The following is a 57,671-nucleotide window of genomic DNA, read 5'->3' as shown; positions in this document are numbered from 1 at the left end:
TCTGTTATTGTCTCAGTCGCTGCACGTATTTGGTACTTTGTGATTAATTTAGGAGGTAAATGATGAAATAGACCATCTGGGATGTGAAGGTGACGAATAGTTAGTAATTTTTTAAGCTCTATCTCCATGGTAGCAACACTAGGTTTATGGGGGGAAGATAGCAATTGTCGAAAAGTTATAATGTTTTGGTCTTCTTTGTTTCCTTCTTGATAATCATGGGATTCCAATAGATTATCTATATGATGACAAGTTTGAATGGACAGTTGCTGGTAAGTTTCTTGATACAACTTTTGTTCAAATGTATGAATAGCAGAATCAATCATTCGCTTCATACTTCTAATAGAAGGAGGTTCTACTTTCCACTTACGAAAGAGATAATACACTTGATTTATTAAGTAATCGGTATCATGCGTAAAGGCGATTTGTTCTTTTAACCATTGTTCCAGTCGCTCTCCTTCTGTATGAGTAAACTCTTTAAACTGAAAAAAATCTCGAATTTGTTTTCTATGGTAAGTATAGTTTCTTTCTTCTGATCCCCAACGATACTCATCAAATAAATTTGAAGAGAGGTTAAGTTGTTTTGCGATATATTCAATCACTGCTTTTGGAACATCACTTTTCTTTATTGGGAATCTAGCTTCATGCTGAAAATACTTCAATAGAACAGTAAAACCAAGACGACTGGCACCCGTTTTATTACCAATAAGTTTACGCTCGATGTCAACCAAAATAAAATGTTCTAATAGTTCATCTTCTGTCCCATTCTTCTTCATGCCTGTCTCTCCCTTTATATAGAATAGCTATCTATACTTTTAGTTTAGGGAAAAATAAACAATAAAAAAAGCCAAAATTGGCTTCACTTTGATATATACGAATAGATACTTTGCGGTCTACAGCAAGAACCCTGTGACTAAGCCTAAAAAAGATGAATTGCAATAACCTAGGGGCTTGTTTAGCAATGGAACCAAATCACGCAATAAGCATTAGCGAACATTCAAAACAATACCGAAGGTATTAGCTGAATGAGTATGAGACACCGATACCGTACATATTTCAGAGAAATGTCGGCAAAATCTTTTCAAGAGCTAATCTTATTGTTTACAATAAATCACATTGACAAAGATGATTATATTAAATACAGTACTATTTGATAACACAAATCGCCCGCCTCTACGGTTTCAAGGCAGATGGTACCGCATGTTTTAGCATTATTCTTTCCTGGTCCAAGCTGCACGTTAAGAAATTGACCACTTAGAGCCTGTTTATAGTCTTATCTTTTTATTAAAATAGCGAGAAATCCTAGGACAACCATTTGTTTACTTGTTTCTAGTTTTCTCTCTACATTTTTGAACAATCGTCTGTATTTTTCTAACCAAGCAAATGAGCGCTCTACGATCCATCTTTTAGGGATCACTTGAAATTGATGCAATTCGGACCGCTTGGCAACTTGTACTTCAGCATTCAATAGCTTTTGAATTTCTTTTTGAAACTTTTCTCCTGTGTACCCACCATCCGTGAGGATGGCTTCTATGGTTTCTTTCAATTCAGGATATTGCTCGTACATTTCGAGTGCGCCTTTTCGATCTGTGACATTGGCAGTGGTAACATGGATTGCATGGGGAAATCCAAGAATATCTACACTGATATGTCGTTTAATACCAGAAACTTTCTTACCACCATCATAACCTTTTTGTTCAGCCGTATCTGCATTCTTAACACTTTGGGCATCGACAATATTAAAGCTAGAGCTTTTGGGGCGATTCACTGCTTCCCTTATTTGCCCAACAATTTTTTTAATAAGGTCTCTAATAGACTACTACCTTCGGCATTGGATTTACTCCATTTTGCATAGTAGCGGTAAACATTTTGCCATTTGGGATAATCTTTTGGTAAAGCACGCCACTGGCAGCCTGTACTCAGAACATAGAGTAGTGCATTGAACACATCATAAAGGTCATACTTTCGCGGACTTGTGCGTTTGCTAAACGTTTCTAGTTCCTCACGAATGATCTCGAATTTTTCACGGCTGATATCACTTGGATAAGACATACACTCATCTCCTGTTTTTGCATACATCCTAACATATTTATAAGACTATAAACAGGCTCTTAGTAAATCATATTCCAATTGAATTTTTACGCCTGCCGTATTACTACTCCCACCTGACACTTTATAGTTAGTGGCGAAATGATTAGGCAGTTGAAACACTGTCGCATCTAAAATACAGATACGATTGAAACTAGAGATTATGTGTGCAGAAAGCGAGTGATTTGAACAGAGTTTTTGTGTGAGAAGATTCAGTTCATTTGAAATGATAGGATTCATAAAAAACGCCATCCAACCTGTTTTCATTGATCCATTTGCATTTAAGTAGTACCAATTGTTATTTTCTTCCAACCATCCAGTAGACATGTATCAATGATCATTAAAGTAATACCAACTGCCATTGATATTTTTCGTAACTGCTTAGTCCGTTAGTATTATTGATATTTATGAATTCATAGTTTAGCATTCAATGTCTTCGCTCATACTAATAATAAAAATGAAAGGAGGCATGCTGTTTATGCATACAGAACAAATTTCTCATTCTTATCACATGGGTCTGGAAGCGGTAAAAAACCTTTTTATGGAGGAGCATCTCAAATCAACCGTATACATACAACAATTAGAAGCGGAAAATAAACAATTGAAGGAAACTGTAGCATCGCTACAAACGGAAATACAGAAGTTAAAAGTAATTAACCAAAAGAATTCCTCAAACAGCCATAAGCCGCCTTCTACAGATGGGTTCAAGAAACCTCTTACGAAAAGTTTACGAGGAAAAACCGAACGTAAACCTGGTGGGCAAATCGGTCACCAGGGCCATAGGCTTGTACCTGCTAAATCCCCACATCATATTGTTATACATCCCATTTCCCTTTGTTCAAAATGTCAATCTTCTTTAGAGAATGAACAAGTTGTCAGTCGAAAAAACGACAAACCTTCGATGTACCTTCTACCAAAATAGAAGTGACTCAATATGAAGCGGAAGGAAAAGTTTGTTCCCATTGCCTGTCTTTCGAAGAAGGACAGTTTTCACCTCATGTAACCAAATCCGTACAATATGGTCCTCGTATACAAGAATTAGTGGTATACCTCATCAATTACCAGATGCTTTCTTATTCCCGTACAGCTGCCTATATCCTTGATCAATTTGGCCATACCATCAGCGAGGGAACACTGGTTCATATGAACCGTACATTCGGGAAGGGCTTGAATATTTTTGAAGAAAAAGCGAAAACGCATTTGTTACAATCTCGCATTGTTCATTTTGATGAAACGGGAGTTCGTGTGAACCGAAAATTACAGTGGATACATACCATGAGTACAAAAGAGATAAACCTTCAAGTAACACATGCAAAACGTGGAAGAGAGGCCATGAATGAGATTGGTGTCCTACCCACATTTTCAGGAATCGCGGTTCATGATGGTCTTGGGGCCTATTCTGGATATGAACAGTGCCAACATGTTTTATGTAACGCTCATCTTTTGCGGGATTTACAAGGTATTTATGAGCAAACTGCTGAAAAATGGGCAAAAGACATGAAAGAGCTATTGATTGATGCGAAACAAGTCAAAGAACAGAAAGAGGGAAAGCTTTCATTGTGGGACCTTCTCGAAATTGAGTACCGGTATGAAGCCATCCTGCAGGATGGGGCTCAGTGTCATCCTCACTCGATAGAAAAAAGCACATCCAAAAAGCGTACAAAGCAATTTCCTTCCAAAAACCTATTGGATCGCTTTGCGCGTGATAAAGATGCAATTTTAGGCTTTCTCACGCATGCTGATATTCCATTTGATAATAATGAAGCGGAGCGAGATATTCGGATGGCAAAAGTAAAACAAAAAGTATCTGGTACGTTTCGTACCAAAGAAGGTGCGCGTATCTTTTGTTTAACAAGAAGTTTCATTCAAACCGCACAAAAACAAGGAAAACCTGTATTCCACACACTAGAACAATTCATTCGTGAAGGAAGCATGGATTTTACATGTATCAACTAATTAGAGAGGAATTTCATAACGAAAAAATTCCTTTCTTTGTCTTGCGTTTTTTAGTAAACTAAATAGTTACTATTTTTCCAACCTTTAACCATCGTTCCATCTTCGTTACATTGTAGATATCATTACACATCTAGCAGTTTAAGAGATTAATTGTCCCAAAAACGAAAAATATGAGTCAAATTCTCATTAATAACTGTAAAAAGATAGGGTTTTCGTTATTGAAACTTTTTAGAGTACCTGTTAACCTTCGGAAATCATCAGATGTCATCTTTTTATTTTTTAATAATTCTGAATATATTATAGACAAATTTCGACAATATATGCTATATTTTAACCAAGCATCAAATTAGTTAGAACTTTCAAACTGATTTGATGGTAACTATAGTATTGGTTTGAAATTTATCTTATTTTGATGCTGTTTGTGAAGTAGCTTTATATTTAACTAGAGAGGAGGCAATGTAAAAAGGTATAAGAGTGATTAACCATTATGAATATGCATTACACCAACTGTTTCGTATGATTCAGAAGGATTTTAGACAGTGGCTCCTAATTAAATTCGGTTCTGTTGTCACTATCGATTAAATTCATTTCATTTAGGAGGGGGAATATGAAATTAATATCAAAAATAGTAATGACCGCGTTAATTGTATTAAGTACATTTGCATTCAACTTAGGTGGACAATTTGATAAGGGTTTTCTTTCTAGCTCAAAAATATATGCGGATGTAATCAAGGCACTTCCACAAAATGCGTCAAATATAGAGTTAGATTATGCTCCTGTGTATGACTACGACAAAGACGGGTGTTATGCGACTGCAGCCATTTCTCCAGATGGTACGACTAACCCTGGCCTAAATATGAGCGGTTCCACGAGCAGTGGCTGTAGAGATCTTAGCCGACTGGAAAATTCAAACACTTATTCTCGGGCCAAATCAAATAATGGTTGGACTGCAATTATGTATACGAGTTACTTTGAGAAAGATCAAGCGGTTGCCGGCTCTGGTTTGTTTGGACATAAACATGACTGGGAACACATAGTAGTTTGGGTTAGAGGTGGTCAGGTTGAATATGTATCTTATTCAGCACATGGTAGTTTTTACCCTACTCATCGCTCAAACGTCAGATTCAGTGGAAACCACCCGAAAATTGTATACCATAAGGACGGCGGCCTCACACATGCTTTTCGCCTGGCTCAAAGCCATGACGAGCCGCCAGAAAACCATTATAACCAGTGGCTCCATCTACCACTGGTTGGTTGGGATGGCTATCCAAGCCTAGCTATTCGAGATAAACTAATGACTACGGACTTTGGAAAAGCAACAGTTGGAATCAAATATGGAAATTTTGAAGATGCCCTTAATAGAGCAAAGCCAGCAGGCATTAATTTTGACGCTTACGCGATAGAAAATAATGGTATTTATCGATTGGTTTCTAAGTTAAATAATAGTAGCGTTATAGATTTAAATCAGTCAACTAACAATGTTGCCTTATGGAGCAATAACAAAGGTAATAACCAAAAATGGAAGTTAGTATATGATTCAAATAAATCAGCATATCAAATTAAAAGTATAGCAAATGAAAATTTAGTTTTGACTTGGGATTATAATAGTAGTATTAATAGAGACAATGTGATTGCTACATCTAATTCAAATGGCAACGGACAGTATTGGATACCTGAACCTACATCAGATGGATATTTTTATTTAAAAAGTATGGCAAATCCTGCCGGGGTATTAGATGTAAGTGGATCTAATACTAACAATGGAACTAACATTTTGGTTTGGACTAAAAAAGACCAAAATAATCAAAAGTTCAAATTAGAAAAATTAAATTAAATTTATGAGAATATATAGCTGTATTTATTCTTATGTTGCATGTCAACGATAAGCGGAGTAGAGAAGAATGAATGGCTTGATATACAGATTTGTCCCAGACTCTCTTATAGGTTCTGTTGCAAAGTTTGAAAAAGTATACAGATGTAGATAAATGAGAGAAAATATTTATGCAGTGGCCACTAATTGATGCAGCTGATTGTACACCGAAAAGACGGAGTCTGATCCAAGACTTCGTCTCTGTTTATATAGGGCCTGAATCGTTTCAATCCCTTTTATGGTACGCGAAGCATGACGGATATTTTGAAATCCTGTGGAGTTGTCAGAACGCCTTTTTACATGTCGATGCTCTTGTTCAATGAGATTATTACGATGTTTGATCGTACAGTGTTTGGTATGTGTATAATAATCCCCTTTCTGTAATTTTTTGAATGCACACAGCAAAGCTGGGGACTTGTCTGTCGTAAGAACCGATGGTTCTCCAAAATGTTTTACCAGTCTTTTCATAAAGGCATAAGCAGCTTGATGATTACGTGTTTTTCGAAGTTGAAAGTCCAGTGTATGTCCATCACTGTCGATGGCGCGATATAAGTAACACCATTCTCCTTTGACTTTGATATACGTCTCATCCAAATGCCAAGCATGGTGTGCTGATTTGTTTTTCTTCTTCCAGATTTGATAAATCAAATTTCTATATTCATGCATCCAACGCATAATTGTTGCAGGGTGAACAGAAATTCCTTGTTCTTTTAGGGGTAGTGAGACGGTTCGTGCTCTAGTCCGTCAGATTATAAATTTTGGTTTCTCTTCTCAGAATTTACTCATTTCTCTGAATTATCTTGCTGCCTAACTACGTTAGAAAGTATACTATCAACAAATACAACAAGAGCAGAGGGAGAGTCTATGAAGAGAAATTGGAACGCAGAAGAACTTATAGAATTTTTCACTTTACTACCTAATGATGTTGACCTTGCAATTAAAAACAAAACCGATATAAATCGTTTAGGCTTTGCAGTTCTTTTTAAGTATTTTCAATATAAGGCTGCATTTCCAAATCAAAAACAAGATATTCCTAGTGTAGTGTTAACCTACATCGCAAAACAACTACATCTTTCACCTGACTTGTTCCATCAATATAGCTGGGTGGAAAAGAAAAAACATATACAAGACATCGACAACAAATACGAAGTATTTTGGGATTTCGAGCACTGACGAAACAAGATAATGAGCGTTTAAAACAGTGGCTAAATGAACAAGTACATTTTACACATGATACAGACTATTTAGAAATGAAGTCTTAGAGCCTGTTTATAGTCTTATCTTTTTATTAAAATAGCGAGAAATCCTAGGACAACCATTTGTTTACTTGTTTCTAGTTTTCTCTCTACATTTTTGAACAATCGTCTGTATTTTTCTAACCAAGCAAATGAGCGCTCTACGATCCATCTTTTAGGGATCACTTGAAATTGATGCAATTCGGACCGCTTGGCAACTTGTACTTCAGCATTCAATAGCTTTTGAATTTCTTTTTGAAACTTTTCTCCTGTGTACCCACCATCCGTGAGGATGGCTTCTATGGTTTCTTTCAATTCAGGATATTGCTCGTACATTTCGAGTGCGCCTTTTCGATCTGTGACATTGGCAGTGGTAACATGGATTGCATGGGGAAATCCAAGAATATCTACACTGATATGTCGTTTAATACCAGAAACTTTCTTATCACCATCATAACCTTTTTGTTCAGCCGTATCTGCATTCTTAACACTTTGGGCATCGACAATATTAAAGCTAGAGCTTTTGGGGCGATTCACTGCTTCCCTTATTTGCCCAACAATTTTTTTAATAAGGTCTCTAATAGACTACTACCTTCGGCATTGGATTTACTCCATTTTGCATAGTAGCGGTAAACATTTTGCCATTTGGGATAATCTTTTGGTAAAGCACGCCACTGGCAGCCTGTACTCAGAACATAGAGTAGTGCATTGAACACATCATAAAGGTCATACTTTCGCGGACTTGTGCGTTTGCTAAACGTTTCTAGTTCCTCACGAATGATCTCGAATTTTTCACGGCTGATATCACTTGGATAAGACATACACTCATCTCCTGTTTTTGCATACATCCTAACATATTTATAAGACTATAAACAGGCTCTTACAGTAAATTTCGTAACTGGAAAATAGAACCACCTTCTATAGGCAGCTTGACACAGATGATTTCCTCTGCAATTGATACCTATGAAAATAATCTATATCAAATTACTTGGTTCTGTTGCAAAGTTTTCTAAACGAAATTAAAATGTGAGAAAAATGATTCGAGGAGCATGATACATGGGATATTTTAAAGGGAAACAATTCAAAAAAGATATTATTTTGGTAGCCGTTGGCTACTACTGTCGTTTTTCTTTAAGCTATCGTGATGTATCTGAAATCTTGAAAGAGCGTGGAATATCAGTTCATCCAACAACAATCATGCGTTGGGTGCATGAATATGGCAATCTTATTTATCAAATCTGGAAAAAGAAAAACAAAACTGTTCAATTATCATGGCATTTAGATGAGACCTATATCAAAGTCAAAGGGGAGTGGCTTTATCTTTATCGTGCGATTGATCGAGAAGGGTATACATTGGATATCCAACTTCGTAAAACAAGAGATCATCAAGCCGCCTATATGTTTATGAAAAGGTTAGCGAAAGCTTTTGGAGAACCAACGGTTCTCACAACAGATAAGACCCCTGCTCTACTTTGTGCGTTCAAAAAACTGAAACATAACGGTTTTTATGTGCATACGAAACATTGCACCGTTAAGCATCTAAATAACCTCATCGAACAAGATCATAGACATATCAAGCGACGTTTTGTTAAATCCGCAGGATTTCAAAGTCTTCGCCAAGCTTCACGTACCTTGAAAGGAACCGAAACGATTCATGCTATATACAAACAAAAGAGAAGTCACACTCCAGACTTCTCTTTTTCGACGTACAAGGAATTACAGGAGTTATTCAGAACCGCTTAAACTATAACTATATTTTGCAAACGAGTGTTTTTTTTTTCAAACTTTGCAACAGAACCGTTAATTCCTATTGCTACTATCATTGTTAGACTTTTTATTTTTTTTGAATTCATATAATTCATCCTTTATTTACGTCTCTTAGTACCAATCACCTAAAACATTTTGGGGAATATGCTTAAAATCTTTGGTTCTGGTGCAAAAATCCCAAAATGCTTGAAATGTTTTTTTCAAGCTTGGCCATACTGGTACTACTACTTTAAAAGGTGTGTGATCAGTATGGAAAAAGAAAACTTATTTAAGTGGAAACATTATCAACCAGATATTATTTTATTAACGGTACGTTGGTACCTGCGGTACAACTTAAGTTTTCGTGATTTAGTAGAAATGATGGAGGAACGAGGTTTATCCGTGGCCCATACAACCATTATGCGTTGGGTTCATCAATATGGACCAGAATTAAATGAGCGAGTTCGAAAACATTTGAAAGCCACGAATGATTCTTGGAGAGTTGATGAAACATACATCAAGATTAAAGGGGAGAAAATGTATTTATATCGTGCGATCGATTCCGAAGGAAACACAATTGATTTTTATTTAAGTCGTAAACGAGATGCGAAGGCTGCCAAGTGTTTTCTAAAGAAAGCCTTGGCTTCTTGTCATGCCACAAAACCTCGTTCGATAACTGCTGATGGAGATAAAGCCTATCCTGTTGCGATACGTGAACTAAAAAAAGAAAAGTGTATACCACACAGTACGCCACTTCGTGTGAAAAAATATTTAAACAATATCATTGAACAAGACCACAGGTTTATCAAAAAACGTATTTGGAATATGATTGGATTGAACTCATTGCAAACAGCTAAAAAAATGATTGCTGGAATAGAAGCTATGCATATGGTCAAAAAAGGACAAACTCTCCAAGGGGAGAAGTCTGTCCAAAGGCAGATATATCTTATCAATGATCTCTTTGGTTTAACGGCATAAAGTTCAATTCCGCTAGGAATCTTTTGCTTTTTTCATACCCCACTATTTTTGCACCAGAACCCATATAAACAAAGGCGAAGCCTTCAAATGAAGAGACTCCGCCTTTTCAATAAAACATGCACAGCAACAATTGGTCCTTTTGCTATAACCCTATTACCGGTATTACTACATTCGTCCCATCTACATATTTTAGTACTCAAACCCTCCGGTAAACAATAAATACAATAATATAACACCGAAGCCTATTGCAAAGATTCTAAACAAATAATAACTTATAGTTAGAATGAACGGAAATAAACCTGTGAAACTGAAAAGTGCCAAAAACATACGGTTTTCTTTATAACTCTCTTTATCTATTTTAAACCCAAACCATATAAAAAAAATACTCATTAAAAAGATAATCAACTGTAAAATAAATTTCTCCATAATTCAGCCTGCCTTTTATACATTGAAATGCCTACTAATTCAAATTGTAAAACGAAAAGTCTCCACATTATCAAGCTTGAATATTTACAAATGGGTTCCTCCACTTATTTTCCTAGCAGCATTTGATTTATGCGCCTATTAAACCTAAACTATTTTTTCCTTTTTTTTGAATTTTGATTTTTTTGAAGTGCTTTTTTCTTTGGGACCTTTTTTTTCTTAGAACTGCTTTCATAATAAGTTGTTGCATAATTTAGTGCTACATAACCTTTATTCCCAGTCATCGCGTATGCAAGATCTCTTCCCATTCCTTTACCGCTATAATCTTTACGTGACGTTGCCACTGCATATCCAGCCACCCCAGTATGAGCACTAAGGAACATAGTGCTTTTTTTTCCTAAAGTAGCAGCTTTTGCTAAGCGACCACCGGTTCCACCAATAACTCCGCCAACAAAACCACGAGCACTTGTTATAATTAATTTTTTTACACTTATACCTTTTAAAGTTTTATTCTTTTTGTAATAAGAGATACCATATGATCCTCCATTTACCAAGGCACCGGCAGCTCCAGAGGCAACCCACCATGCAACATGCCCATCTGGATCAACCATCATCACCGGATTATTATCACCATACGTATACCCATTCTGCGTGACAGGATCATCTTCATCGCCTGGATCTGGATCCACTGATAAGAATATACCGTGATCTGGATTATAGTAACGTGCGATTAGATAATACATGCCAATCTCTTTATCATACATGTACCCTGCATACCCGAATGGGTTGTCGGCTGCGATACCTTTTGCGTCACTTTTTAGTACATTACCCCATGCATCGTATTCATAATTTGCGACTACTTGTCCGTTTGCATCTGTCATCGCTACGACGTCGCCACGTGGACTGTAGTGGTAGAATAACGTCTGCCCTTGTGATTTCATCGCCAGACGTACACCGTCTATTGAGTATACATATTGACGAAGGACATTTCCACTTCCATCTGTTTCATATAATGGATTGATGCTGTCACCGTCATAGAAGTAACGTGTAACTACACCGTTGACATTCTTTTCAATACGACGGTTATCATCATCATATTTGTATGTTGCGAACGGCTGGCTTTCACCTTTTTTCGTTAAAGCAACCAGTTGGTCTACTTCATTCCATGTATATGTGTATTTGCCGTCAGATGTACGGTTCCCATTTAGGTCATACGTAAGAGATTCGTTTCCGAATTTGACAAGCTGATTTCCTTCGTTAAATGTTGCTGTAATTGATTTTGTTTCTTTTCCATTTTCTATTACTTTTACACTTGTACGGTTTCCAAATCCATCATACGTATAGTCTTTCACCGTTCCATTCGGTAACGATTCTTTCAGTAACTGATTGATTGGATCATACACGTAATTTGTTTCGGTTACTTTTCCGCCTGTACCTTCATGTATAATTTTCGTACGGTTACCCGTTTTATCATACTGATATCGTTCTAATAACAGGATTTGACTCGGTGTTCCAATGACTAAATCTGTTAGTTTACCTGTTTGATTGTAGTTAAATGTTGAACCTGTTCCATTCGCTGCGGTATACGTACGCACATGACCATTTTCATCATAATCAAATCGATACGAGGACGTACCGTCTGTTACTTTAATATTTTGATCTAACGTATTGTAGTCATACGATACTTTATTACTGTATCCACCATGCATAAGGGTTTGTTCTCTTAATTTCTCTGTTTTACTGTTTGCCTTATCATGATACGCCCAGTCTACTTTTCCGCCTCGGCTATCTGTCATACTTGTCATACGATCTGCATTGTCATATGTTTTATTTTTTTCCACGCCATTGACATGGTCTTTTACTTTTGTTACTTGCCCATTTGCGTCACGTTCAAATGTAAAGGTATCTTTTCCATTTCGTTTTTCACCGACCATACGATCTGCGGTATCATATACGTATTCCAGAATCGATCCATTCGGCATTTTTGTTTTCGTCTTATTTGCATTTTCATCGTATGTATGCTCAATACGACGATTTAACGCATCGATAAATACTGTATTTTTATTATCTACGTCATATTCATATTTGTGCGTCTGTGTTTTTCCACCAAACATCACAGATTTCTCGGTTGTATTTCCGTTATGATCGTAGCTATACCCCACCGAAGTTCCATTTTTCAATGTCACTTTGGTCAGCTGATTATCTTTGTTGTAATCGTATGATTTTGTATTGCCATTTTCATCTGTTTCACTTTTCTTATTTCCAGAAGTATCATATGTGAACGTATTTTTATTGCCCTCTTCATCATACGTTGCGGTTACATTGCTATCTGTATCGTATTCATTTTTAACAAGTACATTGCCTTCTAGTAAACGTACATCATCGAACCAAACTTTTCCCTTATTATTCTTTCTAAATAAAACATAGACTGCTACGTGTTTAATCGGTTTTTTCGCTGGAATCAATACTGCACTACGATTCCAATCATTTGTACCACTTGGGAATTTCGCTTGATAATTTTCTCCACTACCATCTTGATAGTAAACATCGGCCCAAATAGAATAATCTTTTGAAAGCTTATCAGGCGCATCATTTTCTACATTTTCAGATTTCGACATCCCTGTTAATGTTAAAGGCGCTGCCATTTTCTGATCTAAAGTCACCCACGTAGCATACCCAACATCTGAGCCACCATATTGACTACGCTCCAAAACAATAGATGAGTCACCTGTAAACCCTTCATGTGCTGTGTCTTTACTATCACAACTTGTACCATCTCCCCTATGCCATTCAGGGATACAGCCATTCTCCATCATATTTTCTAAGCTACTATTTGTAATCGGGTTAAAACTAGAAGAAACTTCCCCTTTTTCAAGCTGCAGCTTATCAAACCAAGCTGAACCACTCGTAGAAGCTCCGCCGTTTTCTACCTGTAAGTAAATTCTTGCTTTTCTCGTTTGATCTGTTGTTTTAAAGATAAATTGGCGATTGGTCCAATCCTTTTCACCTTGTAATTTATTATAGCGATTATCGTTCCAACCGCCACCTTCAACAGCTGAACCATCCTCTTTCAATAACTGAACGTTAAAGAAGGCCCCAACTCCTGGTGATAGTGCTGTTTTCAACATACCACTTAGCGTATACGTTGTATTTGGTTCCAACGTAACATCTTGGGTTGCGGCGATATAGCCCCAATCGTTCGTACTTGTTTTGGTTGTAACTTTTAGTGAAGAAGCTCCGCCCAGACCGCCAGGTGCTGAAACAGTATCCTTTGCCATTGTGCCTTGGTTATAATGAGTGAATTGTACCCACTTTTCAAGGGTATTCAGTTCAAAGCTTGGATTTTGGAGGAGATTCTCTCCTGTCCCCATGTCTTTACTTGTTTCCGTTGGATTTCCATACTGATCGTGCTGAATCACAGACGCGGTGTGAGCCGCTTGATCTGTTACAGAAACCTCTGTATTGGCAGTCTTATAGGCAACTGTCGTTTTATCTCCTTCATTATCTGTGTGGCTTACAACACCATTATTTTGATTATACTCAAATTTCTCAGTTCCCATTGCGTCCGTCGCAGATGTCACATTTCCATTATTATCGTACGTAAAGGACTCTGTTTGATTTTTAGGCGTTGTTGTTTTTACTAAATTATTTGCACTATATTCATATGTTGTCGTTAAGTTCAAACGGCCAGAATCTACAACGGTTTTAACCGGATTCCCAGCATCATTATAATTGTAAATTGCCTTACGGCCCTTTGCATCCACCACAGACACTTCTTTTGCATCTGTATTGTATGATAAGGTTGATGCTTTTCCTAACGGATCCGTTACTTTTACTAATCTATCATTCTCGTACGTGTAAATCGTTTGATATGGTTTTTCATCTGTATGCTTCGGATCATATACATGAGTCAGTAAGTCATTCTCATACCCATATCGATACGCTTTTCCTTCTGGTGTTGTAGAAGAAACCAATAAATCTCCCTTGTAAGTAAACGTAATGACTTTGTTATCTGGTCCCGTTACTTTGGAAACTTTTTTATTTGCTCCTTCATATTGTAATATCAATTCTTTTCCAGATGCGTTCTTTACTTTTGTTAATCGGAACTCACCGTCATACTCGTATGTTGTTGTATTATTATATTTATCTTTTACATATTCCGTACGACCAGAATTTTCTTTTTTGGTATAAAACGTAACAGTTTGATCCTTGTCTTTGACTTCATACCCTTCCGATGTTTCCTTCATATCTAAGTACACACCTGTAGGTGCTTGGTACGTTCCCTCTCCCGTTCGGGTAAATGTGATTTGGGCACCATCTGCAGAAGTTAGAAGTAAGTTACCTTCTGCATCTTTCCAAATGCGTTCTTCTAAACTGCTATACCAACCCTTACCGAATAAACCTACTTTTTTACTTTGACTATTATACGTTCTTTCAATGGATACATCTGGTCCACGTCCTGATAAAGTGATATCTTTTTCATCCATCAGGAAGTTACCATTTGTCGCATTGACTTTCCCGTTTAATACATCAATGGATGCCCAATAGTCTAACATGCCGAGGAATCCAAAATCTTGTGAGAACCTTGGTGTGAACTCTTGTGAAATCTGGCTTTCAGCATGACCCGCAGTACTATACGCTGTTACACGGAACCAATAGTTTGTAGATCCACCGTAAATTCCACCGGAATTTCGATAAACAGGAGATGGGTCTAATGCAAGCTCTACACCCTTTTTATCATGATGAAGAAGATATTGACCTTTTGCAATTTCATCTTTTGTTGGCCAAATATTTTGCCCTTGCGTCGTCCATGTTGTTGCATTTCCTACATCAAATGCTTCATAATCTTTTCCGTTATACACCCATACTTTATAACCAGCAGCCTCAGGAACACTATCCCATTTTAAGGAAACATATCCTGTTTGTTTATCGGTTGCATTGATATAAGCCGAACCTGTCGGTTTCTTAACTTGTTCTAAAGGAATATAGGAAACTGTCTCATCTGAAAGGGGACTATCCCCAAATGGATACTCTGCGACAATACGAATCCAATAACCACGTCTCCCACTATAATCTCCATATGGACTGCCTGCCAGATGAGCATTTTTATACATTGGTCCCGGATTAACTGGTACCTCTGCGCCTTTCCCGTCTTCATGGAACTCAAAGTGCCCTTGTGCAATTTCATCTGGTGTTGGGAATATCTTCTTATCCTTTGTTGTCCAGCTTGTTACATTCCCAACAGGAATATATTCATAATCATATCCGTTAAAAATAGCTACTTTATATCCTGTTGCTCCTGACACAGCATCCCATTGTATATTCATATGACCTGAACTACTGCCGCTTCCGTTTGAATACGCCTGTACTCTCGGTTTATTCAGTTTTGCATAGGAATATGTTACTTCTAAGTAAGGTGCACTCCATCCATTTTCAGCCGCAATAAACTTCTTCCAATGGGTTTGACCATTTCCATTTGTGTGGAGTTTAAATCCATGATTCGGTCTTGCACCTTCTACCCATGCTTTCACTGTATTGGTTACATTAAAACGCGCCCATTGTCCTCGTGCTACATCAGCATGTGCAATGTTATTAGAACCTGGTTTGTTGTTCCAGTTGATTCCTCCCACATTCCAGCCACCTGTTACTTCATCTAACCAAATACCATTTGGCTGATTTCCATAATAATGCCATACTGCATACGCATGAAATGTAGCGCTTTCAATTTTCGCACCTTTTAAATCCGAAATTTGCGGTTTAATATATGCAAAGTTTGTTCCAGATGCTCCATCGTAATATCCTACTTTTAGCGTATAAGCGTTTTGGCCAGAATCCCAAAGCTTCCCTCCTGAATAATTGACACTTGGATAGGCACTAGAAGCGTATGCATTTTCAAAGTTGTCTACTTCAATAGAAGGATCCACATATACTGGATATTTACGTTCGGGCGCCTGTAACCATTTTGGATCTGCCGTAACAGTTAATTTATATGTTTTTTCGTCTGTTTTCTCGATATTGTAACGAACAGCATCTGACGTTACAGCCTCTCCTGACTGCTGATCTACATTCGAATCGTTCATATATGGCTTCGGTAATGTAAAGATGTTTTCTTTCTTCTCATCTTGGAAGTGAATAGAACCATCTTCTTGTAAACTTGGTGTTAAGTCTGTTTGTAATGCAAACGTAAAAATATGATGCCCTGTATACTCACGCAGTACAAAGTCTTCTTTTACATTTTCATTAAACGTTGTACTTTTCAAATCAATATTGGGGAAGATTCCTTTATACCATACTGTATTATCTTCATGTGTCGCAGTTACTAATGACGGCTTAATTTCTCCCTTCTCACCATTTGCGCTCATTAATTCATATTGAATGGTATGTCCATCTACTGTAAATTGAACATACTTTCCATCTTTAACCGTTTTTTCAAACTCTGGTTTTAATTTTGTGTTTTCCGTCACAATTTTCTTATCTGGTGCTTCTACTAATTTAGGAGAAACCTCTTCTAGTTTTCCATCTTTCTCTGTATGAATGGGTTCTGTATATACCTTTTTCGTAAATGTACCATCATTATTATCGAAAACTTTTTCCGTTTCCGTCCTCTCTTCCACGACCTCAGTCGGCTTTGGCTTATCTTTCTTTAGTTGATCTGGATGTGGAGCAGGTAATTCTTTTTCATCTTTCTTTTCCGCTTCTGGACTTTGTTCTGAATTTGGTGATGGGGTAAATGGTGGCGCCGTTTCTGCCAATCCATTCATCGGTATAGATGTAAGAATAAGTGCCACTATCATTAGTTGTATGAAATACCTATACCATCGCCTGTTTTTTACATGTTTTTGCATCATGCATTCACCTCTTAAACGTGTTATTTTTGAGAGGATAACATACAAAAAAGGCAGGCGAAAAGAAGATAAACTGGAGGAAGATTTACCAATCTGGTGATACAAGTAAAGGGCATTTACATAGAATTCTCGAAACTTTTTCCACTAAATAAAAAAAGAGCTTTGAATTATTAGGTAACAACATAATGTGGAACAGCATCCTATATTTTTTCCTTGGGACACGGAGAATGTAGGCAAGGAAAAATATAACGATGTTCCTCTATTATGATCCAGTTTATCTTCTATTCATTTCAGCCTGCCAAATTGGAGAATTTGTATGATCCCCTTACTCAAAATATAGAACAGAAATAGAAAAAGCAAGATGAAATCTACAATTGGAAGTGTTTATTTTTTGAATTCCGAAACTTTTTCTACAATTATCGACAAAGTATTTACACACTTCTTCTTCCCCCTGTATACTAAGATTAGTTATATACGAATATTACATTACATGTACTAATCACTTGATGAATCATACACGTAGCGAAGGATAGGAAGTGGCTCCATTCCCTTCTTCTATAAAGAGTAAATACAGATGTAGAAAGTATAAATCCTGTCCCGATTAGAAACTTTATACCAACTATCATTTTCAATGATTATGCAAAGTACTATTATAAATAGGAAGAAACTCGTTTCATATATAGCAAATACGTTATAATGGCTACTGAAATCCCGTTGAATATATAGGTGTTACAGATGAACAAAACGGAACTCATCAAACAAGAAGCAAACTGAACACAAAAGATGCGTCTTCAGCGATACAAGTAGTATTGGACCAAGTCACAAAAGCTTTACAGTAAGGAGAAAAAGTACAGTTGCTTGTTTTTGGGATATCCGAAGTCCAGGAACGTGCAGAGCGTAACGGTCGTAACCCAAAAACAGGAGAAGCGATGACGATTCTTCCTTCGAAAGTACCAGCTTTTAAAACAAGCTAAGAACTTAAATGCATGGTACAGTAAAAAAGTATTTTCCTACATAGTAGGAGAATACTTTTTTTAAAGGAACTTCAAAACTCACACATACTCTATACAGTGAAGGATGTTTGATACATGCAATTTTCTATAGATGCGATTCGTAATTTCCTCATACAGGATATGGGATCTTATCGTGAAATGATCCTACAAGAAAATGATTATGATAATATGAAATGGAATTACACTACATTCATTGATATGAATAATTACCTAAAGAAAACAAATATGGATCAAGAGGAAATTCAAGAGTTATTATCGGTGAGCCGTGAAGGGATCTCTTTGGGTTCAATAACAAAACATGATATGCTCTTTATACATTCTCTTACTAGTCCAAATCGATGTTTGGAACTATTAGAAACCTATAAATTGATGGAACGAACAAACGAATACGTTCCCAATATGAAAGATGAATTGCAATGGCTCAAAGATCGATGGGAAAAAGGGTTTTATATTTTTGTTAATCAATAAATACGTTGTATTTATAAATGTGCTTACCATAGCAAAAAAAATAAGATCGAGAGATACGATCTTATTTAGCGTATACATATACAGAATGGATATGATATATAGTGATGTGTCTTATTTTGAATATAACTTCGTGTTGTAAATTTAGGAGATACTTTGTACATCTTTTAAATGATACATTGCATATGGGTGTTTTTACTTGGTCTAATCAAGGGGAGTGTTGTAAACCGCAAATTCAACAGTTGCACCAGCTTGTTCAGCTAGATTGGTTGTTCCTATAGGGTTTGTATAAATTTATTATGAAATGCACATATTTTTATCTGTTTATCTCAATAAATTTTTTGAATAGGTATTTGGTAAACTTTTTGAAAGTATGTCACTTTACCTATAAGTTGGCCAGAAAACACTTATTTTTGTAGGTGATTATCTAATTATTCAACGGAAATGGAAGCATAAATTGGTCGTGAGTTAATTATTAACCCATAATCTGGCCGTGAATTTTACAAAATGTTGGTTTAAAATAAAGTTTGGTTAGAAATACTTTGAAAATTCTTATATATTTAGCGCCAAAAAGAATCCATTTTGATTTTAAGGTGCGGTTAAAATAAAGTTTTTTAATTTTCGATGTAAAATACTTCACAGCACTTAAAAATATAACAATAAAGTCCTTTAAATCTAAGCGCTATAGAAGGGAGGAAATAAATCGTCCTCCCTTCTTCCATTCAAGGGCTGGATTTGTGAAACAATGTGTTTATAGAAAATACAGATTAACATTATAAAGCTCCTCACAGTTAGTTAACTATGAAGGGCTTTTTTATTATATAGTGTTGACTAATTCTTTGGAGAAGACTTTTTATGGTTCTGTTGCAAAGTTTTCTAAACGAAATTAAAATGTGAGAAAAATGATTCGAGGAGCATGATACATGGGATATTTTAAAGGGAAACAATTCAAAAAAGATATTATTTTGGTAGCCGTTGGCTACTACTGTCGTTTTTCTTTAAGCTATCGTGATGTATCTGAAATCTTGAAAGAGCGTGGAATATCAGTTCATCCAACAACAATCATGCGTTGGGTGCATGAATATGGCAATCTTATTTATCAAATCTGGAAAAAGAAAAACAAAACTGTTCAATTATCATGGCATTTAGATGAGACCTATATCAAAGTCAAAGGGGAGTGGCTTTATCTTTATCGTGCGATTGATCGAGAAGGGTATACATTGGATATCCAACTTCGTAAAACAAGAGATCATCAAGCCGCCTATATGTTTATGAAAAGGTTAGCGAAAGCTTTTGGAGAACCAACGGTTCTCACAACAGATAAGGCCCCTGCTCTACTTTGTGCGTTCAAAAAACTGAAACATAACGGTTTTTATGTGCATACGAAACATTGCACCGTTAAGCATCTAAATAACCTCATCGAACAAGATCATAGACATATCAAGCGACGTTTTGTTAAATCCGCAGGATTTCAAAGTCTTCGCCAAGCTTCACGTACCTTGAAAGGAACCGAAACGATTCATGCTATATACAAACAAAAGAGAAGTCACACTCCAGACTTCTCTTTTTCGACGTACAAGGAATTACAGGAGTTGTTTTTAGTAACTTAATAGTAAGCCACCATTATCATTGAAAACCCAGCCAGTTTATAATAAACCATACATGAAGATTTTATAAATGTATGGGGGAATTTAGGGAGATGATTAATCTGCAGAAAAAACAAGAAATCATACTATTGCACGTACGAGAAAATTATTCAAGAAGAAAAATTGCAAAACAATTAGGGCTTAATCGTGCCACAGTCGGAAAATACATCGATGAATATGAGGAAAAAAGAGAAAAACTTTTACAAGAAGATACGGAGGTAGACACAGGGGAATTAATACAATCTATTGTTGAAAAGCCAAAGTACAAAATTGGCACACGGAAAAAACGAAAATTAACAGATGAAATGATACAAAAAATACAAGAACACTTAGAAGAAAACCTTAGAAAAAAACAAAAAGGATTAGGGAAACAAATGAAAACAGCGGTAGATATACATACCTGTTTAGAATCCGAAGGATATGATATTAGTTATGGCACTGTTCTGCGAACAATCAAAGCCCTAGTGCACACACAAAAAGAAGCATTTATTAAAGTGGAACATCAACCTGGACAAGTTTGTGAATTTGATTGGGGAGAAGTAAAACTCATTATAGACGGTCAAAAAAGAACCTTACAAATGGCTGTATTTACGTCTGCATACAGTAATTTTAGAATGGCTTATCTGTTCACTAAACAAAAAACAGAGTGTTTTCAAGAGGCTCATGCTTTATTTTTCCAAGAAGTAAATGGTGTGTTCCATACAATGGTCTATGACAATATGAGAGTAGCAGTCAAAAAATTTATTGGCAATGAAAAAGAACCGACAGAAGCTTTAGTCAAACTATCGTTATATTATGGATTCCACTATCGTTTTTGTAATCCAGCAAGCGGAAATGAAAAAGGGCATGTAGAACGTAGTGTAGAAGTGGTTCGAAGAAAAGCGTTTGCCTATCAAGATACCTTTAAAACACTCCAAGAAGCTAACAAATACTTACATGAAATCTGTTTACAGTTAAATCAAAAGCCTAGGAAATCACACCAACAGATGACACCGAACGAGCTACTCTATACGGAACAAGAATATGTATTCATCGTTCCCCCTCCTTTTGATGCAGCACGCATATTAAATGGACGAGTGGATAAATATTCTACCATTGTGATTGATTAAAATCGTTATTCTGTACCAGATTATCTTGTAGGTGAAGTTGTCCGTATTAAAGTTTATAGCGATTCTATCCAATGTTTTTATCACGAAGAAAAAATCGCAACTCATTGCCGTAAGACAGGGAATCAGGAGTGGAGTTTACAACTCGATCATTATGTAGGCACTCTAAAGAAAAAGCCTGGTGCATTAGCCACTAGTTCGGCTCTACAACAGGCATCACCAAAGTTAAAGCAAATCTACCACTCTTACTATACCACTCACCCGAAAGAATTTATAGAATTACTTCACTTTATGCAGTCTGGTGTCACTCTAAAAGAGATAGAAAGTAGTATCAATCAACTGCGTAATATCCATCCAAGCCATGTTACAACAGAAAAAATTAAGTTATTATGTGCAAAACAAAAGGAAGAACAGATACCAGTTTTAACATACTCATCTCAAAAAACAATTGATATTGAACACTATTCAAAAAAACACTTACAAACGTACGATCAGATGTTTCAAACAAAATACATTCATTAAGGAGAAGAAGTATGATTCAGTCTAAACAAATATGGGTGGAAAAGATTGACACACTCAGTAAAGAGTTGAAATTACCTAAAATCCGTCAGGATTTTGAAGAAATCATTAAAGAATCCATACAAATTGACGCTAGTTATGAAGAGTTTTTAGCACAATTGCTTCAAAAAGAACTAGATGCACGGCAAGAATCAGCAAAATATAATCGCATTCGCCGCGCCGATTTTCCCTATAAGAAATATTTAGAAGATTTGTCTTTGACAGACCTATCACAAGATGCACAAAAAAAGCTCAAACTATTAAAAAATTTGGATTTCATTAAAGAGGGGAGAAATGTAATTTTAGCTGGGCATGCCGGCACTGGAAAAACTCATATATCTATTGGATTAGGAATTCAGGCCTGTATGGAAGGATATAGAGTTTGGTTCACAACAATTCCTTTATTAATCAACCAAATTAAAGAGTGTCGTTCTCAGCGTACATTACGCGCATTTCAAAATCGATTTGAAAAGTATGATTTAGTCATAGCGGATGAAATGGGATATATTTCGTTCGATAAGGAGGGCGCTGAATTACTATTTACTCATTTGTCGTTACGGGCAAATCAGAAAGCAACCATTATCACTACAAATCTATCTTTTGAAAGGTGGGGAGAGATATTTCAAGATCCCGTCATGACGGCAGCGATGGATTGATCGTTTAACACATCAAGCATATATCGTAAACATGATAGGTGATTCCTATCGCATGAAAGAAACTGAAAAGTGGTTAGAAGCACAACAATTAACACAGTAAGGAAATTCATATAACTTTATATATAATTCTAAAGAATTATAATTGAAAATCCAGCCAGTTTTATTAAAAATCGATACTGATTAGAATTCACACAAGTGGCTGGGTTTTCAATGGTAATGTGGCCGGATTTTCAATTGACAAATACAACCCCTAACATTATTCGTAATATCATTAAAGAAATGAAGAAAAGTAAAAGAGAATATAAAGAAAGAATTTACACAAAGATGCATACTTCATATCAAGGACATTACCGCAGAGCATTTTTTGCGATATTAGAAAACCTCGAATTTCGGTCTAATAATGTTACTTATCAACCTATAATTGAAGCCGTACAACTGATTCGAGATTATGCGAATAGTGGTCAACGTTATTTTGAGATTGATGAAAACATCCCCGTTCAGGGTGTAATCCGGTCGAAATGGCAAGATGTCATTATTGAAACAGACAGTAAAGGCATCCAGCGAGTGAATCGGATTAATTATGAAATTGCTGTTTTACAGTCTTTGCGAACGCGCCTTAGATGTAAAGAAATTTGGATTGTAGGGGCAGATCGCTATCGAAATCCTGAAGAAGGTTTACCACAAGACTTTGATGACTACAAAGAAGAATATTTCCAAGCACTGAATGTTCCCCTTGATGCAGAACAATTTATTTCAAACATTATGCAAACAATGAAGGAGCGCTTAAACTTACTGAATCAAGGATTTGAAGGAAAAAATAATGAAAAAGTCAAAATCATTACCAAATCGAATAAAGGCTGGATTCAAGTTACGCCATTAGAAAAGCAAATAGAACCTCCACATTTACCTCAAATAAAAAAAGCTGTCCGTAATTATTGGCCAGATACGAATTTACTAGATGTATTAAAAGAAACAGATTTTCATACAAACTTTACGAAGCATTTTAAGAGTATAGCAGGTAGAGAAATTTTAGATCGTGAAACCATACAACGGCGCTTGCTGCTTAGTATATTTGGATTAGGGACAAATACGGGATTAAAAGCGGTTTCTGCTGGTAGCAATCAAGAAAGTTATCATGACCTTCGGTATATTCGTCAAAAATTCATACACAAAGATAATTTACGAAAAGCAAATGCAGAAATAACGAATAAAATTTTGCATCATCGAAGGAAAGAAGTCTGGGGAGAAGCTACAACTGCCTGTGCTTCGGATTCCAAACAGTTTGGAGCATGGAATCAAAATCTACTCACAGAATGGCATCCTCGTTACAGAAAGAATGGGGTCATGATATATTAGCACGTGGATCGAAAATCTGCTTGTATTTATTCTCAATTAAAATCTTGTCTTTCTTCAGAAGTTGCATCCATGATGGAAGGGGTGTTACGCCATTGTACCGATATGGAAATAGATCGAAATTACGTAGATACACATGGACAAAGTGTTGTTGCATTTGCTTTTTGTCATATACTTGATTTCAAGCTGATGCCTCGATTTAAGAATATTGGTTCTCAAAAGTTGTATCGTCCTGATACCGGAATGAATGAGGAATACCCTCATTTACAACCTGTTTTAAGTAAACCGATTAATTGGGATCTTATTCGTCAACAGTATGAACAGATTATTAAATATACAACCGCTCTATGTTTAGGAACTGCATCAGCTGAATCTATTTTAAAAAGGTTTACTAGGGAAACTCAACATCCAACATATCGTGCTTTATGTGAATTAGGAAAAGCGATTAAGACCATTTTTCTGTGTGAGTATTTACATTTCGAAGAAATTCGTAGAGAGATTCATGAAGGACTGAATACAGTAGAGAGTTGGAATGCAGGAAATGGCTTTATTTTTTACGGAAAAAACAGTGAAATGCGTTCTAACTCTGTAGAAGATCAAGAGGTATCTGCTTTATCCCTTCAATTACTGCAAAACTGTTTAATTTATATGAACACTTTGATGATTCAAGAAGTATTGTACGATAACAATCAATATTGGCTCAAAAAAATGATACCAGAAGACTTTAGAGGATTAACACCTTTATTCTATACACATATTAATCCATATGGAACGTTTAAACTAAATATGGATAAACGAATACCAATTAAGTTGAAGGTATCATAAGAACTTAAACATTTATACCTTACGGTATTTACAATCTGCCCTTCTAAAGATAACCCAACATAATATCAATTATGTTGGGTTATTTGTCGGGATGTGTTACAATCACTATATAAAACTAAACATAATTTATCTGAAGCGCATATAATAAAAACTAAACATAATTGATGGAGGCGTAATGAAATTAATAGAAAGTTTTGTAACACATCTCAAATCAGAAGAAAAAACAAAAAACACCATTTATAATTATAAATTAGCAATACAAGAATACGCTTTTTGGTTTACAGATATTTTTGATAAAGAACCAACGGCTTTATATCCTCAAAATGTGAAAGATTATTTACAATATCTTCAACATGTAAAAAAAAGAAGTGCTAAAACTATAAATGTAAAATTGGCAGCTCTTCAAAAATATAATGAGTTTCTTATTACAATTGGTGTTCAGAATGAACTTGTTATTTCAAAAAATATGAAAAAGAAAATTCAACAAGACTATGCTTCTCCAGCTCAGTTTTCAGAAAAAGAAGTACATAAATTTTTACAAGCCATTGTAGAAACAAAAAAAATACGAGATTATGCTTTAGTCATATTATTAATGCATACAGGGTGTAGAATTAGCGAAGCTTTACAAGTTGATTTACAGCAAGACTTGTATCTTTCTTCATCAGAATTAGTTATTCGTTCTGGGAAAGGCGATAAACAACGAACTGTTTTATTAAATCAAAAAGTGATACAAGCATTAAAAAACTATTTAGTAGAAAGAAACGTACACAAATATAAAAAGAGCCCTTATTTGTTTGTATCAAATAAAGGGCCAAAATTAAGCCGCATGACTGTAAATGATATGTTTACAAAATATAGTAAATTAGCGGATTTAGCGATTTTCTTAAAGCCACATGATTTAAGACATTATTTTTGTTCACACGCATTGGAAAATGGTTTTGATGTACATGAAGTGGCACACATAGCCGGTCATTCTAATATACATACTACATTACTGTATACAAACCCATCTCGAACAAAAATGTTAGATAAATTGAACCTACTTTGAAACAGTAGGTTTTTCTATTTTATATAAATCATCTGACGGACTAGAGCACGAACCGTCTCACTACCCCTAATAGACGGTAGTCCTATGTCTGTTTCATTCTAAATTGCTACATCGACAAATTTTCTAAATCAGAGGGATATCGCATCCACATCTACTCTGTTTAGAATATACCTCGCAAAACTCTAAAAGCGTATCAAGACCATTCCCATGACAGATCCGCACGGCTTCGCCAAAATTCCCTACGTGTGTTTTGTGCAAGCGGAAAATACAGAGAGTTGCAGCGAAAAGTGCAGAGGCTAGCAGCTCGATTTTTTAAATGGTAATTTTAGTGTTTCCAGAAGACAACGCATTGCGTAAACGATAGCTTTCTCCTGTAAATGCAATAATGTGGGCATGATGCACCAAACGGTCCACCAATGCCGAAGTCAATCGATTATCACCAAACACTCGATTCCATTGACCAAATTCTAAATTAGAAGTAACTATCACACTTTTTTGTTCATAACAGTCGGCAATAATATGGAATAGGAGCTCCGCTCCTGGTTTTTGAAACGGTACATAACCTAGTTCATCTAAAATTAATAGATCACATGATTCAATTTGTTTTTTTATACGAGTTAAATTCCCCTGTTTTAAAGTTTCTTCTAATATGCCTACTAAATCCGCTACTCGCAAAAACTTCACTTGATATCCTTTTTCACAGGCCTTTAAACCTAACGCTGTTGCTAAATGTGTTTTACCAGTTCCAGGAGATCCGAGTAATAAAAGGTTCTGTTTTCCTTCAAAAAATCGCAACTCACTAATATGTTCTTTGCTTGTCGTAGAAGGTAAATGAATGTGTTCACCCCATTCATAATCTTTTAACCACTTTAGCTCTCTAAACTTTGCTTTTTTTATTAAAGTTGATACTTTTTTACTTTGTCGAGCTTCAATTTCTAAGTTTAAAATATCCTTTAAGAATTGCTCTTTATTTTCAAATACAACATCATCATAAATCTCTAAAATAGAACTCAAATGTAATACTTTACAAGCTTCTTGTAGGTTTCTATGTTTCATAGTGAGAATGAGCTCCTCTCTAAAGTTGGACAGAGTTTGCGATCATATTGTTCTAAATCCGTTTCATAATCCACTAAAACGGATGGCGTGTGTTTCTCTTCCCATTTCTGCGGATAAGTTACTTGTTTCGCTTGTAATATGCAATCAAGTTCATAGGGAGTTTTTGATAGCCATTCGTCATTTTCCAAGACAATATGTAACTGTTGTAAAGAATACTTTTTGAGCAATCTTTTTACCCCTACTAAGCGTGATTTACGCTCTTCCGTTTGGAAGAGGAGATAATCCTGAACTCTCATAGGTAAGTATTTAAAATATATTGAATAACGTACTACACGTGGTTTCTTTTCCCAATCTTCAAAAATTTCGTGCCAAGGAATGGGTCTATTTGTATGCATGTAAGGTCTATACTCTTCGAAAATCGCTTCTCCTTCAGAAGTAAAACATGTAAATTGATCCCATTCTTTTTTTATGACAATAACTTGTTTGACATTTGTTTTGCGCAAAACAAATCGTTCTTGATCTACTGTAATTTCTCCATATTTATTTACAGTTGTAGTATCTAGTGAAAAGACCGATAGGTCTTCTAAAGGCAATGGCTTTAATGCATTTTTATCATCATTCCACAACTCCTCTATCATGATTTTCTTATCATAATGCGGTCGTTTTTGATCTTCTAATGCTTGTACTTCTAGCCACTGTGCAAGTTGTGAAAAACTTTCCATAACCGGTGAAGTTGTAAACCAATTATTACGTGTATAACTAACTTTACGCTCAACATTACCTTTTTCATGCCCGCTATAAGGGTTACACGGTTGTGTTTCAAAGTTATAATGCATTTGGAATTGTAAAAATGCTTCTGTATAAATACGATTTTCACCTTTTCCTATTGTGATCACAGCGGCGGATAAATTATCAATCCTAAGATGTGTTGGTACACCACCAGCTTGATGGAATAACTGTTTTAAGCCTTCTAAAAAGCATTCCTTATTTTCAGCTGGTAATGGATAAGCAAATGCTGCATTACTATGGGGAAAGCTTAATAGTAGTACTTTAATATCTTTATATGCTCCGTCTTTTACAACTGTCATATTTCCAAAATCAACTTGTGCTTCTCCAGGAGGATGTTCTAATCGTTCGTACCGTTTTTCTTTTGCTGTTTTTATTTGTGGTCTTCGATGTTGAATATAATCACAGACGGTTCGATACGAACCTTGAAAATTATATTCTGTTTTTAATTGATTAAATATCTTTTTACTTGTTCTTCGATCCTTATGGCGAAGCTTACTATCTTCCTCTAACCATAAATCTACAATTTCACCAAACTCACTGTCATACATCATTCCTGTTTTTGTACAAATTGGATCAGTATCCGAAGGATAAACTTCTCCATCAGCATACTTTTTCACAGTTCTCCAATTCTTCCCTAGTTTTCTTGCAATTTCAGATATACTTAAATCATCATTTTCTCTTAAATGTTTGATATAATGGATTTCAGGCATTGTTAGCATCCTTTCTAATCCTCCTGTTTCGCGTCGTAACGAAAACAGTAAGGGATTTATTAAGAGCTGACAAGCCTTTTTTTATGCACTGTATCTATGTACAAAATCGTCGCTCGACTCTGTACTTTCATTTTGCACTAAACAATTGTAATGCCACGAGTTGCTCATTTTCTATTTGTTGCACTTCTATTTCCCACTGATAAAGGTTACCCATTCTTCGTTGGAGTTCTTTGACTAAGCGTTGTCTAATAATATTTTCTGAGGTTGCAAAGATTTCAATAGGACCTATTACATCACGATTTCCGTTAGGAGCGGTAAGTGTACAAATAACTTGATGTTTTTTCATACGTTTCACGTCCCCCCTTAATTAGGATTAGGCTTTTAATATATATAGATAGTGGTAAAACCAGTATTTCATAATGTTTGTACTTCTATATTGAGTTCGATTATCCTTTAAAAAGGTTTTGGTGCAAAAACTTCAGGATTTTCACAAATAATTTTGAAAATTTGCACATATGGATGCTATTCATCTAAAAATGAGTGCATTCGAAAACAACTGATACAATGGAATTCTTCCTAGAAAGTAAATGAAACATACATCAAAGTTATTAGTTTAAAAAACCTTACAACGGAAGCATTTAAAATCTACTCGTTTTGTCATCGTGAAACACGTCCTTTACTTATCGATACCTTGCACATGATGACAGTAACCTTTGCACGAGAACCCTTCAATTGATTGATTCCATACACGTCAGTTTTCACGCTATATTGGCGGTTCTTTTTTCATTTGGTATAATGAACCTAAAATAGATTACCTTTGGGAGAAGAACCTATGAATCACAAAAGAATTGATTTACGTGTAGATTTTGCATTTAAAGCGGTGTTTGGAGCACCTGGCAGTGAAATGATTTTAGCTGCTTTCTTAAATGCGCTCCTTCGTTTTCCTGAAAACCAACAAATTCAGACGCTGCAATTAGTCGATACGCATCTTAATCCTGCATATCCACAGGATAAAAAATCGATTTTAGACGTGCGAGCAAAATTGGAAGATGGCAGCAATATTAACGTGGAAATACAGTTACAAGATAAAGAAGATATGGATGCCAGAACCTTATTCTATTGGAGTAAAATGTATACAGAGCCTTTACAAGCTGGAGATGATTATGCAGAACTTTGCCGTACCATTACGATTAATCTCATCAATTATTCGTTGTTTCATGAAACCGGACAACATCATTCTGTTTTTCGGTTATATGAGGCAACCGAAAGATTTTTATTGACGGATCTCATGGAAATTCATTTTGTTGAGTTACCGAAGTTTTTAACAAAATGGCAAAATGGGGATGTTCATCCAAGTGAAGACCAGTTGGTTCGTTGGTTATTGTTAATCGAAGCGGCAGAACAGGAACATATTACATCTGTATTGGAGGCGATTGCGATGAAAGAAGATCCAATTTTACACAAGGCAATGGAAACATGGGATCGTGTAAGTCAAGATCCTGAGCTAAGAAAGGAATATGAAGCAAGACGAAAAGCATTAATGGATGAAAAAGCGGCACTTCGAAGAGCAGAAAACAAAGGACGAGAAGAAGGAATTCAACAAGGATTAGAACAAGGGTTAGAACAAGGGTTAGAACAAGGAAAAATACAATTAATTCGTGGTATGCACAAGAATGGAGTATCCGTAGAAGATATTGCCAAATTCACGAAAATTAGCGTAGAAGACATACTCCGCTTCTTACAAGGATAATGGAAGGATAGGTTCAGTTGCAAAATTTCTCAAGAGATAAACAGAGGTATGAATGTATGACTAAATAGTATGCGGATACTAGTAATTGTTGTAATTCATTGTACCTTGAATCAAAAAATATTTATAGTTGCATAATAGTTAATCACAAATTCCTCGTCTAGTTTAATGCGAAGAAACTTTGCAACTGAACCATTTTTCTTACATACGCCTGAGAGAATGGAATGCGTTCGACAACATAATTAAACAAAAGTTTGATTAAAAATAGGTGCGAAAACAGTCAAGGTAATCCACTTGACTGTTTTCTAATGTGGCTTTTGTTCTCTCTCATATACACCAGAAGTCCCCACCTTATAAAAATAGTTCATATCAACAAAAAAAGCCTAGCATATGAGGTATGCTGGGCAAGATAGAATGTATGAAAAAATATTGAACAAAAACGAAGGTATATTGATACTAGCACAGATTATTCTATATCAAAAGAAGTTGTTGAAGTTCTGTATCTCGCCTATAATTTAAATACTGAGTATTACGAAAAGAATTGTGGTGTATGGAATGGAAATTGCAATCGTAGTATTAAAATTTATTGGTGGCGTGATTCCCTTAGTGACAGATCTTTTAAAGACATTCATGTAATCTAAGGTTTTGCACGTATCTCCTCATTATTTTAACCATAGAAGAAACATAGGATATCAGCCATTCAGAATTGCTAGATCGACATCTTCTCCTTCCAAGATAGAGAGATTTTGCATCCACATCTCTTCTGTTAGGAATAAACCACCCTATAATTTCTAAACACTTATCAAGACCATTCCCTTGACAAAGCCGCGCGGCATCGCTAAGACTCTATAGGTAAAATAGCGATGCCAGAAGGAGCCGGGTTTGTCCTGGCAGAAGATCAATTGACATGCGGTCACATGTGACAAAATCTTGTTTTGTGTTTTACCAGGTACAAGTACTAGATTCTTGCGCCACGGTATAGCAAATGAAGTTTCGTTCCGTTATGCTACCGCGATTCTATATAAGATCGCACCGCATGATATAAAAATTCCTCTTGCCCCATTTCTTCAGCTTTTGCCATGGCGATGACTTGTTGTTTAAAGGCATGATCTGCATGAAACGAAAGGGATTCCATATTACTTTTTAAAAAGACGCCTTTTGTATGTGGAACAAGGGATCCCGATGTCATATGGGTATACAAATACTGTATCTCTTCTTGCCATTCCGCAGGATTAACCCGCAATAAACATGGTTTTACCTCCAAGTGTATTGTGTCTTGTTGAAGGGATACCCGCATATTTGCCACGCCAATTTTTTCATAAAACAGATTGATTAATCGATATGGCATCGCATGAAAGAGTTGTGGTTTCCGGAAGGAAAACGAGAGAATACCACGCTTGGTTATCACGGGGGTTTTCGGATACGTAGGTACGCGATATCCCTTCTCCTTATAGGCTGATAAAGAGAATACGGCTTCTTCTTCCGTCATGACTCTCCCATCCGTTCCGTTGATTTCAATGACACGTGCTTGTTTCGATGTTTCCTGATGTGTCAACAATTGAAAGAGAAAGATTTCTGTATCCTGGATTTTCATGCGGAATCTTTTGCGTTCCTTTCGATTGGCTTTGCTATCATACTGCTTTTGAAAAGCTTCGAGATCTTCTTCCCCAATTACATAGACTTGCTTCCCTCGCTTTTCGACCTGTGTCGCTGGTAGCTTTCCAGATTTAATATAAGTAAAGATAGTGGAAGGAGCGACGTTTAATAAATCAGCGGCTTCCTTTGTTGTAAATCCATCTACTTGGTCTTCGATCATTAAGGATTGGATATCTTCCAAGTAAAAGATTTTACTACCGAATTGCTTCCAATTATCTTTATATACACACGCAATTAAACCTTCTTTTTCCTTTTTCAAAACGGTCTGTACGGTAACTTCTAACATTTCCGCAGCTTCTTTTGTTGTGACAGTTGGTTTCGTAAGAAACCATACATCCTGTGACATATGTATATACCTCCTTATAATCTATGATACTCGTAAATCATACATGTATTATAACAAATCCCTACAAATACAGAAATAGAATAGATACAAATAAAATATAAATTATATTCTTAACAGAAATAAAAATCATGTGACATTCAATTTATAAGTAACAGTATTATACAATTACATTCTATTGGAAAAATAAAATAAAACTATATTATATATAATTTAAAAATACATTGATATGCAAATAAATTATAAAAAAATATAAGTATAGTTTAATACAGAAGAATGTGGGATTCTTATAGAAAGAATATGAATTATAATTTGTATAATTGATAGAAGTGAAATAAAATGATAAATACAGTTAATAAAGATAATTATATTCATAATCTTTAATAGGAGAGGTGAATTTAAAGTATGGATAATAAAAATAAAAAAGAAAACTTACCGATTATTAAAAATAAAAGTGAATACATAGATAAATATTTAGAGAATATAAGAGATATCTTTCCATTTCTGCATAACAATCGTTATGTAGATAAAGTGGAAGATAAAATGGAGATAGCTGAAAAAGAGGGAAAGAGTAAATATACGTATCTAAGTGACCTAGAAGTAATTTATCATTTCGTACATTTACAAAAAGATATGGATGAAAAGAAGAATAAAAAAGAAGATACAAAAAAGAGCTATGTGTCTGAAATCTTGTCATTTTGTCAATGTATGGTGCAGCATGCAGAAGAATTCGAATTGAATGGGGAAGAGGTACAGCAAAGTGCTTCTTTATTGAAGACATTGCAACCTTGGCATATTCGTAAATATAATTCCTGGTTGAAACAGGTACAGAAAGGTAGGAATAGGGATACATATGCAGTGGCAACACTTGCAAAGAAAACAGTGCTCATTCGTTCGTTTTTAAAACACCTTCATGTATTTGCTTATATTGAAAAACCTCTTCATGAAGAACTCCAGCGCGCAAATGTAAATGAACAGGATCGGCCAAATCGGGACCTATCCTATGATGAAGTGATGAAAATCTTAGGGTTTTATAAAGAAAGAGGTCATTTAGTAAACTATACAATTTTACTAGCTCTGGCAAGTACCGGTGCAAGAATTCAAGAATTATGCACAGTAAAAGTCAAAGATATACACTACGAAGGAAAATACTGGTTAAAAGTCACAGGCAAAGGGGATAAAGTGCGTGAACTTTTCATTTCGGAATATTTGTATCAGTGTATTTGTGAAATGAGACGAAGAAGAGGGTTCCAAACTATATTGGATCGAGGAGATGAAAGTCCTTTATTTGTAAATCAAAGAGGAAACTTTTATAATTCAAAAACGTTATCAAATCAGGTAACAGATATGATAAAAAAGACAAATTTAGATTTTCTGCAGTATCGTGAGAATCCAGTAACGGCGCATACATTCCGTCATGCTTTTGCAATTATGGCAGTAGAACAAGGAAATGCAGATTTATATCACTTAATGCAGACGCTTGGTCATGAAGATATTCAAACAACTAAGATTTACTTAGAGAAACATATGAAGCGTAAGAATAATGTAGGGACTACTTTTGCGGAACAGCTTTATTGAGAAAAAGACTGATAAAAATCTTGTTGTTTGTGTTTGTTTTACTCGAAACCTCTTCATAAACGCCAGGAGAAGCATCATGAGATTTTCGGATGGGTGAATCATATTGATAGTTAAGAAGATTAAATGTGTGTTAGAAGGTAATCTGAGCGTTCGTTTTTCTGTGAAGTAGGCTAAAAACAATCATTTACTCACACACATAGAAAGAATAGAGCCCTTCAAATAAAAACGTTTATAAAGAAAATCGTAATGTCAAAAAAGAGGAATTGGCGATTGTATAGCGAAAAGATACAGGGAGATTAATATGAAATATAGCAGTAAGAGAAGGCATATGGATACTCCTCGGGAGAATTCGTATGTTTTTTCTCTTTTTTGCTGATTGTATACAAAAAGAAGGGGCATGCGAGCACAATTCATTCTTACATAAACACGAAAACAATGTCTACGCAACAGAGAACTAGCGTAAAGTTAGCTGCCATGTCCTGCCTATCATACAAAAACGACCTGTTGTCTGGTACAGGTCGTTTTTGGGGTTCTGGTGCGAAAACTTTGAAGTATATGAAAATGGTCTATCAAACTTGGAAATACTGATAGTACTACTCTATAAAAGGTGTGTGATCAGTATGGAAAAGGAGAATTTATTTAAGTGGAAACATTATCAACCAGACATCATCTTGTTTACTGTTCGTTGGTACCTACGGTACAACTTAAGCTTTCGTGATTTGGTGGAAATGATGGAGGAACGAGGGTTATTCCTGGCTCATACAACTATTATGCGATGGGTACATCAATATGGGCCGGAGTTTGATAAACGAATTCGACGTCATCTCAAACAAACGAATAACTCATGAAGAGTGGACGAAACATATATAAAAGTAAAAGGACAATGGATGTATTTATATCGTGCCGTTGATTCTGAAGGAAACACGATTGACTTTTATTTGAGTAAGTCTAGAAATCATAAGGCTGCAAAGCGATTCTTCAAGAAAGCCTTGCGGTCTTTTCATGTCTCAAAACCTCGTATCATCACGGTTGATAAGAACCCTGCTTATCCAATTGCTATCGAACAATTGAAGAAAGAAAAAAGGATACCAATAGGCACCAAAATCCGAAGGATAAAATATTTAAATAACATAGTAGAACAAGATCATCGTTTTATTAAAAAACGTATACGCTCTATGTTGGGATTTAAATCATACAAAACATCAGCCTCTATATTGAGTGGTGTTGAAGCCATGCATATGGTCAAAAAAGAACAAATTGATTTGCAGGACCAGTCTGTCCAAAATCAAAATATTTTTATCAACCAGCTGTTTGGATTAACTGCTTAACAGGTGATTCCGTTAGGAATCCTTGATTCTTTTTTATTTATCATCTTTTTGCACCAGAACCTTCTACGTTGTCTAGAAAGAAATATGTCTACAGAGGAAGTCATAAAAAGAACAGGATTCCTTTCTCATCTATCAGTAAAGCGTTATGCAGAATATGCAAATCAACATTCACATGGAAAATAATTTGAATAGAAGCACCTTCTATGGCATACTAAAATAGTATAAGTTTATTTGTAGAAATGTAACGATTGAACTTCTTTCTTATATACATAAATGCAAAAGGGTAATATTTTCAATTTTTTCTTTTTTCATAGGAATCTGCGGATACAAGAGTCGTAGAACATGAAACATACGAAAAGCTCCCTAACTTGTTATACAAATCAGGGAGCAAAAGGTAGTACAGTATCGTTTACGCTAAGTGTAGCACAAACAGGTTCATTCGGTCTGTATTTTTCTGAATATTCGATTTATTATTAAATATTAGTTCTTTAGGTTTAGAAGCTCCAGTGGAACAACTAACCTTTTGAAAAAGTGTACCGTACACTTTAATTGTCTAAAATATGGCGTATTTCCGATATATCCATATTCGTAAACTTTGCAATATCTTCTATATTCATGCCATTTTTATGCATGCCTCGGATAAGTTGGATTTTTCCTTTTTCCATACCCTCTTGAAGCCCTTCTTCTCGTCCCTTTTCCATGCCTTTCTTTTCGGCATACTTATACTTAGAAGCTTCATCAATAAGAGCCTTTTGTCTCGCCTCATATGACATACGGAATGCAGGGTCTTGACTCATCTTTTCCCACTTCTGCATCGCATCTTTTAAAATCGGATCTCGGTTCATGGCGATCTCCTCCAGTGTATGCGTTAATTGTGTATCCTCGTTTGCGGACAGTAACAGTAACCATCTCACAAAGGAATCTTCCCACGGATTTACTTGTTCTTCTTTCCATTGTGCCATTAATTTTGGAATTTCAATTACGTGTAATTCTAAATCGTCTACGAGTAACTTTTGTAACTCGATATCCCACAGTTTTCCTGTTGTATGGAATGTTTCGTATTCTGAGAAAACAGGAAAGTTTAAAATGTTAATGGTGATGGTTTTTCTGAGTGCATCGTAAGAGCCACCTTTTTGCATTTGAGAAGCATATAAACGACTCCAATAATACAAACTGCGTTTTAAAAAATCATGTTGGTCATTGAGCTGTATTTCAATAGAAATTTGGGTATTATCGTCTAAAGTTGCTAATACATCTAGAATGGACAATTTGTCCTTTTCATATTCTCGATGCAAGTGCGGGTCTTCTATTTGTAAGATTTGAATCGGTGAAGAGAGCGAAGACGCTAAAATCACGTTCAAAAATTGCATTAAAATTTGTTCATTTCCTCTTGAGCCAAATAATTGCTTGAAAGCAAAATCGACTCGCAAATTGACTAAAGGTTGATCCATGGTTAGAGTCACCTTTCTGTTTCGTATGCTATACGATTTTTTTGTCATTCCCCTTTTTCGGGGAATGAGCAAAGAATCTATATGCCTATTGTATCGGAGAAGGAAGAGGAGAAGCAACCCTTGTGAAGATGTTTTGGGTCATTTATTTTTAAATACATTATGGTACGTGAAATTATATTTTTGTAGCTTAAACATGCACCTATCTTTTTATGTCTTTCCCTTTTCTATCGAGGATTTTACCTGTCATCTTTTTAACCTCCTTATCAATTCCTATGCAGGGATTTCGTCTTTTTGCATGGAAATATATTCACTTTGTCTTTTTCTTTTGTTATAAAGGCATCTGAACGCCCGTTTTTCTCGCTTTCCGCCAAAAAACGAACGATTTTATCGGATTCTAAAAACCAATAAAACAAAATATACGAATTATAGATGTACAGTCAAATGAGAAGAACAATAGTACACCGCTCGGTGTTTCAACTCTTCATACGTGTATAATTTTTGTTTATCAAATAATTTGGGATGCTTCTGTCTATAGTATCCGAACAATTCTTCTCCATTTTCCCGTATACGATACCGACGAGTTTGTCTGATTGTACCTGGTATTTCTTCAGGAGCAAACTGTTTGAGTATTTGTAATGCTTGTGAAGATGGGATTTCTTCCCCTGTTACATAGGCATGGATAAAGATAAGTTCTTTTATTGTTATATAATTGTAATGTGAATTCCCGCTCATAGAAGAATCCCCTCCTCGGTCATTATTTTCATCCGTACATGACTAGGTATATAAATGAATCTATCTGTTTAGCCTATAAGTATCTTCAGCGTTTGTTTCACTTTTTCATCGTCCACTCGATAAAATACTTCTAATCCTTTTCGCTCATATGCTACGACTTTATGTGATTTTAACTTGCCAAGATGTTGTGAAACAGTGGATTGTGGCATGGCGAGATACCGTTGTAATTCAGAAACATTTAATGAAGTTTTCTTTATTAATTGATGTACAATTTGGAGACGGACAGGGTGTGCTAATACCCTTAATACTTCTGCAACACGTTCTAATTCATTTGGCCCCGTGTAAAAGACATTTTTCATCTCCTTTTTCCTCCTTTATGTGATTTTTTATACGTCTCCTCCATCAAATTCATTTCCTTATCTTTTCATATCTATTCTACCATATCTCATCTTGTATAGGCATAGAATTAGGAACAGCAAAAAGGACATCTTCCCCAGGAAGATGCCTTTTTTAGGTAACTCTCTCTAGATGTTAATAATATTATATGCAATTTATTCATAAATATACTAAATAATTGTATGCTAGTAAATTAGACGTGTTATTCTTCACAAACACAGCTATTCCATATGCTACGAAAGTTGCTGGCTCTACCACCCGATCCTTCACAACAATCTTGATTGTGCTAGCGAAGAATCAAGAACACGCTTTCGGATTATAAAGTCTACATCTCATTTTGTCAATAGCAGACAAATAACAAAAATATAAACAATAAAATAGTATACACATTTCAATTATAGGATTCATACCCAATCATTTTTATAAATTCGTTGCATATTTCGCAAGGCGATCAGCTAAATCATTGTACTCATTACCGCTATGAGCCTTTACCTTTACAAAAAGTATTTCGATGTTACGCATGTATTTTTGCATAAAATCTTGATACTCTTGTGTCTGAGTGGTTTTAGCTTTCCAGGCTTTTGTTGCGAAATTTTCAATACCTGTATAGTCATAGTACAAAATCATGTGTTTCCAGCCATTCGCTAAAGCCAATTCTACCGCACGTCTTGCACCCATGAGCTCAGCACCTACATTATGGGTAACTGTTACATCTGAGTAGGGATAGGCACTGAAATCTTTTAAATACACCTGATTTTGAACAATCATGACTAAGCCATATCCTGCAATTTTTCGCTTCATGTTATAACTTCCATCAATATAAACTTCTACGCCGGCTTCTTGAGAAACACCTGCGGAATGTAATTTTGTTGGCTGTTCTTTTATGTTTTGAGAAGGAGGAGATACCTGGTGTTTTTTATTTTGAATGAGAGTGGATGACAAATATTGTTGCGCTTCTTTTTTAGAAGGAAAAGAGCGGTACTGAGCACCTGAATACCCTTTTACATGCGTCTCACATTCTTTCCAAGAATAAAAAATACCAGTTTTCCTCCCTTTTCGCACAGCATATACTTTCTTTTTCATCCCTCTTCCCCCTATTTCACTTCTAACGTGCGCTGATTCATTACTTCAATTATCTCTCTTTATATAATGGCATCATATTTTAGACAATTTAATTTTTTATGTATACATTTCTTCAAATCGTTATCCTAAAGGTAAGGCATACGCTCCATTAGAACAAAGGAAGAAACAGAGAAGATAAGATTTAAATGTATACTAACTTTGGGTGTTGAATATTTTAATAAATATTACAGTACGTGAAATTATATATATATGGACATAGAATAACTATTTACACCTTTCCTGTAAATCCGTCCTTTCCGGAGATAGTGTGAGATACTATCATTCTTCCTGGAAAACGGATTTTTTTATGCATTCATTTTTGGATATTTATGAGTTTTGCAACACCCTCACATTTGTAAAAAGGGAAATTGTACGTCTTCCATCTATTATTTCCTCCTTTTATACACTCCCACTCTAACTTTAGAATGGTAAATCGTCGTCCGAAATATCAATTGGTTTTCCTGCATTTGAGAATGGATCATCATTCTTTTTAAATTCAGAATTACTAGATTGATTAAATGGACTTGAACCTTGATTACCAAGACTAGCCCCCACTGGCTGTTGATTAAATGAATTACGTTCTCCTCCACCACCATTACGTGGCTCTAAAAATTGTACGCTCTCTGCAAGTAACTATTTAGTTTACTAAAAAACGACATATCTGCACGCTGGATACGACTGAGGATTGCCTCAGGATTTTTATCAATAGATTCTATAAATTGATAGATTGAATCCATAAGATGATCCATCGTTTCATGATAACAGTTTGCTAAAACATTTTCTTTCATTACCTTCCATACACGTTCAATCATATTTAAGTTCGGGGAATATGGAGGTGAAAATAGCAAAGTCAGACGGCGGTTATTTTCTCGCATAAACGATTTCAGTAGCTTAGCATGATGATACCTTGCGTTATCTAATACAAGCACAACGTGCTTATTTTCATATTCTTTTAACACATATGTTAAAAATTGCTGAAACGTTTCAGCATTACAGCAATCTGCTTTTGTACAGAGAAATTTACCCGTGATTGCATCAATCGTACCGAATAAAGACGTCGAATTACGCTTTCCTAACACTGCAATTTTCTTTTGTTTCCCTTTTGCAAACCATGTAGCATGAACGGTTTGACTATCTCTAAAGTGACATTCATCTTGATATAAGAGTACGGTATTTTCATCAATTAAGCTTTTTTTATCATATCTAATTGTTTTTGAAACTGTATTTGTTTTTCTTTATTTGCTTTTTTTAATACATAAGTAGCATTTGTATAAGAAAAATTCATCCGATGTAACATTTTTCGGATGCCTTCACGCGACATACAAATAGCAAATTTCTCTTTGATGACATATTGGATATTTCGTGTATTCCAGAAAGATTCTTGACCAAATTGCAACTTCGCTGGAGTTGTATGTAAAATGAGTTGTTTTAATTCTTCCTGTTGTTGCTTAGTTAAATATGGCTTTTTCCCAGGGATTTGTTTACGAGTAAGTAATCCTTCCAGCGCATGTTCTTTGAATTTTTTCACATAACTAGAGACGCTTTGACGATGCATCCCGAGTATGATTGCTACATCTACCATTGTGTATCCTTCCATTACCATTCGAACAGCTGTAATACGTCGTTGACGAGAAGTTTGTTTTTCTTTTTTCTCTATTTTTCGTAAATCTGATATTGTGAAATCATGTGATTTTTGTATTTTATGTGGCATAGTGTATCTTTCTCCCTTTATGTTTTTTTACAAACATTATCGGGTATCCTGAAACGATTTATACATGGTGATATTTTATTGTGGACTTATACAGGTTAATTTAAAAGGCTCTGTTGCAAAGTTTGAAAAAGATATGTATAGGTCATTTTCATACGTTTGTCCTATCAGAACTATATTTTCTCAATATGGCTAATGAGTATATGTGATAAAATAAAGGATGATTTTGTATATTATTAAAATTAAAGTGGTTATCAAGTCAAAGGAAAAGGCACTCTCATGAGTGCCTTTTCCTTATAAAACACATTCGTTACTACGCTACTGAGATCATTTCTAATAACAGGTTAGTGAAAGAGGAAGATAGGATGTGTAAATGTGTACAAACCAGTTATTTTTTAAGATTCCAAACAGATTTTTATTTTACAATCCTTTTTATTTCTCATGTTGTTCGACATAGTCTACCAAAGGGATTTAATGGTATAAATATTATGAAGTTATACGACAATCCTGTATGAACGTATTCATCAATCATACAAGTTTTCTTGTGATGGGAATATATGCTCGCTTATGCAAGTACTTCACTCTGTTTGTTACGTTACATTCTTGATAAAACGGGATACTCTCAATCGAACTTGGCTGATTCAGCCAAGTTCGATTGTAAATATTTGTTTCTATTGTAAGAAACGTGAGTGTTTTCAGTGGTAATACTAATTAGCAGGTAAAGGTTGGGTTTTTCGCAACTGTTCCTGACTTTGCCGAAAAACGGGGTGTTGGTTTGGTCGTAGTGGAGCAGGAGATAGATCTACTGGACGTAACGATAGACAAGATTTCCATTGTTGCGGATTTCAGGGAAGGTTTGAGGAAATCGGATTTTATACAATCAGTCACGAACACACAGATCTATGACAGACAGCCATATACTTCACGTAACTTTGGTTATCAAGAAGTGTTAAAATCAGAGTTTCTTCAAGTAGGTTATATAGAACTTGCAGGCGAAATGAAAGGGATAGACATAGATCTACAAAAATTAATATTTCATAGAATACGGCTAGAAATGGAAATCGAACGGGAAAGTAAACGCCGTGAGCATGGAGAAGCGATGCTATCAAATGAGGAATATCAGAGGTTATTCGAAAATAAGGAAGATATACAAGCGTTAATCGAACAAACAAATGAAGAGGGAATGCTTACAGATCGACATAAAATAGAGTATCATAAAAAACACATTGAAGTATCTTTACGTGAATTGCAATCGATCTTACAGTCGACAGCAGATGAGATAGATGAAATATATGCAAATGTAGATTTTTCAATTCAGTCGATGCGACGGTATCATGAAAAGCACTTGTACGCTCTTCATGAAAAAAGGAGAATCTTACAAAAGCAAATTCAGACGAAGCAAATAGAGTTGGAAATGGATGCAGAAAAGATGTGCTTACTTGATGAAGAAGGATTTCTTCCCTATACAAAAAAGACAACCAGAAAGCATTTGATAAAGGCAGTACGATTTGAATTTAATCCAAAATATATGAAATGCAATCCAATCGTGAACGAATCTATACGACATGTTTTGGGGTTACTAGAGAATATAGAAGTCACAGGTATACATATTGCACTCGATTATGCTGTGAACATATCCGATCTCAAAATAAGAGATTTATCCAGCAAAACGGAATATATGATACTCAGTCGTGATAAAACATTAGAAACACTCTATATAGGTGTAAGATCATCTGATAATTGTTTATGTATTTATAATAAGAAGAAAGAAGCGGAACAAAATGGTTCCATTGATCCGTATCCGGATATAGAATATGTAACACGTTTCGAAGCGCGCTTAAGAAAGAAGAAGACCTTAGAACTATGGGAAGAGGATTGGACCCCCTTTGACAACATAATTGTGAGTACATTACAGCAATTGGGACAAATGAATTTGAAATTGAATGATAAAATCATTCTTGATGCAATTATGAGTGATAAGTACGGAAGGTATTGGGGGATGATGGACAAGTATCAAAAGACAGCCTGGAGAAAAAAAATGAAGGATCTTGTCCCGAAAAAGTTAGACATAGCAAAAGATTTTTCCAAAAAAAAGAAGTCACTTAGTGAGGAACTAAATGACTTACTCAATGGTTCGATGCTCCATACAATGTTCACAAATATAGAGCCAAGCAATTAAGCATGAATAATCTACTCAAACTGTATCATGATGTGGGGTTGAAAGCAAGTGAATCCTACTTGAGAAATGAAAGTGAATCATCTGACTACATCTATAAAGAGAAGGAATATGACATTTTTTATGTAGGAATGATGTTCGGTTCGGATATATTTTTTTGTACGAATACCTACTAGGTTCTTAACACGTAAGATGTGTTGTGAACAAAAAGAGGAATGAATGATGGCTATAGAATGTCATGAATCTGAATATCATTCTTGTGAAAAAAGAAATATATATGGGGATAGTTGAGGTTATCCTACAATGGCTTGTTATACAGACGGGATTCTTCATTTTTTACGACGAGTAAGCCCAGGTACTTGCATTGTGTTACAGTATGATGGGCAACGCCCTACCACCACGACATTTCAAGGATTCCAGTACGGTGAAATCATCTTATCTGATTTTGGTGGTTTTCCTATGCTCGCACATCTTGCGATTCAGGCAGTAAATGTGATTGCTCTTGGGTTTCCTGTTTGTAAGCGTCCAAAAATCCACAGAGATTGTGATTGTGTAGATGCGTAAATAAGGTATGTTTGACTGGAAACAGATTTTGTATGTTGTGAAGATCAAAATATATTCCCCCCCAATAGAAAAAAAGCGGGGTATAATGTAACAGGGAAATCTATACGCGTCCTAACGTCTCCTGTATTTTCAGGGGATTTTGTTTTGTAAAATCTTTGTTATTCTCCTCATCGTTATCGTGTATTTCGGATTGAAAGATGAGGGCTGCATTCAACTTTCGTCACTACTAGCCCCCATCGTTATATTCTTCTAGCAATGAGCCTAATAGAATTTCTTTTTGAATGACGAGTTTTAATATATGTTCGATGGCTTGCATATTTCCGCTCTCAATCGTTCCTCGTAATACGTCTGTCAGTGCTTGCTCCATGTTTATAATTGATTGCAATGCGGGACAAGATGACACGGTTACCGAGAAAACTTGTGCGATATAAGTCAACCCCCCTCCTCCGGCAGGGGATGCCACAACGGATGTTGTGGCACTTTTATCGCCTGGACGAACGAAGGGACTCACATCCACCTCTAGTGTATCCCAGAATCCTCTTACTGCATCCATTCCCTCTATACCATCTTGCTCATGAAACGCATCTGTAGAGCGGAGTGTAGCCGTGGGACCTGCGACGACTACGCTGTTACATATCGCCTGATTTCCAGGAGAAGTAGCTTGACTGTCTGCGACGATATAAAAAGTTTTGGCCTCTGGAAATTCCGTTATTTGAAAACCAGAAAAGGTTGTCGAGACGGTATGATTATAGAAAGTAACCCCCCCATCGTGGATGATAACGGTTTTTAACAATAAATTGGGATTGGTAAAGATCAGGATAAGGGAAGCACCTTCCAAAAGTGGAAAAGTTGCTTTTACAAATGGAGAGGAACTGTCGGTATCTCCTGAAGGAAATCCAGTTAATATATTGAGACCATCTGTGACGATTTCTGTCACATCCGCACGAAATACATCCATACTTCCCGCATTCCCACAAGGTGGAGCGATAGAGGAGGCAATGGATTCTCCGGTAATGGGAACACCATTGCATACACCCTGTGCGTTCACAGTCTGGAAATTCAAACGAAGCACAGCCCAATATAGAAAAGCTTTGTAAATCGTAGAACCTTCTGGAATGGACCCTTTCATATTGATTGTTCCGAAACCACGATTCCGCATTCCTATACCTTTTGCCACACAATCTCCTTGTATCGTTTTCTGAAAAAAGGGAGTCAACGGTACCGAAGGTTCCATAATAGACTTCACATCACGATGACAAGCGCTTTTAGAATGTCGCTTTGACATGATACATCTCCTTTGGATTTCACTTGTTGCATAACGGTATTGATTCTTCATGGATAGGAAAATGTGGTTACCCACATTTTATGGAGAGAATTAACATGGGTCATCGAAGGAAGAAAATTCTTCTACTAAAAGTTCCAGGATGATTTCTTTTTTGATAACGAGCTTTAATATTTTTTCAATGGTTTTCGTATTTCCACTTGCTACAGCCGCTTTTAATGCGTCTGCGAGCGCCTGTTCCATATTGGCAACGGCTTGCTTAAAATCATGGTTTGATGTCATACTTTAAGCTCCTTTCTGCATGATGGTAGATGGTACGTGTTATCTTTATAATATTTAGGTTATGCATAGGTATCAAAATGGTTATAGCGGCATCAAAATATTACATAGGGATATCCTGTATGCTCATCAACAGATAGAAAAATAATCGCTTACATTACACGCCTGGAAAATAAAACGACGACCTACTACCATAGATCGTCGCTTGTTGGAAGTTTAGGATGACTTCTGTATTTCATTCGTTTTTTATCAATACCGAAGGTTAGTCAATATCTCGACAGCGTCTTGGACAAGATGCTACAACGGATATTGCATTAATTTGATCAACAGCGATATGGGTAAAGGCTGCACAGTCATCAAAATTATCAAGATCACTTACAATCAGCGTGCAGCCATCAAATGAAACCTCTTGAAAAATAGCATTTACGGGATCTTGAAAACCAAATTGGATACGAATACAAGTTCCTGGACTTAATTTTCGTAGCAACCGAAGAACGCTATTATGTCTACAATGAAAGCGACAACCATCATCAAAATCACAGCGACGGCGACGGCGAAAACCATCATCAAAACGGCACATAGTATGGCCCCCTTTTTTTTCTATCTGTACATCGTATGAAAGAATCTCGTAATTGGTATGGGTATCCGTTGAGTTCGTAAAATAGAAGAGGATGGGGAGCGTTCTACGTCTTTTTTTAAAAACATACATTATGTTGTATGACAAAAAAATGGTATGCAAGGATTGGCAATAAAATAAAGATGTATAGGATGTAGTATGTTTCATGAAATAAAGAAGGGAAATCGAAAACATTATTAGAATATTTTGTATGAGAAATGCATGACCCCTAACTTGTGTGTCATGTTTCTTTTGTTGAAATAGAAGAAATGATGCAAGACAAACCCTTCCGGTTTCTGACAAAAAAATAGGCTTGTTGTAAAGCTTGTAACACGAACTCTTTTGTCATTGTACGATTTTGATTGGTTTTTTTTACTTTGAATTGTTAATTTCATACATGATCATGTACAGGATCATAGTGTTTCGAGTTGGTGGTTGCTTTATATGTTTTTACATCTGATGATTGTAATCCTTATTTTCTCATAATAAACGCTATTACCTCATAAGAGATACGAAGAATGACCAAATATTGATACCTCCATCTCACTCGTAAATGACTTATGAGATAGAGGTATCAATATTTCTGCCGAATACCAAAAGGCAAGGAAGTGTTCGGTAACATGCTATCTACAAATATAAGAATCTCATAAAACTAGATACTCTTGGGTTTGTAGGTACATCCCATCCCTAAAAACCTAACTGAATCATACAAGGAGGCGAGGATATTGAAAGCAGGGCAGTACGGTAGAGAGTATGAAATGATGCAAACTGGAAAACATCATCCACTTCCATTGGAAGGCATGAACCAGTCCGCAGCAACCATAGATAATACGGAACAAGTCCAATCGAGCGTGTCATTTTGTTCAATCGTACAGGTGCCAAATGGCTTTGTGTACGTACCGAACGGTACTCGAAAACTCGCATATAGCCTGTCTGGCTTAGCTACTGTAAAAGAAACCTCTCAGAAAACCATTACAGTAGACAATTGCGGACCGGTGGATGTGACACTGAATCTTTTGAAAGTGGTGGGAAGCATCGCATATATAGTCAATGCACAAGTGCAGGGAGAGTGCGGGGAGAAACAGGGTGCTTCTTCAGGACGTGATAATCAAATTGAGATGAGTCATACGGGGCATATTCCAGTGAATACGGTACTGAAGTTTAGTGTAGCAGATCTTCCAGATTATCAAATAGAAGAAAAAAATGTCATAATTTCAGCATTTGACGTCACGCCGGTGCAAGAGCAAGAAAATCAGTTTCTTCGTTTTACAGGAATATTGAATTTTCAGAATGTTCCGAAGTAGAGTTCATGTTAGAAACTTACAGAATGAGGAAATGATTACCGTACATATGATATGTCATTATCTTGAAACCAGTCCTGATTTTTCATTTCTTTCATTTTAAATCTGTATGTAGTGCAAAAGAAGAACAAATATGGAAGAGTATATGGAAGGATGCAGATGAAATCGAATCAGCCTTCTTGATGGGAAGGCGAGAGAAGGATTGGGGGATTATGAATGAATCAAATGGATCATAACAATGAATATGAAGTCATGGATAGTGGTAGCATGTATCGCCAGCCAAGGTATCCACTTGCGAATGCATCAGGTTCTGAACTGCAAAATATGGGGTATAAAGAGTGGATGGAGATGTGTCCAGATGTAAAACGAGAAATTCTCGGACAGATAGGAATCCGCCCCTATCAGATAGATGAATGGGAGGCTGTTGGAAAGACACTAACGATAGTTACGGGGACAATTGCTGCAATCGCAGGTGTGGCTTCAGCTTCGTTTCCACCATTAATAGTTGTAGCGGGCGTATTCGCAATTATTTCTTTGCTTCTAGATGTGTTGTGGCCGGACTCTGATCCTGCATCTGCGGATTCGCAAAGCACATGGTATGAGTTCATGGATGCTGCAGAAGTGATGGTAGGTAAGAAAATTTCAGAAGTGGTAAAAAGTAGAGCCGATGTTCAATTAAGAATTGTACAGTCACGAATTCAAGATTATCAACAGGCAGCCTGTAATTTCCAAAAATACCCCAATGATGCAAGGTATCAGGAGTTAATAAGGGATGCATTTGATGATGCTGAAGATGCATTGAAAGACGCCATAAAACTCTTTAGTGAACCAAGGTATGAACTCCTACTGTTATTCAATTATATGCAGGCAGCCAATCTTCATTTGCTTTTGTTAAAGGATGTTGTAAGATTTGGAGAAAGCTGGGGATTCCCACAGCAAAGAGTGGATCAATATTATACGAACACGGGTGTAGGTAACCCAGGCATGGTACAATTAATAGTACAATATACAAACTATTCTATGAATCAGTATGAGAGAGGGATAAGGGATAAGGAAGAAGAAACAAAGGGGTCGTTCCACTATCAGGAGGAGTATTTTACGTATCGTACAAATATGACTATGTTGGTGTTAGATCTTGTAGCGCTATGGCCAACATATGATCCATACAGGTATCCGTTAGCTACAGAAGTACAACTCACGCGAAAAGTATTTTCAGCTTGTATTGGCGTTCCAGCGGGGAATTTTGACAAATGGCCTATCGAAATGGGTATGACATGGGATAGCGCTCCTACGCTATTTCGGTGGTTGCAGCTGTTCACTGTTGTAGGTTATCGCAACGCCGACGTTGCTCAACACTTTGCTGGAGTAAACTCAATCTATCGGACCACCAATTCTCCTTATGATATTACGGTCGGGACTGGGAACTCCCCAAGACCTGAGGATAGGATCGAATGGAGAAGTTATGGTGGAAGGTATAACTACGTTCTCGGTAACAGGATCAGTAGTGGACGCCTAAACTACATGAGATTCTTTGATTATACTGGAGGTTCTTTCTATGCCGGATACTCCGGAAGTCCTTTGAGCTACGATACTTATTTTGGAACTCCTTGTAAGGATGTTCCTTTAGAAGCTAATGACCCTGATGTTTGCCAGCCAAATCAATGGCAGGAAAACCCAACCGGTGTTTGTTTTTCAAGCCAATATGGTACTAATAACTTGAATGCGGTTATCCCAGATGGGTACTCGTATATAAATCCCGGTAAACCATTTGCAACTAGTTTTGCTTTTGCCTGGCAATCTAATACATGCGACCCCTCAAATTACCTAAGGCGAGATAAAATTGCCCAAATCCCAGCCGTCAAGGGGAATCGACTAGGACCTAATGATTCTTACGTAATTAGGGGTCCTGGTTTTACAGGAGGAGATTTAGTAGAGCTAAGACCAGGGCTAGTAACAGGGGCAGGGGGAGTATTAGAAGTTCATCTATACAAACCTGTAGGCGTGAACTATGACATGCGATTTCGTTATACGACTGCTACATTTACTCAGTTACAAGTTGTGGTGCTAGATTCAAATCTGAACCCAATAAGAACCTTGCCAACCTTCTCGATGAGCCAAACAACAAATCAGGAATCAAACCTCTTGCGACCTGAGTCATTTTTGTACACGTACACTGAGCGCCTAACCTTAAATCAGCTCGAGAGCATAACGCTCAGAATCACAAACATTGGAACGGGGAAGGTTGTTCTCGACAAAATTGAATTCCTTCCAGTTGGAACAGGGGTGGAAGTGTATGAAGCAGAGAACAGTTTAAACAAAGTACGGAAGACAGTGGGTGCCTTGTTTACGAATGATGCGAAAAATGCGCTGGAATTGAATATCACGGAGTACCAGGTAGATCAGGCCGCAAGACTCGTAGAGTGTATGTCTGATGAGATGTATCCAAAAGAAAAAATGTGTTTACTCGATCAGGTGAAATGTGCGAAGCGACTCAGTCAAGCACGCAATTTGTTAAATGCTGGCGATTTTGAATCTTCCGAATCGTTCGGAGAGAATGCGTGGAAAACAAGTAGTCAGGTAGTTCTTGCATCCGACAATCCACTCTTTAAAGGCCGTTATCTCCATATGTCAGGTGCGAATTATTCCCCGTTTCATGATCAGGTATTCCCGACATATGCGTATCAAAAGATAGAGGAAGCGAAGTTAAAACCATATACACGATATATGGTACGAGGATTTATTGGAAATAGTAAAGATTTAGAAGTGTTTGCCGTAAGGTATGATAAAGAAGTGCACAAAAATATGAACGTACCAAATGATAGTATACTAACCAATCCATGTACGGGAGAATACCCATTAAAACAAGGTTCCTATCCTGTGATGATAAACCAGGTCATCCCGCAAAACATGTCCTGTGGTCCATGTGAAGATGGCTCACAGATGATGATGCAACAAACCAGTATGGTATGTGCAGATCCACATGAATGGGAGTGTCACATTGATACAGGTGAGCTTGATATCAATCAGAATCTGGGCATATGGGTTGGCTTTAAAATTGGAACGACAGATGGCCTAGCGACACTAGATAATATAGAAGTAATCGAAGAAGGTCCGTTAACGGGAGAAGCATTAACTCGTATGAAAAAACGAGAATACAAATGGAAACAAAAGTGGAACGAGAAATACATGAAAATCGAAAAGGCTGTGCAAGTCGCACAACGTGCGATTCAAGGCTTATTCACACATGCAGATCAAAGCCAATTGCAAGCCTCCGTCACATTACAGCATATTATAGACGCGGAGAAATGGGTACAAAACATTCCGTATGTGTATCATCCATTCTTAGTCGGAGCTTTACCAACCGTACCAGGAGAAGCCTATGATATCTTCCAACAACTGTCCGGTGCCGTTGCGAAAGCACGGGTGTTATATGAACAACGTAACGTGCTAAGAAATGGAGACTTCAATGCAGGACTATCGAACTGGCAGGGAACTGAGGGGACGCAGGTACAACAGATAGGGAATACATCTGTGCTCGTCATCTCAGATTGGAGTACAAACGTTTCCCAACAAGTATGTGTCCATCCTGAACATGGCTATGTGTTACGTGTCACAGCGAAAAAAGAAGGTTCAGGGGAAGGCTATGTGAAAATCAGTGATGGTACGGAAGAAAATACAGAAACACTGAAATTTATAGCGGGAGAAAGTGCAACAAGTTTGGTACCACCGATGACGCCGTCTCGTGAATCCTATTATGAGCAAGACATGACGAACTACCCAGCAGAACAAAGTGGATCGCAGACATATGCAAACGGGAATCAAATGAATTACCAATCAGAGAGTTTTGGAATCAATCCGTACGGTGATGAGGATATGATGAACGATCCAGCATCTTATGCGGGAACAGATTGTGGATGTGGCTGCAGTAAAAAGGCATCGATGAGTTATCCACCTAACAACTATGAAATGAATGCCTATGCAGGTAACACAAGCGGGGCCAATCCTACCGGATCAAGTTGTGGATGTGGTTGCCATAGAAAAGTATACACAAGTGAAGATAACATGACTACGTACGCTTCCGAATCCCTGTCTGGTTATATCACGAAAACAGTTGAAATCTTCCCAGAAACGAATCTTGTTTGCATTGAAATCGGAGAAACAGCGGGAACATTCCTAGTGGAAAGTATTGAATTGATTCGAATGGGTTGCGAATGATCGAATAAGTAGCAGACTCCCTGAAGTAGTAGGGAGCCTGTTTTTTATGATATACATCTTAAAATCATTTTGATGTGCTGAAATACGGATTCTTTTTATGGAGGGTTCTTACAATTCATAGCGCTATATTATCCTGTATGCTGAGTAACAGACAGAACAATAATTGCCTGCATTACACGCTGGGAAAATAAAACGACGACCTACTGCTATAGATCGTCGTTCGTTGGAAGTTTAGGATTCCGCCTGCATTTCATTCGTTTTTTATCCATACAGAAGGTTAGTCAATATCTCGACAGCGTCTTGGACAAGAAGCTACAACGGATATCGCGTTAATTTGATCAACAGCGATATAGGTAAAAGCTGCACAGTCATCAAAATCATCAAGATTACTTACAATCAGCGTGCAGCCATCAAATGAAACCTCTTGAAAAATAGCATTTACGGGATTTTGAAAACCAAATTGGATGCGAATACAAGTTCCTGGACTTAATTTTCGTAGCAAACGACGAATGTGATTATGTCTACAATCAAAGCGACGACGGCGAAAATCGTCATCAAAATCATGATCAAAACGGCACATAGTATGGCCCCCTTTTTTCCTTTTTCTATCTGTACATCGTATGACAGAACTTCGTAATTGATATGGGTATACGTTGAGTTCATAAAATAGAAGAGGATAGGAAGCGTTCTACTTATTTTAAAAAATCCCCCATTTAATGATAGGTCAATAAAATAGATATAGAAAAAAAACAAGTCTGCAGCTATTTTAGAAGACGCAGAACAGGTGAATCCTCATATTTCTTTCTGTTGTAGCATAAACATGCCAGATGGAAAGAAAAAAGTGATGTATGGTTTATCTCAGCTATCAAAAGGAAGTCAATTTCTTCGATTGATAGAAACGCTAACTTTTTAGCATAGCCCTCTTATCCCACTATATTGGTATGGGATAAGAGGGCTAAAACTGAAATGGAGGATTGTCGATGAATCAAAAATGTAATCATAATGAATATGAGACACTGGATAGTGATAGCATGCCTTGTCAGCTGAGGTATCCACTTGCGAATGTACCAGGTTCTGAGTTGCAAAACATGAATGATCAAAATGTGATGAACATGAGTGTTGGAAGGGCCTACAATATAGCGCAACAGGCAAATGTAAATGAGGCTGTCTCTACAGCGTTAAGTGTTACTGAAGCTACTCTTTCAAACACCGGAACAGCTCGTAGTAGTGTAGCACTTGCAGCGAAAGGTATTGCTGCCATTTTTAAAATCCTCTGGAAACAACGTAAACAACAAACGCAATGGCGACAATTCATGGATGCAGTAGAATACCTTATAGATAAAAATATTACAATTGCCGTACGAAGCAAAGCTATTTCAGAATTAGAAGGTGTAGAAGCTACCCTGGAGTTATATCAGGAGGCAGCCCAGGATTGGAATCAAAATCCTAGTAATGCAGCTACTCAAGCACGGGTACTTTCACAATTCCGTATTACGAATTCGTTTATGGAGTATGCTATGCCCTCATTTCGAGTGCTGGATTTTGAGGTTCCTTTACTAACCGTGTATGCACAAGCAGCTAATTTACATTTGCTCTTATTACAAGATGCAGTTAACTTCGGAAAGGACTGGGGGATGACCCCGGCAGAAGTTGTGGATTTTAATACTAGGTTTCGAAGACGTACAGCAGATTACACGGATTATTGTGTGAATACCTATAAGGTAGGTTTAGACAAAGCCGTCGCCTTAAAACCGAATATAAAAGACTATAATAAATATCCATATTTAAAAGGGTATACCACTAGTGGATCTACGACTGATTTTTACATTCCCGTGATTCATTGGAATCTTATGAATGATTTTCGAAGAGACGTGACTCTTATGGCATTAGACTTGGTAGCAATATGGCCAACATATGATATAGAAAAATATACAAACCCCAATGGTGTGAATATTCAATTATCAAGGGAGGTCTATTCAACAGCGTACGGTAAAGTTGAAAATAAATCGCAAAATTGGGAAGTTATCGAACGTAATTTTGTGCGGTCACCTCATCTCGTTACGTGGCTAACAAACTTAGCCTTTTATATGTCATCAAATCCTGGCTATTTTGATTTGGAGCAATATGCAGGGATAAAGAGCAGGCTGTCTCTCACAGGCAGTAATTCCACCTGGGAGGAAGGGCTGTCACCTGTTCAGGCATATTCTTCGATCCAGAACGTTACATCTAATGACATTGGTGGCCTGAGAATAACAACTAATGAAGTCACGTGTGCATTTGATTTTAAGAATCCTATAGGTGCAAGGATTAAGGCTTTTGGAAAATGTTATGAGTCGTCCTTCGGGGGGCAGTATGCGTATGTACATGAGGCAAGTATATCTCCTCCTTCCAGTTCTTATCCAGCCACGCATCGCCTATCCTATGGAAATGCAATGGAATCTAAACTTGCAAGTGGCACTAAGGGGTTAAAGTGTGTAGGATTATTTGGATTTGGCTGGTTGCATAACAGCTTAACACCAGAAAATACAATAGTATCTGATAAAACGACTCAAATTCCGGCGGTGAAAGGAAATGCCGTAGATAATGGCGCTACGGTGGTAAGAGGTCCTGGTAGTACGGGAGGGGATCTTGTAAGATTACCTGCGTATAATCAGCAATGGACACAATTGCGTGTGAAAGTAAGACCGTCCGCCACTGCACGAACAAGAGGATATAAAGTTCGAATCCGATACGCAAGTGAAGGTAATGCCAATCTATTTGTAGGGAGGTATGATGATTCTTACGGATGGCGGGAAAACGATAACTATCCGGTTGAACGAACGTTTTCCGGAAGTATGACATATAGCGCTTTCACTTACTTGGATACCTTCAATTTTTCCGCAAATGAAGAAGAATTTAAAATAGAGCTACGTTGTAATAGTGGTGGCCCTATCTATATTGATAAAATTGAATTTATTCCAGAACCAGAACCACCAACGCCAGAACTACCAGTAACTCCTGGTATCTATCAAATCGTGACAGCTTTAAATAATAGTAGTGTTGTAGATATGGATCCAAGCACTAAGAATGTTCACTTATGGCAAAATGGTAATGCTGCTAACCAAAAATGGAGGTTCGTTTATGATTCGGGTCAAGGAGCGTATCAAATTAAAAATATAGCGGATGAAAATTTAGTATTAACTTGGCAGCGGTCGGAAGGAGATAATGTGAGAGCAGTCTCTAATGCAAACCGTCCAGAGCAGTATTGGATCATTCAACAGAGCGTTGTAGATACAGAATATGTTTTTTTACAAAATAAGTCTAATCAAACTAGAGTATTAGATGTAAGTGGTTCTGGTACTGCAAATGGAACAAATATTGGAGTATACACTAATAACGGCACCACAAATAAAAAATTCAAACTTACTAGGTTGAGTTAAAACGATGTAGTGTAATTATTTTTGGTTAAAATATACATTTAACACGCATCTTAAAGCAAAGCTCACGAAGGAGGATGTTCAATGAATTACAATGTGACAAAAGCGCGAGAGGCGGTCCATGCCTTGTTTTCGAATCCAACGACCTTACAATTGAACGTCACAGATTATCAGGTGGATCAGGTGGCAACATTAGTAGAGTGTCTATCTGATCAAATCCATCCAAAAGAAAAAATGTGTTTGCTGGATCAAGTGAAATGTGCAAAACGCTTGAGTCGGGAACGGAATCTATTAAACTATGGAGATTTTGACTCTTCAGATTGGTCTGGCGTAGATGGATGGAACATAAGTGCTCATGTATACACGATAGCGGATAATCCGATCTTTAAAGATCATTATCTCAATCTGCCAAGTGCAAATCATCCCATATTGAGTGATAAAATATTTCCAACGTATGCATATCAAAAGATAGAGGAAGCAAAGTTAAAACCATATACCCGCTACATCGTACGAGGATTTGTGGGGAATAGTACAGATTTAGAAATATTCGTCGCGAGATATGATAAAGAAGTGCATAAGAAAATGAATGTACCGAATGATATCATCCCAATCAATCCGTGTACAGGAGAATCTTTATTGCAATCAACTCCGTATCCCGTTATGTCAAGCAATAGGATGCCGCAAGACATGTGGTGTAATCCATGTGAGAATGGATATCAGACTGCAGCCGGGATGATGGTTCAACAGACAAATATGGTGTGTCAAGATCCACATGAATTTAAGTTCCCTATTGATATAGGTGAGCTCGATATGGAGCGAGATCTAGGCATCTGGGTTGGGTTTAAAGTGGGAACGACAGATGGTATGGCAACACTAGATAATATAGAAGTGGTAGAAGTAGGACCGCTAACGGGAGATACCTTAACTCGTATGCAAAAACGAGAGCCAAAATGGAAGAAAAAATGGGTAGAGAAACAAATGAAGGTTGAAAAGGCGGTACAAATCGCACGAGATGCGATGCAGACGTTATTCACAAATTCTAATCAAAATCGTTTGCAAACGGCTATCACATTACAGGATATTTTACGTGCGGAACAATTGGTGCAGAACATTCCATATGTATACAATGCATTCTTACAAGGGGATGTATCAGGAGTACCGGGTGTAGCGTATGCATATGACATGTTTCAACAACTTTCCGACGTCGTTGCGACAGCCCGGTGGTTATATGATCAGCGAAATGTGCTGATTAATGGGGGTTTCACTGCGGGATTGTCAAACTGGAATCGCACAGAAGGTGCAGACGTACAACAGATTGGAGAGGAATCTGTGCTCGTGATTTCAGACTGGAGTGCAACCATTTCGCAACAGGTGTGTGTGGAACCAGAACATAGCTATGTGTTACGTGTAACGGCAAGAAAAGAAGGATCTGGAGAAGGCTATGTGACGATTAGTGATGGTACGGAAGAAAATACAGAAACATTGAAGTTGATAGCTGGTGAAGGGGCGACAAGTCCGGCCGCATCTAATAACCGTTCTACACTTCGCGAACGCTATACTGAGCGTAATATGGTGACCTCTTATACAGAAGCATATGGAACAAATGGGTATGTTAGAAATCAAGATATGTCGAACTATCCATCAGACAATTATGGAAGAAATGCATATCCTGGCGCTACTCCTATGAATGATCAATCAGAGAGTTTTGGATTTACTCCGTACAGTGATGAAAATAGTATGATGAATGATCCATCGAACCATTACGAAATGAATGCATACCCTGGCAATATCAATATGCCAACGAATCAAGGGGCGGTGTGCAAATGCGGTTGCAATAAAAACGCATATCCGAATGAGAATATGACGATGAGCAACTATTCACCAAATCATTATGAACCCAATGTATATCTTAGCAACACAAACATGACCAATCATCAGGGAATGGGCTGTGGATGTGATGATAGCGTCGATGAATATCCGATGGTAGAAGAAAGTACCCTTGACCTTTCTGATTATGTAACGAAAACGGTGGAAATCTTCCCAGAAACGAATCGCGTGTGTATTGAGATTGGAGAGACAGCGGGAACATTTATGATAGAAAGTATAGAATTGATTCGAATGGATTGCGAATGATCCATTAGGTAGCAGGCTCCCTGAAGTAGTAGGGAGCCTGCTTGTTATGATATAAAACGTGAAACAATTTTTATGTGTAGAGAGGAAAATTGCTTCTATGGATGTTTCTTACAATTAACGACGCTCGCATTCTCGTGGAAGATCACATGGAATGGAACCCAGCGTAATTACATTAATCTTATCAACTACCAGATGCGCAAGTCCTGGAAAACAGTCAAAGTCAGATAAAATCACAAGTCCATTTTGAAAACCTTGAAATGTTCCTGTTGTTGGTGGTTGACAGTCGTATTGTATGATAATACATGTACCAGGGCTTAAGCGTCTTAAAAAATGTAGAATGCCATTTGTATAGTAACCTGCACTATAATTTTGATAAATCTCATTCTCGAGTGGTCTTTGCTCACATTGACAATGATTGTGTTCGTTTTTCATTTTATCAGGCCTCCTTATGTTTACAGTGCACTCTATGTCTGTAGAAACAATTGGGTGTATGTACCATAAAAAAAGGTAACTACTCAGCCTCCAAAAGGAGGCTGAGTAGTTACCCTTTTATTCTACATCTATACCAATCGGGCTATCTTCCACTACGATTGTATCCACCACAACATTATCTTTTACCTTGATCACCGATACATTATTTGAACCAAAATTTGCTACATAAACAAATTTTCCATCCGAAGTAATCGTGATCCCTCTTGGCTGAAGGCCAACAGGGATCGTTGTAATTACAATATTTTGTTTTATATCAATGACAGACACAGCATTCGCCCCAAAGTTTGCTACATAAGCAAACTTTCCATCTCGAGTCATAACAATCCCTCTTGGTTGAGGGTTTACAGGTATGGTGTCAACAACCATGCTTTGTTGGACATTTATGACAGACACAGTATTTGAATTACTGTTTGTTACGTAAGCAAATTGTCCGTTTGGTGTGAACATAACTTGTCTTGGCCCATCCCCAACCGCTATTGTACCAATCACCATATTCGTTTTCGTGTTAATTATAGATATATTATCGGTTCCATCATTCGGAACATATAAAAGTTGATCATTTGGTGAAACAGCGCCTAAAATAGGTCCATCCCCAACCGGAATTGTTGCAATTACCAAATTTGTCTTACTATCAATAACTGATACAGTATCTGAACCATTATTCATCACATACACACGTTTTCCGTTCGGACTAATGACAATACCAGCGGGATGATTTCCAACAGGTATGATAGTACTAACACTTTGCTGTTTTACATCTATCACGAATACAT

Annotated in this window: 38 protein-coding genes and 10 pseudogenes (1 of these 48 running past the window's edge); 24 read left to right on the top strand and 24 right to left on the bottom strand. The window is 36.7% G+C overall.

From position 1 onward, the window contains the following. The 4 genes and pseudogenes from ACP6L7_RS34435 to ACP6L7_RS34420 all read right to left on the bottom strand — a co-directional run. Positions 1 to 773: pseudogene (locus tag ACP6L7_RS34435) on the bottom strand (DUF4158 domain-containing protein) (its annotated part extends 340 nt beyond the left edge of the window); the annotation flags it as partial. Positions 774 to 1,270: 497 nt separating this feature from the next. After that, positions 1,271 to 2,049, bottom strand: a protein-coding gene (locus ACP6L7_RS34430; RefSeq protein WP_430528891.1) for an IS5 family transposase whose coding sequence is annotated in 2 segments (ribosomal slippage) — positions 1,271 to 1,788 and positions 1,788 to 2,049 — 780 coding nt in all. Because the reading frame shifts where the segments join, the coding sequence is not laid out codon by codon here. A gap of 60 nt (positions 2,050 to 2,109) precedes the next feature. Continuing rightward, a pseudogene (locus tag ACP6L7_RS34425) lies at positions 2,110 to 2,298 on the bottom strand (IS4 family transposase); the annotation flags it as partial. Between the two features lie 48 nt (positions 2,299 to 2,346). Next, positions 2,347 to 2,457 (bottom strand): annotated as a pseudogene (locus tag ACP6L7_RS34420) (hypothetical protein); the annotation flags it as partial. Between the two features lie 106 nt (positions 2,458 to 2,563). Here ACP6L7_RS34420 and ACP6L7_RS34415 point away from each other — a divergent pair. The 3 genes and pseudogenes from ACP6L7_RS34415 to ACP6L7_RS34405 all read left to right on the top strand — a co-directional run. Further along, positions 2,564 to 3,007: a DUF6444 domain-containing protein gene (locus tag ACP6L7_RS34415; RefSeq protein ID WP_430529775.1), complete on the top strand. Its 444-nt coding sequence runs from the start codon at positions 2,564 to 2,566 to the stop codon at positions 3,005 to 3,007. 2 nt (positions 3,008 to 3,009) lie between these two features. Next, the gene (gene tnpC, locus ACP6L7_RS34410; RefSeq protein WP_430529774.1) at positions 3,010 to 4,041 is read left to right on the top strand and encodes an IS66 family transposase; all 1,032 of its coding nucleotides are present in this window, start codon (positions 3,010 to 3,012) and stop codon (positions 4,039 to 4,041) included. 607 nt (positions 4,042 to 4,648) lie between these two features. Continuing rightward, positions 4,649 to 5,869, top strand: a pseudogene (locus ACP6L7_RS34405) (NPP1 family protein); the annotation flags it as partial. A 171-nt stretch (positions 5,870 to 6,040) separates the two neighbouring features. Here the strand turns inward: ACP6L7_RS34405 and ACP6L7_RS34400 are convergent. Beyond that, positions 6,041 to 6,643: pseudogene (locus ACP6L7_RS34400) on the bottom strand (IS6 family transposase); the annotation flags it as partial. 132 nt (positions 6,644 to 6,775) lie between these two features. Here ACP6L7_RS34400 and ACP6L7_RS34395 point away from each other — a divergent pair. Next, positions 6,776 to 7,084, top strand: coding sequence for a DUF4158 domain-containing protein (locus ACP6L7_RS34395; protein ID WP_430529773.1), 309 nt, complete (start codon positions 6,776 to 6,778; stop codon positions 7,082 to 7,084). 104 nt (positions 7,085 to 7,188) lie between these two features. On the opposite strand, the gene ACP6L7_RS34385 is transcribed toward ACP6L7_RS34395, so the two are convergent. Continuing rightward, positions 7,189 to 7,967 (bottom strand): IS5 family transposase gene (locus ACP6L7_RS34385; RefSeq protein WP_430529148.1). Its coding sequence is split into 2 segments (ribosomal slippage): positions 7,189 to 7,706 and positions 7,706 to 7,967, totalling 780 coding nucleotides; the frame shifts between segments, so codons are not numbered across the junction. 235 nt (positions 7,968 to 8,202) lie between these two features. On the opposite strand from ACP6L7_RS34385, the gene ACP6L7_RS34380 reads away from it, so the two are divergent. Then, positions 8,203 to 8,889 carry an IS6 family transposase gene (locus ACP6L7_RS34380; RefSeq protein ID WP_430529771.1) on the top strand — a complete coding sequence of 229 codons (687 nt, stop codon included), beginning with the start codon at positions 8,203 to 8,205 and terminating at the stop codon, positions 8,887 to 8,889. 273 nt (positions 8,890 to 9,162) lie between these two features. Continuing rightward, entirely contained in the window at positions 9,163 to 9,870 is a 708-nt protein-coding gene (locus tag ACP6L7_RS34375) for an IS6 family transposase (protein WP_430529770.1), read from the top strand. A 575-nt stretch (positions 9,871 to 10,445) separates the two neighbouring features. Here ACP6L7_RS34375 and ACP6L7_RS34370 read toward each other — a convergent pair. Continuing rightward, positions 10,446 to 17,141, bottom strand: a complete 6,696-nt coding sequence (locus ACP6L7_RS34370; protein WP_430529769.1) for a DNRLRE domain-containing protein — start codon at positions 17,139 to 17,141, stop codon at positions 10,446 to 10,448. An 851-nt stretch (positions 17,142 to 17,992) separates the two neighbouring features. Here ACP6L7_RS34370 and ACP6L7_RS34365 point away from each other — a divergent pair. The 7 genes and pseudogenes from ACP6L7_RS34365 to ACP6L7_RS34335 all read left to right on the top strand — a co-directional run bounded on the left by ACP6L7_RS34365 (position 17,993) and on the right by ACP6L7_RS34335 (position 25,808). Continuing rightward, positions 17,993 to 18,112, top strand: a complete 120-nt coding sequence (locus ACP6L7_RS34365) for an HU family DNA-binding protein (protein WP_430529768.1) — start codon at positions 17,993 to 17,995, stop codon at positions 18,110 to 18,112. A 114-nt stretch (positions 18,113 to 18,226) separates the two neighbouring features. After that, entirely contained in the window at positions 18,227 to 18,619 is a 393-nt protein-coding gene (locus ACP6L7_RS34360; RefSeq protein ID WP_430529767.1) for a hypothetical protein, read from the top strand. A 920-nt stretch (positions 18,620 to 19,539) separates the two neighbouring features. Further along, positions 19,540 to 20,226, top strand: a complete 687-nt coding sequence (locus ACP6L7_RS34355) for an IS6 family transposase (protein ID WP_430529766.1) — start codon at positions 19,540 to 19,542, stop codon at positions 20,224 to 20,226. Positions 20,227 to 20,315: 89 nt separating this feature from the next. Beyond that, positions 20,316 to 21,890: pseudogene (gene istA, locus ACP6L7_RS34350) on the top strand (IS21 family transposase). An 11-nt stretch (positions 21,891 to 21,901) separates the two neighbouring features. Next, positions 21,902 to 22,682 (top strand): annotated as a pseudogene (gene istB / locus ACP6L7_RS34345) (IS21-like element helper ATPase IstB). A gap of 158 nt (positions 22,683 to 22,840) precedes the next feature. Continuing rightward, positions 22,841 to 24,760: pseudogene (locus tag ACP6L7_RS34340) on the top strand (Tn3 family transposase); the annotation flags it as partial. A 175-nt stretch (positions 24,761 to 24,935) separates the two neighbouring features. Continuing rightward, a complete protein-coding gene (locus tag ACP6L7_RS34335; protein WP_430529765.1) occupies positions 24,936 to 25,808 on the top strand; it encodes a tyrosine-type recombinase/integrase in 873 nt (290 codons plus the stop codon). A gap of 312 nt (positions 25,809 to 26,120) precedes the next feature. Here the strand turns inward: ACP6L7_RS34335 and istB (ACP6L7_RS34330) are convergent, their stop codons facing one another. The 3 genes from istB (ACP6L7_RS34330) to ACP6L7_RS34320 form a co-directional block, all read right to left on the bottom strand. Continuing rightward, a complete protein-coding gene (gene istB / locus ACP6L7_RS34330; protein WP_430529764.1) occupies positions 26,121 to 26,864 on the bottom strand; it encodes an IS21-like element helper ATPase IstB in 744 nt (247 codons plus the stop codon). Beyond that, positions 26,861 to 28,372 carry an IS21 family transposase gene (istA, locus tag ACP6L7_RS34325; protein ID WP_430529763.1) on the bottom strand — a complete coding sequence of 504 codons (1,512 nt, stop codon included), beginning with the start codon at positions 28,370 to 28,372 and terminating at the stop codon, positions 26,861 to 26,863. The genes istB (ACP6L7_RS34330) and istA (ACP6L7_RS34325) overlap by 4 nt, the downstream gene beginning before the upstream one ends. A 118-nt stretch (positions 28,373 to 28,490) precedes the next feature. Beyond that, positions 28,491 to 28,709, bottom strand: a complete 219-nt coding sequence (locus tag ACP6L7_RS34320; RefSeq protein WP_430529762.1) for a hypothetical protein — start codon at positions 28,707 to 28,709, stop codon at positions 28,491 to 28,493. A gap of 486 nt (positions 28,710 to 29,195) precedes the next feature. Between ACP6L7_RS34320 and ACP6L7_RS34315 the strand changes: the two genes are divergently transcribed. Continuing rightward, positions 29,196 to 30,113, top strand: a complete 918-nt coding sequence (locus tag ACP6L7_RS34315) for an Rpn family recombination-promoting nuclease/putative transposase (protein WP_430529761.1) — start codon at positions 29,196 to 29,198, stop codon at positions 30,111 to 30,113. A gap of 1,003 nt (positions 30,114 to 31,116) precedes the next feature. On the opposite strand, the gene ACP6L7_RS34310 is transcribed toward ACP6L7_RS34315, so the two are convergent. Then, on the bottom strand, positions 31,117 to 32,112 hold the full coding sequence (locus ACP6L7_RS34310) for a helix-turn-helix domain-containing protein (RefSeq protein ID WP_430529139.1): 996 nt from the start codon (positions 32,110 to 32,112) through the stop codon (positions 31,117 to 31,119). 402 nt (positions 32,113 to 32,514) lie between these two features. Here ACP6L7_RS34310 and ACP6L7_RS34305 point away from each other — a divergent pair, with 402 nt between their 5' ends. From ACP6L7_RS34305 to ACP6L7_RS34295, 3 genes and pseudogenes are all read left to right on the top strand, one after another. Next, on the top strand, positions 32,515 to 33,687 hold the full coding sequence (locus ACP6L7_RS34305; RefSeq protein WP_430529138.1) for a tyrosine-type recombinase/integrase: 1,173 nt from the start codon (positions 32,515 to 32,517) through the stop codon (positions 33,685 to 33,687). Positions 33,688 to 34,307: 620 nt separating this feature from the next. Next, a pseudogene (locus ACP6L7_RS34300) lies at positions 34,308 to 35,015 on the top strand (IS6 family transposase). Between the two features lie 342 nt (positions 35,016 to 35,357). Then, positions 35,358 to 35,492, top strand: a complete 135-nt coding sequence (locus ACP6L7_RS34295) for a hypothetical protein (protein WP_430529760.1) — start codon at positions 35,358 to 35,360, stop codon at positions 35,490 to 35,492. A gap of 68 nt (positions 35,493 to 35,560) precedes the next feature. Here ACP6L7_RS34295 and ACP6L7_RS34290 read toward each other — a convergent pair whose 3' ends face one another. From ACP6L7_RS34290 to ACP6L7_RS34260, 7 genes and pseudogenes are all read right to left on the bottom strand, one after another. Continuing rightward, positions 35,561 to 36,466 carry an Rpn family recombination-promoting nuclease/putative transposase gene (locus ACP6L7_RS34290; protein WP_430529759.1) on the bottom strand — a complete coding sequence of 302 codons (906 nt, stop codon included), beginning with the start codon at positions 36,464 to 36,466 and terminating at the stop codon, positions 35,561 to 35,563. 423 nt (positions 36,467 to 36,889) lie between these two features. Then, on the bottom strand, positions 36,890 to 37,198 hold the full coding sequence (locus ACP6L7_RS34285; RefSeq protein ID WP_430529758.1) for a hypothetical protein: 309 nt from the start codon (positions 37,196 to 37,198) through the stop codon (positions 36,890 to 36,892). Positions 37,199 to 37,266: 68 nt separating this feature from the next. Then, positions 37,267 to 37,557, bottom strand: a complete 291-nt coding sequence (locus tag ACP6L7_RS34280) for an ArsR/SmtB family transcription factor (protein ID WP_208743199.1) — start codon at positions 37,555 to 37,557, stop codon at positions 37,267 to 37,269. Between the two features lie 457 nt (positions 37,558 to 38,014). Beyond that, positions 38,015 to 38,677, bottom strand: coding sequence for a ribonuclease H1 domain-containing protein (locus tag ACP6L7_RS34275; RefSeq protein WP_430529757.1), 663 nt, complete (start codon positions 38,675 to 38,677; stop codon positions 38,015 to 38,017). A 459-nt stretch (positions 38,678 to 39,136) separates the two neighbouring features. Then, positions 39,137 to 39,349 (bottom strand): annotated as a pseudogene (locus ACP6L7_RS34270) (single stranded DNA-binding domain-containing protein); the annotation flags it as partial. After that, complete coding sequence (locus ACP6L7_RS34265; protein ID WP_430529841.1) at positions 39,322 to 39,900, bottom strand: IS630 family transposase; 579 nt, start codon at positions 39,898 to 39,900, stop codon at positions 39,322 to 39,324. The pseudogene ACP6L7_RS34270 and the gene ACP6L7_RS34265, both read right to left, overlap by 28 nt. Continuing rightward, the gene (locus ACP6L7_RS34260) at positions 39,900 to 40,427 is read right to left on the bottom strand and encodes a helix-turn-helix domain-containing protein (protein WP_430529170.1); all 528 of its coding nucleotides are present in this window, start codon (positions 40,425 to 40,427) and stop codon (positions 39,900 to 39,902) included. The genes ACP6L7_RS34265 and ACP6L7_RS34260 overlap by 1 nt, the downstream gene beginning before the upstream one ends. A 781-nt stretch (positions 40,428 to 41,208) precedes the next feature. Between ACP6L7_RS34260 and ACP6L7_RS34255 the strand changes: the two genes are divergently transcribed. Together ACP6L7_RS34255 and ACP6L7_RS34250 are read left to right on the top strand one after the other, a co-directional pair. After that, positions 41,209 to 42,603 carry a replication initiation factor domain-containing protein gene (locus ACP6L7_RS34255; protein WP_430529204.1) on the top strand — a complete coding sequence of 465 codons (1,395 nt, stop codon included), beginning with the start codon at positions 41,209 to 41,211 and terminating at the stop codon, positions 42,601 to 42,603. A 300-nt stretch (positions 42,604 to 42,903) separates the two neighbouring features. Further along, positions 42,904 to 43,164 carry a hypothetical protein gene (locus ACP6L7_RS34250; protein WP_430529169.1) on the top strand — a complete coding sequence of 87 codons (261 nt, stop codon included), beginning with the start codon at positions 42,904 to 42,906 and terminating at the stop codon, positions 43,162 to 43,164. A gap of 226 nt (positions 43,165 to 43,390) precedes the next feature. On the opposite strand, the gene ACP6L7_RS34245 is transcribed toward ACP6L7_RS34250, so the two are convergent. The 3 genes from ACP6L7_RS34245 to ACP6L7_RS34235 all read right to left on the bottom strand — a co-directional run bounded on the left by ACP6L7_RS34245 (position 43,391) and on the right by ACP6L7_RS34235 (position 45,305). After that, complete coding sequence (locus ACP6L7_RS34245) at positions 43,391 to 44,449, bottom strand: hypothetical protein (protein ID WP_430529168.1); 1,059 nt, start codon at positions 44,447 to 44,449, stop codon at positions 43,391 to 43,393. A gap of 90 nt (positions 44,450 to 44,539) precedes the next feature. Beyond that, a complete protein-coding gene (locus ACP6L7_RS34240; protein WP_430529167.1) occupies positions 44,540 to 44,728 on the bottom strand; it encodes a hypothetical protein in 189 nt (62 codons plus the stop codon). 259 nt (positions 44,729 to 44,987) lie between these two features. After that, positions 44,988 to 45,305: a hypothetical protein gene (locus ACP6L7_RS34235; RefSeq protein WP_430529166.1), complete on the bottom strand. Its 318-nt coding sequence runs from the start codon at positions 45,303 to 45,305 to the stop codon at positions 44,988 to 44,990. Positions 45,306 to 46,066: 761 nt separating this feature from the next. Here ACP6L7_RS34235 and ACP6L7_RS34230 point away from each other — a divergent pair. The 3 genes from ACP6L7_RS34230 (at position 46,067) to ACP6L7_RS34220 (ending at position 50,857) form a co-directional block, all read left to right on the top strand. Then, on the top strand, positions 46,067 to 46,645 hold the full coding sequence (locus ACP6L7_RS34230) for a hypothetical protein (protein WP_430529756.1): 579 nt from the start codon (positions 46,067 to 46,069) through the stop codon (positions 46,643 to 46,645). 62 nt (positions 46,646 to 46,707) lie between these two features. After that, on the top strand, positions 46,708 to 46,878 hold the full coding sequence (locus ACP6L7_RS34225) for a hypothetical protein (RefSeq protein ID WP_430529755.1): 171 nt from the start codon (positions 46,708 to 46,710) through the stop codon (positions 46,876 to 46,878). After that, positions 46,859 to 50,857, top strand: a complete 3,999-nt coding sequence (locus ACP6L7_RS34220; protein WP_430529754.1) for an insecticidal delta-endotoxin Cry8Ea1 family protein — start codon at positions 46,859 to 46,861, stop codon at positions 50,855 to 50,857. Before ACP6L7_RS34225 ends, ACP6L7_RS34220 begins: the two co-directional genes overlap by 20 nt. A gap of 277 nt (positions 50,858 to 51,134) precedes the next feature. Here ACP6L7_RS34220 and ACP6L7_RS34215 read toward each other — a convergent pair whose 3' ends face one another. After that, on the bottom strand, positions 51,135 to 51,437 hold the full coding sequence (locus ACP6L7_RS34215; RefSeq protein WP_430529753.1) for a hypothetical protein: 303 nt from the start codon (positions 51,435 to 51,437) through the stop codon (positions 51,135 to 51,137). A 400-nt stretch (positions 51,438 to 51,837) separates the two neighbouring features. Between ACP6L7_RS34215 and ACP6L7_RS34210 the strand changes: the two genes are divergently transcribed. Further along, positions 51,838 to 54,276 (top strand): insecticidal delta-endotoxin Cry8Ea1 family protein, encoded by a 2,439-nt coding sequence (locus tag ACP6L7_RS34210; protein ID WP_430529752.1) that lies wholly within the window; start codon positions 51,838 to 51,840, stop codon positions 54,274 to 54,276. Between the two features lie 81 nt (positions 54,277 to 54,357). Beyond that, positions 54,358 to 56,406 carry a hypothetical protein gene (locus ACP6L7_RS34205; protein WP_430529751.1) on the top strand — a complete coding sequence of 683 codons (2,049 nt, stop codon included), beginning with the start codon at positions 54,358 to 54,360 and terminating at the stop codon, positions 56,404 to 56,406. Between the two features lie 114 nt (positions 56,407 to 56,520). On the opposite strand, the gene ACP6L7_RS34200 is transcribed toward ACP6L7_RS34205, so the two are convergent. Both ACP6L7_RS34200 and ACP6L7_RS34195 read right to left on the bottom strand, forming a co-directional pair. Continuing rightward, positions 56,521 to 56,838 carry a hypothetical protein gene (locus ACP6L7_RS34200; protein ID WP_430529162.1) on the bottom strand — a complete coding sequence of 106 codons (318 nt, stop codon included), beginning with the start codon at positions 56,836 to 56,838 and terminating at the stop codon, positions 56,521 to 56,523. Positions 56,839 to 56,955: 117 nt separating this feature from the next. Then, positions 56,956 to 57,671: beta-propeller fold lactonase family protein (locus ACP6L7_RS34195; RefSeq protein WP_430529750.1), on the bottom strand; the 716-nt coding region annotated here is incomplete at its 5' end.

This window comes from Bacillus silvicola (assembly GCF_050524305.1).
Taxonomy (GTDB): Bacteria; Bacillota; Bacilli; order Bacillales; family Bacillaceae_G; genus Bacillus_A; species Bacillus_A cereus_AT.
The sequence above is the reverse complement of the archived record's forward strand: the minus strand, read 5'-3'. Positions and strand labels throughout refer to the sequence as shown.

Coding starts and splice junctions, on each gene's coding strand:
- ACP6L7_RS34415 (WP_430529775.1), top strand. CDS start 2,564: ATGCATACAGAACAAATTTCTCATTCTTATCACATGGGTCTGGAAGCG.
- ACP6L7_RS34395 (WP_430529773.1), top strand. CDS start 6,776: ATGAAGAGAAATTGGAACGCAGAAGAACTTATAGAATTTTTCACTTTA.
- ACP6L7_RS34380 (WP_430529771.1), top strand. CDS start 8,203: ATGGGATATTTTAAAGGGAAACAATTCAAAAAAGATATTATTTTGGTA.
- ACP6L7_RS34375 (WP_430529770.1), top strand. CDS start 9,163: ATGGAAAAAGAAAACTTATTTAAGTGGAAACATTATCAACCAGATATT.
- ACP6L7_RS34370 (WP_430529769.1), bottom strand. CDS start 17,141: ATGATGCAAAAACATGTAAAAAACAGGCGATGGTATAGGTATTTCATA.
- ACP6L7_RS34360 (WP_430529767.1), top strand. CDS start 18,227: ATGCAATTTTCTATAGATGCGATTCGTAATTTCCTCATACAGGATATG.
- ACP6L7_RS34355 (WP_430529766.1), top strand. CDS start 19,540: ATGGGATATTTTAAAGGGAAACAATTCAAAAAAGATATTATTTTGGTA.
- ACP6L7_RS34335 (WP_430529765.1), top strand. CDS start 24,936: ATGAAATTAATAGAAAGTTTTGTAACACATCTCAAATCAGAAGAAAAA.
- istB (WP_430529764.1), bottom strand. CDS start 26,864: ATGAAACATAGAAACCTACAAGAAGCTTGTAAAGTATTACATTTGAGT.
- istA (WP_430529763.1), bottom strand. CDS start 28,372: ATGCTAACAATGCCTGAAATCCATTATATCAAACATTTAAGAGAAAAT.
- ACP6L7_RS34320 (WP_430529762.1), bottom strand. CDS start 28,709: ATGAAAAAACATCAAGTTATTTGTACACTTACCGCTCCTAACGGAAAT.
- ACP6L7_RS34315 (WP_430529761.1), top strand. CDS start 29,196: ATGAATCACAAAAGAATTGATTTACGTGTAGATTTTGCATTTAAAGCG.
- ACP6L7_RS34310 (WP_430529139.1), bottom strand. CDS start 32,112: ATGTCACAGGATGTATGGTTTCTTACGAAACCAACTGTCACAACAAAA.
- ACP6L7_RS34305 (WP_430529138.1), top strand. CDS start 32,515: ATGGATAATAAAAATAAAAAAGAAAACTTACCGATTATTAAAAATAAA.
- ACP6L7_RS34295 (WP_430529760.1), top strand. CDS start 35,358: ATGAAACATACGAAAAGCTCCCTAACTTGTTATACAAATCAGGGAGCA.
- ACP6L7_RS34290 (WP_430529759.1), bottom strand. CDS start 36,466: ATGGATCAACCTTTAGTCAATTTGCGAGTCGATTTTGCTTTCAAGCAA.
- ACP6L7_RS34285 (WP_430529758.1), bottom strand. CDS start 37,198: ATGAGCGGGAATTCACATTACAATTATATAACAATAAAAGAACTTATC.
- ACP6L7_RS34280 (WP_208743199.1), bottom strand. CDS start 37,557: ATGAAAAATGTCTTTTACACGGGGCCAAATGAATTAGAACGTGTTGCA.
- ACP6L7_RS34275 (WP_430529757.1), bottom strand. CDS start 38,677: ATGAAAAAGAAAGTATATGCTGTGCGAAAAGGGAGGAAAACTGGTATT.
- ACP6L7_RS34260 (WP_430529170.1), bottom strand. CDS start 40,427: ATGCCACATAAAATACAAAAATCACATGATTTCACAATATCAGATTTA.
- ACP6L7_RS34250 (WP_430529169.1), top strand. CDS start 42,904: ATGGCTTGTTATACAGACGGGATTCTTCATTTTTTACGACGAGTAAGC.
- ACP6L7_RS34245 (WP_430529168.1), bottom strand. CDS start 44,449: ATGTCAAAGCGACATTCTAAAAGCGCTTGTCATCGTGATGTGAAGTCT.
- ACP6L7_RS34240 (WP_430529167.1), bottom strand. CDS start 44,728: ATGACATCAAACCATGATTTTAAGCAAGCCGTTGCCAATATGGAACAG.
- ACP6L7_RS34235 (WP_430529166.1), bottom strand. CDS start 45,305: ATGTGCCGTTTTGATGATGGTTTTCGCCGTCGCCGTCGCTGTGATTTT.
- ACP6L7_RS34220 (WP_430529754.1), top strand. CDS start 46,859: ATGAATCAAATGGATCATAACAATGAATATGAAGTCATGGATAGTGGT.
- ACP6L7_RS34215 (WP_430529753.1), bottom strand. CDS start 51,437: ATGTGCCGTTTTGATCATGATTTTGATGACGATTTTCGCCGTCGTCGC.
- ACP6L7_RS34210 (WP_430529752.1), top strand. CDS start 51,838: ATGAATCAAAAATGTAATCATAATGAATATGAGACACTGGATAGTGAT.
- ACP6L7_RS34205 (WP_430529751.1), top strand. CDS start 54,358: ATGAATTACAATGTGACAAAAGCGCGAGAGGCGGTCCATGCCTTGTTT.
- ACP6L7_RS34200 (WP_430529162.1), bottom strand. CDS start 56,838: ATGAAAAACGAACACAATCATTGTCAATGTGAGCAAAGACCACTCGAG.